Origin of the sequence: Polaromonas potterensis, from assembly GCF_033446725.1 — a bacterium.
Classification (GTDB): domain Bacteria; phylum Pseudomonadota; class Gammaproteobacteria; order Burkholderiales; family Burkholderiaceae_C; genus Polaromonas.
In genome coordinates this window covers 1-57,671 of the sequence record NZ_JAWQLX010000012.1, presented here as the reverse complement: position 1 = coordinate 57,671, position 57,671 = coordinate 1, and the positions used below count along the sequence as shown (strand labels likewise).

At 61.6% G+C, this 57,671-nt stretch carries 50 protein-coding genes and 2 tRNA genes (1 of these 52 running past the window's edge); 19 read left to right on the top strand and 33 right to left on the bottom strand.

Translation table 11 applies throughout. The features are described 5' to 3' along the window. On the top strand, positions 1–635 hold the 3' portion of the coding sequence (locus tag R6254_RS19215) for a PLP-dependent cysteine synthase family protein (RefSeq protein ID WP_318409260.1). Its footprint begins 433 nt before the window's first position; 635 of the gene's 1,068 nt are visible here — the last part of the coding sequence; the start codon falls outside the window, past its left edge; its stop codon occupies positions 633–635. A 47-nt stretch (positions 636–682) separates the two neighbouring features. Here the strand turns inward: R6254_RS19215 and R6254_RS19210 are convergent, their stop codons facing one another. Genes R6254_RS19210 through R6254_RS19200 form a run of 3 tightly spaced genes read right to left on the bottom strand, consistent with a single transcriptional unit; the run spans position 683 to position 3,609 of the window. Beyond that, positions 683–1,561 carry an NAD(P)-dependent oxidoreductase gene (locus R6254_RS19210; RefSeq protein WP_318409259.1) on the bottom strand — a complete coding sequence of 293 codons (879 nt, stop codon included), beginning with the start codon at positions 1,559–1,561 and terminating at the stop codon, positions 683–685. Positions 1,562–1,567: 6 nt separating this feature from the next. Further along, positions 1,568–2,551, bottom strand: a complete 984-nt coding sequence (locus R6254_RS19205; protein WP_318409257.1) for a Bug family tripartite tricarboxylate transporter substrate binding protein — start codon at positions 2,549–2,551, stop codon at positions 1,568–1,570. 47 nt (positions 2,552–2,598) lie between these two features. Beyond that, positions 2,599–3,609 carry a uroporphyrinogen decarboxylase family protein gene (locus tag R6254_RS19200; protein WP_318409255.1) on the bottom strand — a complete coding sequence of 337 codons (1,011 nt, stop codon included), beginning with the start codon at positions 3,607–3,609 and terminating at the stop codon, positions 2,599–2,601. Between the two features lie 236 nt (positions 3,610–3,845). On the opposite strand from R6254_RS19200, the gene R6254_RS19195 reads away from it, so the two are divergent. Then, the gene (locus R6254_RS19195) at positions 3,846–4,526 is read left to right on the top strand and encodes a histidine phosphatase family protein (protein WP_318409253.1); all 681 of its coding nucleotides are present in this window, start codon (positions 3,846–3,848) and stop codon (positions 4,524–4,526) included. 101 nt (positions 4,527–4,627) lie between these two features. Here R6254_RS19195 and R6254_RS19190 read toward each other — a convergent pair whose 3' ends face one another. The 3 genes from R6254_RS19190 to R6254_RS19180 all read right to left on the bottom strand — a co-directional run bounded on the left by R6254_RS19190 (position 4,628) and on the right by R6254_RS19180 (position 9,039). Then, on the bottom strand, positions 4,628–5,974 hold the full coding sequence (locus tag R6254_RS19190) for a PQQ-dependent sugar dehydrogenase (protein ID WP_318409250.1): 1,347 nt from the start codon (positions 5,972–5,974) through the stop codon (positions 4,628–4,630). Positions 5,975–6,069: 95 nt separating this feature from the next. Beyond that, the gene (locus tag R6254_RS19185; protein ID WP_318409248.1) at positions 6,070–6,882 is read right to left on the bottom strand and encodes a creatininase family protein; all 813 of its coding nucleotides are present in this window, start codon (positions 6,880–6,882) and stop codon (positions 6,070–6,072) included. Positions 6,883–7,401: 519 nt separating this feature from the next. Further along, entirely contained in the window at positions 7,402–9,039 is a 1,638-nt protein-coding gene (locus R6254_RS19180; protein ID WP_318409246.1) for a B12-binding domain-containing radical SAM protein, read from the bottom strand. 17 nt (positions 9,040–9,056) lie between these two features. Here R6254_RS19180 and R6254_RS19175 point away from each other — a divergent pair, with 17 nt between their 5' ends. The 6 genes from R6254_RS19175 to R6254_RS19150 all read left to right on the top strand — a co-directional run bounded on the left by R6254_RS19175 (position 9,057) and on the right by R6254_RS19150 (position 14,351). Continuing rightward, a complete protein-coding gene (locus R6254_RS19175; RefSeq protein ID WP_318409244.1) occupies positions 9,057–9,821 on the top strand; it encodes an alanyl-tRNA editing protein in 765 nt (254 codons plus the stop codon). Then, positions 9,818–10,150: a DUF167 domain-containing protein gene (locus R6254_RS19170; protein WP_318409242.1), complete on the top strand. Its 333-nt coding sequence runs from the start codon at positions 9,818–9,820 to the stop codon at positions 10,148–10,150. The genes R6254_RS19175 and R6254_RS19170 overlap by 4 nt, the downstream gene beginning before the upstream one ends. An 88-nt stretch (positions 10,151–10,238) precedes the next feature. After that, a complete protein-coding gene (locus R6254_RS19165; protein ID WP_318409240.1) occupies positions 10,239–12,389 on the top strand; it encodes a protein-disulfide reductase DsbD family protein in 2,151 nt (716 codons plus the stop codon). A gap of 24 nt (positions 12,390–12,413) precedes the next feature. Next, on the top strand, positions 12,414–13,043 hold the full coding sequence (locus R6254_RS19160; RefSeq protein WP_318409237.1) for a thioredoxin family protein: 630 nt from the start codon (positions 12,414–12,416) through the stop codon (positions 13,041–13,043). Positions 13,044–13,101: 58 nt separating this feature from the next. Continuing rightward, complete coding sequence (locus tag R6254_RS19155) at positions 13,102–13,566, top strand: CoA-binding protein (RefSeq protein ID WP_318409235.1); 465 nt, start codon at positions 13,102–13,104, stop codon at positions 13,564–13,566. Between the two features lie 38 nt (positions 13,567–13,604). After that, positions 13,605–14,351, top strand: a complete 747-nt coding sequence (locus tag R6254_RS19150; protein WP_412103198.1) for a hypothetical protein — start codon at positions 13,605–13,607, stop codon at positions 14,349–14,351. A gap of 14 nt (positions 14,352–14,365) precedes the next feature. Here the strand turns inward: R6254_RS19150 and R6254_RS19145 are convergent, their stop codons facing one another. After that, the gene (locus tag R6254_RS19145) at positions 14,366–14,731 is read right to left on the bottom strand and encodes an aminoacyl-tRNA synthetase (protein ID WP_318409233.1); all 366 of its coding nucleotides are present in this window, start codon (positions 14,729–14,731) and stop codon (positions 14,366–14,368) included. Between the two features lie 114 nt (positions 14,732–14,845). Between R6254_RS19145 and hemE the strand changes: the two genes are divergently transcribed. Both hemE and priA read left to right on the top strand, forming a co-directional pair. Beyond that, positions 14,846–15,946, top strand: coding sequence for a uroporphyrinogen decarboxylase (hemE, locus tag R6254_RS19140; protein WP_318409231.1), 1,101 nt, complete (start codon positions 14,846–14,848; stop codon positions 15,944–15,946). Positions 15,947–16,312: 366 nt separating this feature from the next. Next, positions 16,313–18,547 carry a replication restart helicase PriA gene (priA, locus tag R6254_RS19135; RefSeq protein WP_318409229.1) on the top strand — a complete coding sequence of 745 codons (2,235 nt, stop codon included), beginning with the start codon at positions 16,313–16,315 and terminating at the stop codon, positions 18,545–18,547. A 105-nt stretch (positions 18,548–18,652) separates the two neighbouring features. On the opposite strand, the gene R6254_RS19130 is transcribed toward priA, so the two are convergent. Together R6254_RS19130 and R6254_RS19125 are read right to left on the bottom strand one after the other, a co-directional pair. After that, positions 18,653–19,636 (bottom strand): tripartite tricarboxylate transporter substrate-binding protein, encoded by a 984-nt coding sequence (locus tag R6254_RS19130; RefSeq protein WP_318409227.1) that lies wholly within the window; start codon positions 19,634–19,636, stop codon positions 18,653–18,655. A 30-nt stretch (positions 19,637–19,666) separates the two neighbouring features. Continuing rightward, on the bottom strand, positions 19,667–20,830 hold the full coding sequence (locus tag R6254_RS19125; RefSeq protein ID WP_318409225.1) for a mandelate racemase/muconate lactonizing enzyme family protein: 1,164 nt from the start codon (positions 20,828–20,830) through the stop codon (positions 19,667–19,669). 56 nt (positions 20,831–20,886) lie between these two features. Here R6254_RS19125 and R6254_RS19120 point away from each other — a divergent pair, with 56 nt between their 5' ends. Next, positions 20,887–21,846, top strand: coding sequence for a LysR family transcriptional regulator (locus R6254_RS19120; protein WP_318409223.1), 960 nt, complete (start codon positions 20,887–20,889; stop codon positions 21,844–21,846). A gap of 124 nt (positions 21,847–21,970) precedes the next feature. Here the strand turns inward: R6254_RS19120 and R6254_RS19115 are convergent, their stop codons facing one another. Beyond that, complete coding sequence (locus R6254_RS19115) at positions 21,971–22,933, bottom strand: AEC family transporter (protein ID WP_318409221.1); 963 nt, start codon at positions 22,931–22,933, stop codon at positions 21,971–21,973. Between the two features lie 128 nt (positions 22,934–23,061). Here R6254_RS19115 and R6254_RS19110 point away from each other — a divergent pair, with 128 nt between their 5' ends. Genes R6254_RS19110 through R6254_RS19100 form a run of 3 tightly spaced genes read left to right on the top strand, consistent with a single transcriptional unit; the run spans position 23,062 to position 26,920 of the window. Next, positions 23,062–25,203 (top strand): UvrD-helicase domain-containing protein, encoded by a 2,142-nt coding sequence (locus R6254_RS19110; RefSeq protein ID WP_318409220.1) that lies wholly within the window; start codon positions 23,062–23,064, stop codon positions 25,201–25,203. Further along, on the top strand, positions 25,203–25,733 hold the full coding sequence (locus R6254_RS19105; protein ID WP_318409218.1) for a hypothetical protein: 531 nt from the start codon (positions 25,203–25,205) through the stop codon (positions 25,731–25,733). Before R6254_RS19110 ends, R6254_RS19105 begins: the two co-directional genes overlap by 1 nt. Next, positions 25,727–26,920 carry a phospholipase A gene (locus tag R6254_RS19100; RefSeq protein ID WP_318409217.1) on the top strand — a complete coding sequence of 398 codons (1,194 nt, stop codon included), beginning with the start codon at positions 25,727–25,729 and terminating at the stop codon, positions 26,918–26,920. Before R6254_RS19105 ends, R6254_RS19100 begins: the two co-directional genes overlap by 7 nt. Before the next feature lie 261 nt (positions 26,921–27,181). Here the strand turns inward: R6254_RS19100 and cuyB are convergent, their stop codons facing one another. From cuyB to R6254_RS19085, 3 genes are read right to left on the bottom strand one after another with little or no spacing between them, the layout of a single operon-like run. After that, the gene (cuyB, locus tag R6254_RS19095) at positions 27,182–27,904 is read right to left on the bottom strand and encodes a cysteate racemase (protein WP_318409215.1); all 723 of its coding nucleotides are present in this window, start codon (positions 27,902–27,904) and stop codon (positions 27,182–27,184) included. Continuing rightward, the gene (locus R6254_RS19090) at positions 27,897–29,357 is read right to left on the bottom strand and encodes an N-acyl-D-amino-acid deacylase family protein (protein WP_318409213.1); all 1,461 of its coding nucleotides are present in this window, start codon (positions 29,355–29,357) and stop codon (positions 27,897–27,899) included. The genes cuyB and R6254_RS19090 overlap by 8 nt, the downstream gene beginning before the upstream one ends. Further along, positions 29,358–30,344 carry a Bug family tripartite tricarboxylate transporter substrate binding protein gene (locus R6254_RS19085; RefSeq protein WP_318409365.1) on the bottom strand — a complete coding sequence of 329 codons (987 nt, stop codon included), beginning with the start codon at positions 30,342–30,344 and terminating at the stop codon, positions 29,358–29,360. 119 nt (positions 30,345–30,463) lie between these two features. Between R6254_RS19085 and R6254_RS19080 the strand changes: the two genes are divergently transcribed. The 5 genes from R6254_RS19080 (at position 30,464) to R6254_RS19060 (ending at position 35,125) form a co-directional block, all read left to right on the top strand. Further along, a complete protein-coding gene (locus R6254_RS19080) occupies positions 30,464–31,432 on the top strand; it encodes a LysR family transcriptional regulator (protein ID WP_318409212.1) in 969 nt (322 codons plus the stop codon). Positions 31,433–31,628: 196 nt separating this feature from the next. Further along, entirely contained in the window at positions 31,629–32,564 is a 936-nt protein-coding gene (locus tag R6254_RS19075; protein ID WP_318409210.1) for an N-carbamoyl-D-amino-acid hydrolase, read from the top strand. A gap of 352 nt (positions 32,565–32,916) precedes the next feature. After that, positions 32,917–33,198: a site-specific integrase gene (locus R6254_RS19070; RefSeq protein ID WP_318409209.1), complete on the top strand. Its 282-nt coding sequence runs from the start codon at positions 32,917–32,919 to the stop codon at positions 33,196–33,198. Between the two features lie 240 nt (positions 33,199–33,438). Next, entirely contained in the window at positions 33,439–33,807 is a 369-nt protein-coding gene (locus R6254_RS19065) for an XRE family transcriptional regulator (RefSeq protein ID WP_318409207.1), read from the top strand. A 1-nt stretch (position 33,808) separates the two neighbouring features. Beyond that, positions 33,809–35,125, top strand: coding sequence for a type II toxin-antitoxin system HipA family toxin (locus R6254_RS19060; protein WP_318409205.1), 1,317 nt, complete (start codon positions 33,809–33,811; stop codon positions 35,123–35,125). A gap of 541 nt (positions 35,126–35,666) precedes the next feature. Here R6254_RS19060 and R6254_RS19055 read toward each other — a convergent pair. From R6254_RS19055 to R6254_RS18960, 20 genes are all read right to left on the bottom strand, one after another. Beyond that, a tRNA-Phe gene (locus R6254_RS19055) sits at positions 35,667–35,742 on the bottom strand. Between the two features lie 21 nt (positions 35,743–35,763). Next, positions 35,764–36,441: a response regulator gene (locus R6254_RS19050; protein WP_318409203.1), complete on the bottom strand. Its 678-nt coding sequence runs from the start codon at positions 36,439–36,441 to the stop codon at positions 35,764–35,766. Between the two features lie 70 nt (positions 36,442–36,511). Next, on the bottom strand, positions 36,512–38,839 hold the full coding sequence (locus tag R6254_RS19045; protein WP_318409201.1) for a sensor histidine kinase: 2,328 nt from the start codon (positions 38,837–38,839) through the stop codon (positions 36,512–36,514). Beyond that, positions 38,836–39,471, bottom strand: a complete 636-nt coding sequence (locus R6254_RS19040) for a DUF4390 domain-containing protein (RefSeq protein ID WP_318409200.1) — start codon at positions 39,469–39,471, stop codon at positions 38,836–38,838. Before R6254_RS19040 ends, R6254_RS19045 begins: the two co-directional genes overlap by 4 nt. 4 nt (positions 39,472–39,475) lie before the next feature. Then, a complete protein-coding gene (gene rsmB, locus R6254_RS19035; protein WP_318409364.1) occupies positions 39,476–40,807 on the bottom strand; it encodes a 16S rRNA (cytosine(967)-C(5))-methyltransferase RsmB in 1,332 nt (443 codons plus the stop codon). A 192-nt stretch (positions 40,808–40,999) separates the two neighbouring features. Continuing rightward, a complete protein-coding gene (locus R6254_RS19030; RefSeq protein WP_318409198.1) occupies positions 41,000–42,274 on the bottom strand; it encodes an NAD(P)/FAD-dependent oxidoreductase in 1,275 nt (424 codons plus the stop codon). A gap of 13 nt (positions 42,275–42,287) precedes the next feature. Further along, positions 42,288–42,620: a c-type cytochrome gene (locus R6254_RS19025; RefSeq protein WP_318409196.1), complete on the bottom strand. Its 333-nt coding sequence runs from the start codon at positions 42,618–42,620 to the stop codon at positions 42,288–42,290. A 149-nt stretch (positions 42,621–42,769) separates the two neighbouring features. Next, entirely contained in the window at positions 42,770–43,771 is a 1,002-nt protein-coding gene (locus R6254_RS19020; protein WP_318409194.1) for a M48 family metalloprotease, read from the bottom strand. A gap of 26 nt (positions 43,772–43,797) precedes the next feature. After that, positions 43,798–44,391, bottom strand: coding sequence for a LemA family protein (locus R6254_RS19015; protein WP_318409193.1), 594 nt, complete (start codon positions 44,389–44,391; stop codon positions 43,798–43,800). Between the two features lie 203 nt (positions 44,392–44,594). Then, positions 44,595–48,806, bottom strand: a complete 4,212-nt coding sequence (gene rpoC, locus R6254_RS19010; RefSeq protein WP_318409192.1) for a DNA-directed RNA polymerase subunit beta' — start codon at positions 48,804–48,806, stop codon at positions 44,595–44,597. A 26-nt stretch (positions 48,807–48,832) separates the two neighbouring features. Continuing rightward, entirely contained in the window at positions 48,833–52,945 is a 4,113-nt protein-coding gene (rpoB, locus tag R6254_RS19005) for a DNA-directed RNA polymerase subunit beta (protein WP_318409190.1), read from the bottom strand. A 178-nt stretch (positions 52,946–53,123) separates the two neighbouring features. After that, entirely contained in the window at positions 53,124–53,276 is a 153-nt protein-coding gene (locus tag R6254_RS19000) for a hypothetical protein (protein ID WP_318409188.1), read from the bottom strand. 5 nt (positions 53,277–53,281) lie between these two features. Beyond that, on the bottom strand, positions 53,282–53,656 hold the full coding sequence (gene rplL / locus R6254_RS18995) for a 50S ribosomal protein L7/L12 (RefSeq protein WP_318409186.1): 375 nt from the start codon (positions 53,654–53,656) through the stop codon (positions 53,282–53,284). 29 nt (positions 53,657–53,685) lie between these two features. Continuing rightward, entirely contained in the window at positions 53,686–54,219 is a 534-nt protein-coding gene (gene rplJ / locus R6254_RS18990; protein ID WP_318409184.1) for a 50S ribosomal protein L10, read from the bottom strand. Positions 54,220–54,478: 259 nt separating this feature from the next. Then, positions 54,479–55,174: a 50S ribosomal protein L1 gene (rplA, locus tag R6254_RS18985; RefSeq protein ID WP_318409182.1), complete on the bottom strand. Its 696-nt coding sequence runs from the start codon at positions 55,172–55,174 to the stop codon at positions 54,479–54,481. Beyond that, a complete protein-coding gene (rplK, locus tag R6254_RS18980; protein ID WP_318409180.1) occupies positions 55,171–55,605 on the bottom strand; it encodes a 50S ribosomal protein L11 in 435 nt (144 codons plus the stop codon). Before rplK ends, rplA begins: the two co-directional genes overlap by 4 nt. A gap of 132 nt (positions 55,606–55,737) precedes the next feature. Continuing rightward, positions 55,738–56,301 (bottom strand): transcription termination/antitermination protein NusG, encoded by a 564-nt coding sequence (gene nusG, locus R6254_RS18975; protein ID WP_318409363.1) that lies wholly within the window; start codon positions 56,299–56,301, stop codon positions 55,738–55,740. A gap of 32 nt (positions 56,302–56,333) precedes the next feature. Continuing rightward, entirely contained in the window at positions 56,334–56,717 is a 384-nt protein-coding gene (gene secE / locus R6254_RS18970) for a preprotein translocase subunit SecE (RefSeq protein WP_318409178.1), read from the bottom strand. Between the two features lie 135 nt (positions 56,718–56,852). Next, a tRNA-Trp gene (locus R6254_RS18965) sits at positions 56,853–56,928 on the bottom strand. 19 nt (positions 56,929–56,947) lie between these two features. Continuing rightward, positions 56,948–57,671 (bottom strand): EF-Tu C-terminal domain-related protein (locus R6254_RS18960; protein WP_318409176.1); only part of this gene is annotated, 724 nt, incomplete at its 5' end.

Sequence of the window (57,671 nt, the reverse complement as noted above, 5' to 3'; positions counted from 1 at the left end):
TCATGGATCAGTTCACCTACGCCGAGCGGGCCACCGACTGGCGAGGCAACAACAACATTGCCGAGACGATTTTCCAGCAGATGAAAGGCGAGCCCTACGCGGTGCCACGCTGGTTGGTCGTGGGCGCAGGCACGGGCGGCACCTCAGCCACGATAGGCCGCTACATTCGTTACGAAGGCTACGCCACCGAGTTGTGTGTGGTGGACCCGGAGCACTCCGTGTTTTGCGACTACCACCGGGACCGCGATGCGGGCACGGTGAGCGCGCGCGGCTCCGACGTCGAAGGTATCGGCCGGCCACGCGTTGAACCGTCCTTCATTCCAGACGTGGTCGACCTCATGCTGCGTGTTCCCAACGCGGCCTCGTACGCTGCCATGCGTTTCCTGGAGCGACTGGTGGGACGTAAATACGGCGGCTCGACGGGGACCAACTTCTACGGCGCCCTGCAACTGGCCTGTGAAATGCACATGCGGGGCGAGGCCGGTGCCATCGTCACGCTGGCATGTGATGCCGGCGACCGCTATCTGGATACCTACTACAGCGATGCCTGGCTGGCGGCCAACAACTACAACATCCAGCCCTATACCCAGCGCGTGGAGGACGCCTACCGCACAGGGATCTGGCCCGCGGCGTGAGACCGCCACCGGCCTGGCCCACGCCGGGCAGGTGGCCAAACGTGGCCTCAGGCGCCCAAGAACTGAACGCCCCGGTCGGGACCAAAACGTGCACACGCGTCGTCCACCAGACTCAAGAGCAAGCTCAGAAATGCCGTGCTCGGCGCGCCGGCGGGTGATTCGTCACGGGCCAGCAAGAGGTCCTTGCGCAGCAAACCCAGGGTAAACGTCTCCGGCCCCTCCAGAGACAACATCCGTCCCAGGTAGGCATGGAACAGTGCGCCCGATGCGGTTCCCGTCCCCAAGGCCTCGTGAAGAATGTCAGCGCTGCATCCCGCGGCGCGCGCCATAGCCGCGCCATTTGCCAGGCCGAGCAACGCGCCAGCCATCATCGTTTGGTTGATGAGTTTCATGCGATAACCCGCGCCGGCCTCGCCGCAATGCACAAGCCGCTGGCTTAAGGTGGCCAGGACAGGTCGGCAACGGGCCAGCACCTCGCTGGAGCCGCCGACGAACAGCGTGAGCGTGCCGTTCTGCGCACCGGCGACACCACCGGTCACAGGAACGTCCAGCACATCCACCGCCGACTGGCTGGCCCAGCGTGCGAGCTGGATCGCCGTCGACGGGCTTGCCGTGCTCATGTCGACAAAGACGGTGCCTGGGCCGGCGGCAGGCATCATCTGTTCGTACAAGGCCAGCACATCATCGGGGCCCGTCAGCATGCTCACGACCAGGCCACAACGCCTGGCCAGCGCGACTGGCGATTCCGCCCAGCCAGCACCGGCGGCCAGCAGCGACGCGGCCGCTTCCGGCCGACGTGCCCAGACAGAAACCCGATGGCCCGCCGCCAGCAGGCGGTGGGCCATCGGACTCCCCATGCGACCCAAGCCGATCCAGCCGATCTCTTGCGGCGCCGGGTTTCGCTCCGGCAGGTAGGGGTCTGTCATCTCGTGTTAATCACTCTGGATTTTTGCCTCGCTGACGATGCGACCCCACTTGGCGGTTTCGGCGCTCAGGTGTTCGGCCAGCAACTGCCGTGAGCCGCCCATGGGCAAGGCACCGAGATCAGCAAGTCGTTTCTTGAACTCAGGCATCGCCAGCACGGCGTTGACTTCAGTGTTGAGGCGATCGAGGATGGCTGGCGGGGTGTTCTTGGGTGCCAGCAGCGCAAACCAGGTCGACGACAACAGTTTGGGGTAGCCCAATTCGGCCAAGGTCGGCACGTCCGGTAACGCAGGCGAACGGGATGCCGACATCACGGCCAGCGCCCGGACATTCCCGCCTTTGACCTGACCCACAATGCCGGGCACCAGTTGAAACATCATCTGGATGTCATTCGCAATGAGGTTGGTGGTCGCCAGGCCTGGCGCGTTGTAAGGCACGTGCACCAGTCTGGATCCGGTCTCACGCATGAACAGTTCGCCAGCCAGGTGCATCGAGCTGCCATTGCCAGTGGAGCCAAAGTTCAACTGACCCGGTCGCGTTTTGGCATAAGAGATCAGCGCGGCCACATCCTTCACGGGCAAGGCATTGTTGACAACGATGATGTTCGGCACGTCAGCGACCAGGGCGATCGGTTCGAAGTCGCGGCGCGGATCGAAGGGCAAATGGCGGTAGAGGCTGGGGTTGACCGCCAGCGTTCCGGCCCAGGAGAACAACAGCCGGTAGCCGTCGGGTGTGGCGCCTGCGGCAGCCACCGCACCAATGTTGCCATTCGCACCGCCCCGGTTGTCGATCACCACCGGCATTTTCAGGCGGGTCGTCAACTGTTCCGCCAGTAGGCGCGCGATGGTGTCGCCCGTCCCGCCGCCGCCGGGCGCCGGAACAATGATCTGCATGGTTTTTCCCGCAGCCGGCCACGAATCGGCAAAAGCTGGCGAAAACAGCCCCACCGCGGCAGCGGCCCCTAACACGGTGTTCAGAAAAAGTCGGCGCATGGAGATTCCTTGAGAGTTAAGAAAGTTAGATGCAAGGCGAAAATGGATCAAGCGTAACTGAGTTGTCGGTGAGGCAGGCGCACGGCCTCGATGACCGCCTGGATGCTCCGGTCCTGGATGGCGACCGGTAAAACGCAGCCGGGGCCAATCATGAGCCTGCGCCCTTCGTTATGGGAGAGCGCCTCATGAATTTCACGCTCGATGTCGTCCGGCCAGCCGTGGAGCAACGTCCCGTGTTCGTTCAGACCGCCGACCAGCAGCCGCGGAAATTTTTCCCCCGCCTCGCTGAGTGAAGGTTTGGTCAGCCTGTCATGCCAGTTGAACATCTCGACCGGGTAGTCCACCAGCAGGTCGAACATGATGTCGTCGCCATGGGCGTGCAGCATGTTGAGGCGCGATCGGCCGCGCAACGCGTTCAACACTTCGAGATCGTATTTTTTTCCGAAACACGCGTACTCCTGCGTATTCAGGATGCGATTGGAGGCGAGCTGTGTCGCAAAAAATACACCATCGGCGCCGGCCTCCAGAGCCTTGAGCGCGAACTCAATCGTGACGTCGGTGATCACACGCAGCGCCTGGTGCAGTGCGTCCGGCGAGCAGCGAAGATCGGCCAGCATCCTGTCGGTGGACAGCTTGCGTGCGGTGGTCAAGGGGCTGAACACCGTTTGCAACAGCGGCGCTGAACCTCGCAACGCCTTGGCGGTCGCCGCCAGCGCCCGGTTCTGCTGCCCGTAGGACCCCGCAAGCACGTCGAGGGGACGGATGCGTGCCCAATCCTCAGTCCTAAACACGGCCGGCCTGATCACTTCACGCGCACCGTTGGCGGCACCTCGGTAACCGGTTGTCGCCCCCCAGTCTTCCACGCCATAGGTGCCAGACGGCATGAACTTCACCAGATCGAAGTCCCATTTTTTCTGCCAGTCCACGGTGTGCGCCACCAACTTCTCCAGGCAAAGATCATCGTCGGGAAAGTGACGCCACAAGGCAACGGGTGCATGGTCGGTGGTTTCGCCAGCGATGGCGGCTTCAATTCTCTGCCAGTGGTTCAGGGCTTTCATAACGGTCTTCTTGCCAAATGGTTGATGTGAAAGCAGTCTCCCACCAGCCAGAACAAGAGACAAACGAGTTCTTCCGAAGGCTGCTTTTGTACTACGCAAAGACACAACACACCCTGCCGACAGACGTCATCTGCGCTACGCGAAAATTTCGGGCGAATGTCGCCAAGGTGCTAATACAGGCCTGAAACGTCCCCGGGGCGACTGAGCCCCCGCCGGCTTGTGGCCACAATTTATCCATGGGAACCCTTTACCTCGTGCGCCACGGCCAGGCCTCGTTTGGCGCCGACGACTATGACGTGCTCAGCCCGCTGGGTTACCGGCAAAGTGTGCGCCTGGGGGAATATTTCAAATACAAGGGCCTGGTTTTTGATGCTGCTTTCACCGGCACCTTGCAGCGCCAGATCAACACCCTGGCCGGGATACGCGAAGGCATGGGTGATGCCATGGACGCGGGCTTGCAGGCCCAGCCCCGCGCGGGCCTGAACGAATACGACAGCCATGCCGTCATAGCCGCCATCCATCCGCACAAGCTGGAAAAACCGACCTCGCCCGAGATGTACCGCAGCCATTTCCGGCTGCTGCGTGACGGTCTGGCGCAATGGATGTCGGGCGTGGTCAGTCCCCAAGGTATGCCCAGCTACACCGAGTTTGTGGCGGGCATCAGCGCGGTGCTGGATGACATCAAAACAAACTACACCGGAAATGTCTTGCTGGTCTCCAGCGGCGGCCCGATCTCGACGGCCGTGGGCCATGTGCTGGGCACCTCGCCGGAAGCCACGATCGAGTTGAACCTGCGCATACGCAACAGTTCGATGACCGAGTTTGCCTTCACACCCAAGCGGCACATGCTGGTGACCTACAACACCTTGCCGCATCTGGACGCGCCGGAACACGCGAGCTGGATCACCTACGCCTGAACACGCGCCCCAGCGAATCGCTATTTATTTGATAGCTGCTTGCGACCAACCCATAAGGGCTATAGGCCTATTTTCCTTAAAAATATGCGGTAGCGCCTGATCTAACGTGCCGACGTGCCCGCCACGCGCCAGATCACGTTGCCCACGTCATCGGCCACCAGCAAGCCCCCACGTTTGTCGATGGCCACACCGACGGGCCGGCCATAAGCCTTGCCATCCGGACTGAGAAAACCCGTCAGGACATCCACCGGTTGACCCGAGGGTTTGTTGCCCGCGAAGGGCACAAACACCACCTTGTAGCCACTAAAGGGCTTGCGATTCCAGGAGCCGTGTTCACCCACAAACACGCCACTGGCCAGTGAGGCGGGCAAGGCCTTGCCTTCCGAAAAAACCATGCCCAGCGGCGCCACGTGCGCGCCCAGCGCGTAATCGGGCACCACCGCCTTGGCGACCAGATCAGGCCGCGGCGGTTGGATGCGCACGTCGACGTTTTGCCCGTAATAGCTGTAAGGCCAGCCGTAAAAAGCGCCGTCTTTCACCGAGGTCAGGTAGTCGGGCACGAGGTCACTGCCGATTTCGTCGCGCTCATTCACCACGGTCCAAAGTGTGCCGTCGGCGCTCCAGCCCAGGCCGTTGGGGTTGCGCAGGCCAGAGGCGAACACGCGGCGTGTGCCGGCCCGAGGGTCGACCTCGAGAATGGCCGCGCGGTCCACCTCGGCCTCCATGCCGTTTTCACCCACATTGCTGTTCGAGCCCACCGTGACATACAGCTTGCTACCGTCGCGGCTGGCCATCACGTTTTTGGTCCAGTGGTGGTTGATGCCGGCCGGCAAGTCCACCACCTTGACCGGCGTGGCGCTGATGGCGGTCTGGCCGTCTTCATAAGGCACCTTGACCAGGGCGTCGGCATTCGCAATGAACAGCTCCTTGCCGACCAGCGCCATGCCAAAAGGTGAATTCAAACCCTGCAAAAATACCGTGCGGGTTTCGGCCTGGCCGTCGCCGTCCACGTCGCGCAGCAAGGTGATGCGGTTGGCGCTGGGCACGCCAGCCCCGGCCCGTTTCACCACCACGCCCATCACCCAGCCCCGAAAACTGAACCCTGCTTCCGGCTTGGGCGGCTTGTTGCTCTCGGCCACCAACACGTCGCCGTTGGGCAAGACATAAACCCAGCGCGGATGATCCAGGCCGGCGGCCAATGCCGTGACGCGCAGGCCCGCCATAGGCTGCGGCATCACCCCCTGGGGCCAACCGGTGGCCGGGGCAATATGAACCGTCGGAAACAGGGCTTTGTTCGGCGGGGGCAAGGTCGGGGTGGCGCCCACATCGGCCGAAGGCGGCAACTTGGACGTGTCGCCACAAGCGCTCAGGCCTGTCGCCAACAGCACCGCCAGGGTGACGGTGCCCAAAGAAAATGCACTTGAACGACGGGTAGCGGCAATGGACATGATGAACCCTTGGTCACGACGTGCCAACAAGGCAGCCTTCTGCATCACTGTGACACAGGCCGGGCCCATTTGGTGTCAGCCAAGCGCTTGTCAGTTCAAGCCAACGGGTCCAGCCGACCGATTTCCTGCAACAGGGCCGCCAGGGCCGACCCGCTGGCCTGCAGCACGGCCCGCCCTTTTTCAGGGGTGGCCGCAGCGGCATTGCCGGCCGCGCCCGTGGGGTTGAGGTCTTGCGCCGCCCAGGCCAGTTTGGCGCTGCTGCCATTGCCAAGAATCGCGTAGTGCTGCGCACGGTCCTGGCTGCTCGAATGGAAATCCTGCGCCTGCGCCATATCCACTTTCTCCGGGTGCAGCGCCAGCATCATCGAGGTTTCAACATCGCCGCCATGTACCCCAAACCGCTCTTCGCCAGCACCAAACAATTGCTTCACAGATGCAGGCAAGGGCAGGCTGAAGGTGTTGACCATCAGCACCGTCATGCCAAAACGCGCACGTAATTCGCGGCCCACAATGTCCAGCGTGGAGACATTGCCGCCATGCGCATTGAGCAGCACCAGTTTTTTGATGCCGGTGCGCGCCACACATTCACCCACATCCACCCAGCTTTGAATCAAGGTGGCCGCGCCCAATGTCAGCGTGCCGGCAAAAGCCACATGTTCAATGCTGCGGCCCACGGTTTGTGTCGGCAAAAACAAGACCGGCGCGCCAGCCAGATGCGGCAGGCAATGCGCAATCACGCCATTGACCAGATCGGTATCCACACTGAGCGGCAGATGCGGGCCATGCTGCTCGATCGCAGCCACTGGCAACACGGCAATGGTGGCGGCAGCATCAAGGCGGGCAAAGTCCGGGCTTTTAAGGTCGGCCCAGAAATGCGGGAAGGTGAAGGGATTAGGCGCGGGGTTCATGGGCATATTTTGGGGCCATTCTGTGGAATCGGGTCACAGACGTGGTTGGCAGATTCTTTCAGCATCACGCTGCGTCGGTGGTTTGTTTCAGACAGTAGGCCTGACTCCCCACTCCCACCCCTAACCCCTCCCTCGCCCCGCTGGGCGATGGCGGGGGACTTCATTTGGCCGCGTGTGCTGCGCCCGCGTGCATGAATGACGGCCCCCGCTTGTCATTCCGGCGCATGCCGGAATCCATCCCCGCACCCGAATCCGAACCCACCCCCTTCTGCCTGCGACTAGGAGCACAGGTCCAGTCGGATCAGGGCGAGCGATTGTCTGAGCCGCAGGCGAGTTCGAGCTCGACCCCGACTGGACCGAGCAGCGCAGGTTACCCGTAGCGAAGCGCAGGGACGCAGACAGTGGGGTCGCCTTTTCTTTGCTTACTTTCTTTTGGCGAAGCAAAAGAAAGTGAGTTGCCGCCGGGCAACCCCCGGCAGGTTGGAGAACCACAAACAGCAGAATCAAAGACAACGAAAACTAAGCCGCCGCAGCCGCCTTCTGAATCTCCCCCCGCAAACTCTGTTGCTGACTCAGATGCCGCCCCTGTCGCTCCACCCGATGTTTCTCCACCGCCAGCGACGGCGTTTTCTGCAAGCCCGCCAGCAAAACTGCCAGACACGCAGGCCGCCCACGCGCCCCACTGGCCTGGTAATCCGCGAGCAAAGCCGCACACACCTCCGGCGCTTCCACTGCACGTATTTGCGTCAGGTACTCAAACAACAAGTCCACCAGCTTTTCATACGCAAACTCATGCGTCTTGCCAGTGGTCTGCCAGAGCCAGTCGCTGAAATTCAAAAAATGCTGAAAGGCCGAACCCGGTTCCAGCAGCAGCTTCAAACCCAAGGCAAAACGCCCCGAGTTGGCGACCATTTCCCAGTAGCGTGCAAAGCGTTTGACGCGCTGCATGGTCAAAAAATCAACCGTCGAGTTTTGCAAAATCGTGTAAGGCGTTTGCGGGTCGTAAAGCATCGCAAAATCCGTCGTGTGCCGGGTAATGGGTGTGCCGCGCAGACGTTTCAACACACCGAACTGAATTTCATGTGGCGCCAGTTCATACAGGCGGTCAAAGCCTTCGGCAAAACTGTCCAGCGTTTCGCCAGGCAGACCAAAAATCAGGTCGGCATGCACATGGGCCTGACTTTCCCCGACCAACCAGCGCAGGTTGTCGGCGGTTTTGCTGTTGTCCTGTTTGCGCGAAATGCGTTGCTGCACCTCGGGGTTGAAGCTTTGGATGCCCACTTCAAACTGCAGCGCGCCCGCCGGAAACTGCGCGATCAATGCTTTCAGGCGATCCGGCAGGCTGTCGGGCACCACTTCAAAATGCACAAACACATCGGGCGTGTCCTGCAGGCGGTCCAGGAAAAACTGCAGGATACGCACCGAGTTGTCTATCTTCAAATTGAAGGTGCGGTCCACAAACTTGAAGTTGCGCGCACCACGTTGATACAGCGCCTCCATCTCCGCCATGAACACATCCAGGTCAAACGCCCAGGCGGTCTTGTCGAGCGAACTCAGACAAAACTCGCATTTAAAAGGGCAGCCGCGCGAGGCTTCCACATACAGCAGGCGCTGGGCCAAATCGTCAGCCGTGTAGTCCTGATAAGGCAGGGCCAGTTCACTGAGTGCGGGCTGTTCGCCGGTTATCACTTTCATCAAAGGTTTGGGGCCGTCGAGCAAGGCCCGGCACAACTTGGGGAAACTCACGTCGCCCCAGCCGGTGACCACATGGTCGGCGAGGCGGCAAATTTCCTGCTGCTCGACCTCGTGGCTGACCTCGGGGCCGCCCAGCACAATCTTGATGTCGGGCCTGAGCGTTTTCAGCAGGCGCACCACCTGTGTGGTCTCGACCACGTTCCAGATATAAATGCCCAGGCCAATCACCTCGGGCTGCAGCGCCAGCAAGTCTTCCACAATGCGGGTCGCCGGCTGGCCGATGACAAATTCGCGCAGCTGTGTCTGCGCCCGCAGGCCGGCACCGCCGTGCACATCCAGGTTGGCCAGCAGGCAGCGCAGGCCCAAGGAGGCATGGATGTATTTGGCGTTCAGCGTGGCCAGTACCACACGCGACTGGGGGCTGGACGGAAAGGAGATCGACGAGGACGCAAGGCGGTTCATGCCAGTATTATCAAACCATGACCCAAACCCTGTTTCGCGACAATGCCTACCTGGCCGAATGCAGCGCCACCGTGACCGCGGTCACCGAGCAGGGCCTGGTGCTGGACCGCACGGTGTTTTATCCGCTGGGCGGCGGCCAGGCTGGCGACACCGGTGTGCTGGTGCTGGCCGACGGCCGGGAGTTACCCATCGCCGATACGCGCAAAGCCAAGGACGACACGGGCCAGTTCACGGATGCCATTTGCCATCTGCCTGTATTGCAAGACCCGGCCGACTCGGTGCTGGAGGTCTTGCTACATACAGGTGTCAAGCCGGGCGACGCCATCATGGCCCGCATAGCCTGGGCACGTCGGCACCGGCTGATGCGTTTTCACACCGCTACCCATTTGCTCTGCCACTTGGTGCCGCAACTGGTCAATGGCTGCTCGGTCACGCCTGACTACGCCAGGCTCGACTTCAACATGACGGCGCCGCTGGACAAGGAAGCCTTGACGGCCGGCCTCGCCCGCCTGATCGCGGCGGCACACGCCGTCAGCGTGGGCAGTATCAGCGACGCCGAACTGGACGCGAATCCGGCACTGGTCAAAAGCATGAGTGTGCAACCGCCGCGCGGCAGCGGCCAGGTGCGCACCATACGCATTGGCACGACGGACCTGATCGACCTCCAGCCCTGCGGCGGCACACATGTGGCCAACACGGCGGAAATTGGCGCCATCCTGGTCACCAAGATCGAGAAAAAAAGCGCAACAACGCGCCGCGTGGTGCTGGCTTTTGGCCCATGAGCCGGCCGCGCAACATCACCGGCGAATCTTTTTTCGCCTGGGACGGTGACACCCTGGTCGTCAACATCCTGGGCAAACCCAGTGCCGGACGGGATGCGATTGGCAAACCCAAAGGCACACAACTCAAGGTCAGTGTGACCGCCGCACCCGCAGCCGGCAAGGCCACCGACCATATGCTGCGTTTTCTGGCGCCGCTGTTTGGCGTGACGGTGGCCGACATCACGGTGGTGTTTGGCCAGGAAAATATCAACAAGCAGTTGCGTATCAAGGCGCCGACAAAGCTGCCGACGGTGTTCGCGCCACAGCCCCAGCCACCGCACAACAATTAGGTTTTTAGTGCTGCCGCACAATGCGGCATGCGGCCCCCACGCTGGCGCCGCAGGAACTAACAGCGGGGTCGCCGCTCACACCATGATCATGTTTTTTCAACGTTTCGCCTCCGCTCTTGTTTTTATAGCTGCTTGCGCCCTGTCCACGGGGGCTACAGCCCAAAATAGCTTCTTAAGCAAAACCTCCGCCAGTGCGGTGGTGGTGACCGACCAGGTGAAAGCCGAATTGCTGGCCTGGGCGCCCGATGGCGTGGAGGCCGGCAAACCGGTCTGGGTCGGGCTGCAACTGACCCACAGCCCCGAGTGGCACACCTATTGGAAAAACTCCGGCGACTCCGGCCTGCCGACCCTGCTGGAGTGGACGTTGCCGGACGGCGTGACGGCCGGCGACATTGCCTGGCCCACTCCGAAAAAAATCCCCATAGGCACGCTGGCCAACTACGGCTACGAAAACACCATGCTGCTGCCGGTGCCGCTGACCGTGGCCCCCGGCTTCAACGCCACCCAGCTCGACATCCGGCTGAAAGCCGCCTGGCTGGTCTGCAAAAAAGAATGTATCCCGCAGGAAGGTGAGTTTTCCCTGCAAATTCCGGTCAAAAGCTCCACCGGCATGAGCAGCAGCGTTTTTGCCGCGGCCTTTGCCGCCAGCCCCCAAGCCCTGGCTGGCACGGGCAGCCAGATCGAACTTGGCACACAAGCCATCAAGGTGTCGCTGAGCGGTCTGCCAGCGGCACTGCAGGGCAAAACCCTGGCGTTTTTCCCTGAAACCGGCGGTGTGATCGAACCGGCCGCCCCTTGGCAACAAGCCTGGCAAGGGGCGGTCTGGACCGCGCAAGTGCCGTTTTCCAGCCAGCGCAGCGAAAGCCCGGCCCTGATGCCGGTGGTGGTGGCCTTCCAGGACGCCGCTTACCGGATTGAAGCGCCGGTCAAAGGCGAGTGGCCAGCCTTGGCCGCCATCGCCACGGTGTCCCCTGCTTTGGAAGCCGCGCTCAAGGCGAATGCCGAATTGGGCGCCACCCCCGTCAGCAGCAACACGCCGCCCCTGAGCCTGGCGTTGGCCCTGCTCGGTGCCTTGCTGGGCGGCCTGATCCTGAACCTGATGCCTTGTGTGTTCCCGGTGCTGGCCATCAAGGTGGTGGGTTTTGTGCAGATGAAAGACCAGGCCACCCGCGTGACCACCGGCCTGGCGTATACCGCCGGTGTGGTGCTGTCTTTTCTGGCGTTGGGCGCCCTGCTGCTGGGCCTGCGCGCTGCGGGTGAACAACTGGGCTGGGGCTTTCAATTGCAAAGCCCGGCCGTGGTCGCCGCGCTGGCCGTGTTGTTCACCGTGATGGGTTTGAACCTGGCCGGTTTGTTTGAGTTTGGCGCCCTGCTGCCCAGCCGCGTGGCCAACATCCAGGCCAAAAACCCCACCATCAATGCCTTTCTTTCGGGCGTGCTGGCCACCGCGATTGCCTCGCCCTGCACCGCACCGTTCATGGGTGCGTCACTCGGTTATGCCCTGGGGCTGCCGGCCTGGCAGGCACTGGCCGTGTTTGGCGCCATCGGTGTTGGCATGGCCTTGCCCTACCTGGCGGCCAGCGCCGTGCCGGCGGTGGCGCGCCTGCTGCCGCGCCCCGGCCCGTGGATGCTGACCTTCAAACAACTGATGGCGTTTCCGATGTTTGCCACCGTGGTCTGGCTGGTCTGGGTGTTGGGCCAACAAAGCGGCATCGACGGCGCCGGCGCCCTGCTGGGCTTGCTGGTGCTGCTGGCGCTGGTCTTGTGGTCGCTGACGCTCAAGGGCCGGACCCGGACCCTGGTCGCTACGTTTTCGATAGCTGCTTGCGCAATAGGGCTATGGGCTGGCGGCCAAAATATCGTCAAACCCTTGGAAACGTCCACGCTTGCCGCGACCGCGGACCGCTGGCAGGCCTGGGCGCCTGGCCGTGTGGACCAGCTCACGGCCCAGGGCCAGAGTGTGTTTGTCGACTTCACCGCCGCCTGGTGCGTCACTTGCCAGTACAACAAAAAAACCACCCTGGCCCACAGCGCGGTGCTGGCCGACATGGATGCCAAGAAAGTGGCGCTGCTGCGCGCCGACTGGACGCGCCGCGACCCGGCCGTGACCGCGGCGCTGAGCCAGTTGGGCCGCAGTGGTGTGCCGGTTTATGTGATTTACAAAGCCGGCCGCGCGCCGGTCGTGTTGTCGGAAATTTTGTCTGTTGAGGATGTCCGGGCCGAGTTGGCCAAGTTGTAATTCCCCCGTCCAGGAGTTCACGCCATGTTGCATCGCGCCATCAATCGCCGCCTGTTCTCCAGCACCCTGGTGCTCGCCCCCTGGGCGCTGGCGCTGCCGGCCCATGCCGCCAGTGCGGTTGTCGGCCAGGCCGCACCGGATTTTTCGGCGACCGACACCTCGGGCCAGCCCCGCAAGCTCAGTGACTTCAAAGGCAAGCTGGTGGTGCTGGAGTGGACCAACCCGGGCTGCCCCTTTGTGCGCAAACATTACAGCGGCAACCTGCAAGGCCTGCAAAAAGAGTTCGCCGCCAAAGGTGTGGTCTGGCTGGCCATCAACTCAACCGAAAGCAGCGACTACCTCGCGCCCGCCAAACTGGCCGGCTGGATGGTGGACAAACAGGCGGCACCCACGGCCACCCTGATGGACGTGTCGGGCGACATCGGCCGGTTGTATGGTGCCAAAACCACGCCACACATGTACATCATCAGCCCGCAAGGCCAGCTGATTTACGCCGGCGGAATAGACAGCATTCCCTCGGCCCGTGTGGCCGACATCCAGAACGCCACCAACTACGTGCGCCAGGGCCTGAACGAAGCGCTGGGCGGCAAGGCCCTCAGTGTCGCGTCCAGCCGGCCGTATGGCTGCTCGGTGAAATACAAGGACAAAACATGAGCCAGCTGGCCGCTCCCAAGGCTCATCACACCGCAGCGCATCGTGCGAAGGTGATCCAATGAGCCCACCCCTGTCCCCTGCCCAGCGTCTGCCATACATCCTGAGCCATTGCCGCACGATTGCGGTGGTCGGCCTGTCGCCCAAGCCGCACCGCACCAGTTTTGATGTAGCGCGTTACATGCAGGCCCAGGGTTACCGCATCATTCCGGTGAATCCGAATGCCACTGCGGTGCTGGGCGAAAAAGCCTATGCCAGTTTGAGTGAAGCCGCGCAGCACGAAAAAATCGACCTGGTGAACTGCTTTCGCCGCAGCGAAGACATTCCGCCCGTGGTGGATGAAGCCATTGCCATCGGTGCGCAAGCGGTCTGGATGCAACTCGGCATCAGCCATCCGGCCGCCGCGGCCAAGGCCGAAGCCGCCGGCCTGCTGGTGGTGCAAGACCACTGCCTCAAGATCGATCACCGTGTGCTGATGTCCAGCGGTTTGCTGACAAAACCACACGCGCCCGCATCGACGGTCTGATCTCTTGCGCTGGGGCGCTGGTTCCGGATAATGGCCGCATGCCCCTGCCCCACCGGCCCTTGCTGTCGTCCTCCGTCTGTTGGCTGGCCCTGCTGCTGGGCGGTTGTTCAAACATGGGGCCGGCGTCTGTGCACCGGGGCGAGACCCAAGTGGCGCCGCTGACTGTCAATGAACTGGTGCAGTCGGATGTGAACCGCGTGGCCACGCTGGGTATGCGTGACAACCTGGACAGCCTGTACCGGCTGCTCGACAAGCTCTACCGGCGCAACCCGACCGAGTGGCGCAAAACCAGCGCCGTGAGCCGCGACGCGGCAGTCCAGAAGGTACGCGAGGCCATAACCCAACGCACACCCTGGCCCGAGCTGAAAGGCCAACGCGACATTGCCGCCTTGTCGCTGGCCCTGGCGCCTGACTTCAAGGGCGACCGGGTCGCCGCGTTTATCTACGCCAGCGCCGACATGTTGATCGTTGCCCACGACAACCGAAGCACCTTCTACCTGGTCGATGGGCTGGACGCGCAACACATCTACAACGCCGCGCGCAACATCGAGTCGGCGGTCTGGCTGCTGGCAAGCCGGCGCAACACCGCAGGCCAACCCTTGCTGCTGGCCGATGAAATTTCCGCGCAGGAGCGCAACCTGAGTTTCGAGCGCGAGTTCGGCAAGGTCATAGGCCGGCTCGATTTATTGTCCGAGGTGCTGACTGAAAAATACCGCCGGGCCGTGATCAGTTATGTGCAAAACCTGGCCGGCGCCTCTTTCCTGCAGTTTCTGCCGGTGCGCTGAGCGGCCGGGCCGGCTCAGGCGGCCTGCCGGGCCTGGCCGTGCTCCAGCAACACAATCAATTCCTTGACGATGCCGTACATCACCGCGCGGTCCCGCGTCGGGTGGTCGGCAAACTGCACCACGGTGCTGCCTATGCTGGCAAAACTGAAGTCACTCGCCAGCCCCGGCGCCTGACCATAGACCACCGAGAGCCCGTACTGGGTCATCAGCGGCCCGCAAGCCTGCCAGTCACGCGTCCACTGCGGCAAGGCTTGGGCGTTGTCCCACAAGGTGCCCGCGCTTTCATAACATTCTTCAATGTGCTGGTGGCCCAGCAACTGCGCCAGGTGCCGCTCTTTGGCGATACAACTGCGAAAATACTCCTGATCGTTCATGCGCATGGCGGTGCCCCTTGGTCGAGTCCAGCAAACCCAGCCCCATGGTAAATCCGAATCAAGCCGGTGGGTAGCGCCGGCTTGATTCCTTCCCGGCGCCTGCTCTGAGACAATCGAGCCATGTTTGCTCCTCTTCAAAACGACACCTTTTTGCGCGCCTGCCTGCGTCAGGCCACCGATTACACCCCTGTCTGGCTGATGCGCCAGGCCGGGCGTTACCTGCCCGAGTACCGCGCCAGCCGCGCCAAGGCCGGCAGTTTCATGGGCCTGGCGACCTCGCCGGACTACGCCACCGAAGTCACGCTGCAGCCGCTGGAGCGTTACCCGCTGGACGCCGCCATCCTGTTTTCCGACATCCTGACCGTGCCCGACGCCATGGGCCTGGGCCTGAGTTTTGCGCTGGGCGAAGGCCCGCGTTTTGCCACGCCGGTGCGCGACGAAGCTGCCGTGGCCAAGCTGGAAGTGCCGGACATGGACAAGCTGCGTTATGTGTTTGACGCCGTCACCTCCATCCGCAAAGCCCTGAACGGCCGGGTGCCGCTGATCGGTTTTTCGGGCAGCCCCTGGACCCTGGCTTGTTATATGGTGGAAGGTGCGGGCTCCGACGACTACCGCCTGGTCAAAACCATGTTGTACCAGCGCCCCGACCTGATGCACAAAATGCTGGCCATCAATGCCGACGCCGTGGCCCTGTACCTGAACGCCCAGATTGAAGCCGGCGCCCAGGCGGTGATGATTTTTGACAGCTGGGGCGGTGTGTTGGCCGATGCGGCTTTCCAGACCTTCAGCCTGGCGTATACCCAACGTGTATTGCAGCAGCTCAAGCGCAGCCACAACGGCGTGATCATTCCGCGCCTGGTGTTTACCAAAGGCGGCGGCCTCTGGCTGGAGAAAATGGCCCAGCTGGACTGCGAAGTCTTGGGCCTGGACTGGACCGTGAACCTCGCCCAAGCCCGGGAGCGGGTTGGCGGTCGCATGGCACTGCAAGGCAACCTGGACCCGAATGTGCTGTTTGCCAAGCCGGACCAAATCGAGACCGAAGTGCGCCGCGTGCTGGACAGTTTTGGCCAGCCCCACGCGGACACCGCCAGCACCGGCCCCACCCATGTCTTCAACCTGGGCCATGGCATCAGCCAGCACACGCCGCCAGAAAGTGTGGAAGTGCTGGTGCGCGCCGTACACGCCTATTCACGCCAGATGCGGACCGGAACGCCCCATTAAGGCAGCGGCATGGGGCGCCAATAGCACAAAACCCGGCGCCGTCTCTAAGACTTATTCACAAAATTCTTGCTGCGGTGCCGCAATAATCGGTTAAGCGGCAAGATAGCGCTATCAAAGCCATAGCGCTTCTAAGTGATTGATTTATATAGGATTTTTAAATTGCATTTTTAGCGGGCAATTTAAGCAAAGCCTTGATTTATAAGGCCCCGGCGAGGTTCCAGGGCAATCTATCAACAAAGTTATCCACAGAAACCTTGGATTAGTTCAAAGCGGTTTTAAATCAAGCACTTACGGCGATTTTCCAAAATGAATCTGAAGACTTCCCCCTAACAAGCCCCTCTGCTTGACCGATTGCCCCTCCCCCACATGACTTATTGGCTCAGCATCGTTGTCGCCACCCCGGCCCACAGCCGAGTGGCGGGGGCGCTGACCTATGCCAGCGAGTGGCCACTTCCGCCGGGAAGCCTGGTGCGGGTGCCGTTGGGCAAACGCGAGATCCTCGGCGTGGTCTGGGCGGCCTTGCCGGACAGCGGTGATCTGCCGACTGCCCAGGCCAAAGCCGTGCTGGGCGTACTGGACGGTTTGGCACCGCTGTCGGCCACTTGGCGTCGGCTGGTCGGGTTTACCGCCAGTTATTACCAGCGCTCCATCGGCGAGGTGGCACTGGCCGCACTGCCGCCACAACTGCGCGAACTCAGCAGCGTACAACTCACGCGCCGGCTCAAACGGCCGCCGCCGGCGGCTGAGGATGCGCCAGACGCTACTAATTTAATAGCGCTTAGCGCAGAGCAGGAAAGGGCGATTGCCGAATTTGATGCCGATACCCGGCCAGCGCTGCTGTTTGGCGCGACCGGCAGCGGCAAAACCGAGGTCTACCTGCGCGCCGCCGCCCAAGTGCTGGCCGACGACCCCAGCGCCCAGGTGCTGGTGATGGTGCCCGAGATCAACCTGACGCCGCAGCTGCAAAGCCGGTTTGAAGAACGTTTTGCCCACCTCGGCAAAGCCCAGGTGGTGGCGCTGCACAGCGGCCTGACACCGGCGCAGCGGCTCAAAAGCTGGCTGGCGGCCCACGCCGGCCAGGCCCGGCTGGTGCTGGGCACCCGCATGGCGATTTTTGCCTCGCTGCCGAATTTGCGCCTGATTGTTGTCGATGAAGAACACGACCCCAGCTACAAGCAGCAGGAAGGCGCACGTTATTCGGCGCGTGACCTCGCGGTTTACCGCGCGATGCTGGAGAGCTCCGCCAACAACAGCGGCGGCATCACGGCTCCCTCTTCATCAGCTGGGGCCGCGGAACCGGCTTTGCCGGACCGCAGGCGCAGCGCCCCCTCGGGGGGCAGCGCAGTACGCGAAGCGACAAGCGTGGGGGCCATGTCCTGTCGCGTGTTGCTCGGCTCAGCCACACCGTCCCTCGAAAGCTGGCAGGCCACGGAGACCGGACGTTACCAGCGCCTGACGATGAACCAACGTATAGGCGGTGCGGCCCAGCACGGCCAGTTACCCACCGTGCGGCTGGTGGACATGAACCACCAGCCCAAACACTGCACCATCGCGCCGCCCTTGCTGGACGCCATCGCCCAGCGTATCGCGCGCGGCGAGCAGTCGCTGATTTTCCTGAACCGCCGCGGTTACGCCCCGGTGCTGGCCTGCCATGACTGCGGCTGGAAAAGTGAATGCCCGCATTGCAGCGCCTTCCGGGTGTTCCACAAAATCGACCGCACCCTGCGTTGCCACCACTGCGGTTTTACCGAACGGGTGCCGCGCGCCTGCCCGTCCTGCGGCAACATCGACATCGCGCCGCTGGGCAAGGGCACGGAACGGCTGGAGGAGCACATCGCCGAACTGCTGGCCGGCGGTGAGCACCCGGTCACGCGGCCGAACGGCAGCCCGCTGCGTATCGCCCGTATCGACGCCGACACCACACGCCTCAAGGGCGCGCTGGAGTCCCAACTCGCCAGCGTGCATGCCGGCGAGGTCGATGTGCTGGTCGGCACGCAAATGATTGCCAAGGGCCATGATTTTCGCCACATCACCCTCGTCGCCGCCATCAACCCCGACGGCGCCCTGTTCTCCAGCGACTTCCGGGCGCCGGAACGTCTGTTCGGCCTGCTGATGCAGGCCGCCGGCCGCGCCGGGCGTGACGCCGACCGCGGCGCCGCCAGCGAGATGTGGGTGCAGACCTTTCACCCCCAGCACCCGCTGTTTGGCGCGCTGAAAAAACACGACTACCCGGCGTTTGCGGCGCAGGAACTGAAAGAACGCGAAGCCGCCGGCATGTCCCCCTTCGGCTTTTCCGCCCTGGTGCGCGCCGAAGCCCGCACGCAGGACGTGGCCCAAGGCTTTTTGAACGCCGCCGCCGAAGCCGCGCAAGTGCAGGCGTTGCCGCAACACGACCAGGTCACGCCTTACCCGGCCGTGCCCATGACCATCCAGCGCGTGGCCAACATCGAACGCGCCCAGATGTTGATTGAAAGCAGTTCGCGCGCGGCGCTGCAACGTTTTCTGGCGGCCTGGCAGCCGGTGTTGCACCAGACCCGGCAACAGGCCGAGTTCAAAAGCCTGATCCGCTGGGCGATTGATGTGGATCCGCTGGCGATATAAAGAGCCCTCGCGAGGGGCCGCTGCGCCTGCGGCCCGCCTAAGCCGGTTCCGCGGCCCCGGCTGGGTCTGAATCGAAGCGCACGGCCGCGTCGGCCACAGGATGGCTTACTCAGCCGTCTCGCCAGAATCCTTGATGACCTGGGTCCAACGCTCCATTTCGGCTTGAACGAAGGTCTTGTGGCCGGACGGGGCGAGTCTCGCGTCCGTGACAATCCGCAATCCGAGGGCTTCCTGGCGTTTGATCAGGTCTGGGTCCTTCAAAGCCGCTTTTAGCGCCGCATTCAAGCGCGCCAACACCTCGGGCGGCGTGCCGCGCGGCGCGTAAAGCCCATGCCACACCGTCACATTGAAGCCCGGCAGGCCTGCCTCGGACAGTGTCGGCGTCTGCGCCAGTGAGGGCAAGGCGAGGCGGTCCGTACTACTGACGCCATACACCTTCACTTTTTTGCCTTCGATCTGTGGCACGGCGTTGGTCGCCTGTTCACACATCAGGTCCACCTGAGCGCCTATCAAGTCCGTCATGGCCGGGGCGGTCCCCTTGTAGGGAACCGTGGTCATTCTGGATTTCAGCGCGTTTTGCAGCATCAGCCCGCAAAGGTGGGATGCCGACCCAACGCCGGCATTGGCGAGATTCACACGCCCGTCAGCATCTGCAATCCACTTCCGCAATTCACCCAGATTGTTGGCGGCCAGCGTTGTTCTGCCTATCAGCACGGAAGGCGCTTCGTTGATCAGGCCGAGATACTCGAAGTCGCTCAGCGTGTTGTAGGGCAACTTTTTATAAAGCGCCGGCGCGGTGGCAAGACCAATGTGGTGAACCAGCAGCGTGTAGCCGTCGGGCTTGGCACGTGCGACGCGGGCTGCACCGATGGTTCCGCCGGCGCCAGCGGTGTTGTCGACGATGACGGTTTGACCCAGCGGTTTTCGCAAGGCTTCCGCGAGGTCGCGGGCGATTTTGTCGCTGGGGCCACCCGCCGCAAAGGGCACGACCAGGGTGACGGCTTTGTCGGGGAACTGTGCCCAGGCCGCATGGGTCCATGCGACCAGGCTGGCCCCTGCGATCGCCAGATGTCGTTTGAGATTTTTCATGTGTTTGTCTCCTTGTATTTATCGAACGAATCAGGCCGAGAGCGCGTGCATCTGGGCGTAGAGGTCGGCTTTGCCTTCAAAACCTATGCCTGGCAGTTCCGGCAAGGTGACGTGGCCGGCTATGACCTTCACGCCATCCGGGAAGCCGCCGTAAGGCTGAAAAAGATCGGGGTAGCTCTCGTTTCCACCGAGACCGAGGCCGGCGGCGATGTTGAGAGACATCTGATGCCCGCCGTGCGGGATGCAACGCGATGGCGACCAGCCAAACTGCTTGAGGACTTCCAGGGTCCGCAGGTATTCGACCAGGCCATAAGACAGCGCGCAGTCGAACTGCAGCCAGTCGCGGTCGGGGCGCATGCCGCCATGACGCAGCAGGTTGCGTGCGTCCTGATGCGAGAACAGGTTCTCGCCGGTCGCCATAGGCCCGGGGTAGTATTCCGAGATCGCGGCCTGCAGCGAATAGTCGAGCGGGTCGCCTATCTCCTCGTACCAGAACAGCGGGTACTCGCGCAGCATCTTGGCATAGGCGATGCCGGTCTCCAGGTCGAATCGGCCGTTCGCGTCCACCGCGAGTTGGGCTTCGGAGCCGATCTCTTTCAGCACCGCTTCGATGCGGCCTTTATCCTCGGCCAGCGAGGCACCGCCGATTTTCATTTTCACGACGTTGTAGCCGCGGTCCAGATAGCTGCGCATTTCCGCGCAGAGTGCACTGTTGTCCTTGCCAGGGTAGTAATAACCGCCGGCCGCATAAACGAAGACGCGCGGATTCGCCACCCTGTCGTTGCGCTCGGCCAGCATCCGGAACAGCGGCTTGCCCTCGATCTTGGCCACCGCGTCCCAGATCGCCATGTCGATGGTGCCGACAGCGACGGAGCGTTCACCGTGCCCACCCGGTTTTTCGTTGCTCATGACCGCCGCCCACACCTTGGAGGGATCGATGTTGGAGCCTGCTTCATTGAGCAAACTCTCGGGCGCCGCCTGGAGGATACGGTCGCGAAAGCGCTCACGGATCAACCCTCCCTGGCCGTAGCGGCCGTTGGAATTGAAGCCGTAGCCGACGACCGGCTTGCCATCCCGAATCACGTCCGTGATCACGGCCACCAGGCTCAATGTCATCTTGCTGAAGTCGATATAGGCGTTGCGGATAGGCGAACTGATGGGAACTGTTTTTTCTCTGATCTCGACGATTTTCATGTTTGCTTCCGTGAAGGGATGGACTCGGATCGTTATGATCGTCAAGACCGCTGCATTTGACCAATGCTGTTTTTTTTCTCTTCAATGCTTTCAAGGCACTGGGCATGAACGTCTCCTGGCTCGAAGATTTTTTGGTGCTGGCGACGACGGGCAACTTTTCCCGCGCCGCAGATGAGCGCCACATGACCCAACCGGCTTTCGGCCGCCGGGTGCGGGCGCTGGAGGAGTGGATAGGAACCGAGCTTTTCGACAGGCGTTCACAGCCCGTTCGCCTGACAGAGGCGGGGCAGTGGTTTCACGGCGTCGCCCATGATTTGCTGGCCCAGGTGGCCCGTGTCCCGGGCGAGGCCCGGGCCGTTGCCGAGGCCAGTTCGAATTCACTCCGTTTTGCGGCAACACATGCCTTGTCGTTTACCTTCATGCCAGGCTGGCTGCGCAGTTTCGAGGCGCATACCATGGCAGGCACCATCCAGCTGGAGTCTGATGTGTTGCTGCGCTGCGAAGCGCTGATGGAGCAGAGCAAGGTGCAGTTCGTGGTGTGCCATGCGCATCCCCAAGCGGTCGGCCGACTGCAAGCGGATGCTTATCCCTCGGTGAAGATAGGCGCGGATGTTCTCGTGCCCGTGACCGCCGTGGATTCCGATGGTCATCCGATACACACGCTCCAGGCCGGCAAGACGGCTGTCCCGCTTCTGAGCTACAGCGCCGAGTCAGGCCTTGGACGCCTCTTGCGCGAAACACGGCTTGACGCCCTGGAGAACGTTTCAACGCAGACCGTTTTCACGGCACATCTCGCATCGGTTCTCAGAACCATGGTGCTGGACGGACGTGGCCTTGCCTGGTTACCGCAGACCCTCATCCAGGACGATCTTGCCAGTCACCGTGTCGCCCAAGCAGGCGTGGGAGACTTGTGCATCGAGCTCGAAATCAGGCTTTTCCGATCTCGCAATTCGATGGGGCGTGCAGCCGAGGCGCTGTGGGACGCCATCGTGGGGGCTGGCGTCGCTGTTGGGTAGCCGGAGTTGACCCGTAGATTGCACCTCTACCGTGACTCCGACCGACGCTTTGGGTCCGTTGTTGATCGTCACGAACGACCGCTGACCGGCAAGTCAATCCAGTGGATTCCTACCTCCCGAGTCCTCAAGTCAACCAGGCCACCGCCGCCGAAAAGCTGAAAAATGCCAGCACCGTCGACAACAAAATGATACGTGCGATGCGGCCATTGTTGGCGCCAAACTTCTCGGCCAGCAGCGAGGCATTGCTGGCACTGGGCAAAGCCGCCACCAGCACAATCACCGTCAGCGCAAACGGCTGCAGCGGCACCCCCAGCGCGATGGCGCCCAGGCCGACCAGCCCCACCAGCACCGGGTGTAACACCAGTTTGATCAGTGCCACGGGCACGTAGTCCTTGAACGGAATCACTTCTACGCTGTTCATTTGAGAGCGTGCCAACACCGCCCCTATGGTGAACAGCGCCACTGGCGCCGCCGCGTCGGCCAGCAGGCCCAGCGTCTGCATCACCGGGGCTGGCAGCGTCAGCTGCAGGCCGGATGACACGGCGCCCAGCACAATCGCCCAGGGCATGGGGTTGAGGGCAACACCCCGCAACGCCTTGCGCGCCGCCACGCCGGCGCCGTGGCTGTCTGCCGAATCCAGCCGCGACAAGGCGATACACAGCGAGGTGGTCACCAGCAGGTCCACCACGATGGTGACAATCGCCGGGCCGGCGGCCTGGGCGCCCAACAGCGCCACCAGCAGCGGCACCCCCATAAAACCGGTGTTCGGAAAAGCCGCCACCAGCGCGCCGAAAGACGCGTCGTTCCATCCGATACGGCCCGGTGGCCGATCGCGCGTGACGGCCACCGTGAACGCCACGATGAGGAGCGCACACAGCAGGTAGACACCGAGTACGCCGAGGTCCAGCAACTGAGCCACCGGCGTGCTGGCGCCGAAGCGGTACAACATGCAGGGCAGCGCGAAATAAAGCACAAAGGTGTTCAGGCCGGGAATCGCCGGCTGCGGCAGCAGGCCGCGCCGCGCCGCCAGGTAACCGCAGAGCACCAGCGCAAAGAAAGGAAAGGTGACGAGAAGAATGCCTAACACAAAGCCTATTGTCGCCGCAGCCCTTGGCGCGGCGCTGACTGGCTATGATGGCCGCTAGCCCGACTTTTTTCGGGGGGCCGCTTGCCCCCCTCCTGCCGACTTCCGTTTTTTCCACGCCTCCCGCCTGCATGTCTTCTTCTCCCGCCTCCCCTGCCGCTCACGGACTCAACCTCGCCCAACAAGAAGCTGTCAACTACATGCACGGCCCCTGCTTGGTGCTGGCCGGTGCCGGCTCGGGCAAAACGCGGGTGATCACCCACAAGATAGGCCGGCTGCTCCAGGCCGGGCTGCCGGCGGCCAACATTGCCGCCATCACATTTACCAACAAGGCCGCCGCCGAAATGCGCGAGCGCGCCAAAAGCCTGATTGGCAAGGCGGCCAAGGGGCTGGTGATCTGCACCTTCCACGCGCTGGGTGTGCGCATGTTGCGCGAGGACGGTGCGGCGCTGGGCCTGAAACCGCAGTTCTCCATCCTGGACAGCGACGACGTCACGAGTATTTTGAAAGACGCCGGCGGCAGCGTCGACGCGGCCACCGCGCGGCAGTGGCAGTGGACCATCAGCGCCTGGAAAAACCAGGGCCTGAACGCGGCCCAGGCCGAGGGTGTGGCCAACGGCGATGAAGAACGTCTGATCGCCCGCGTCATGGCGCGTTATGAAGAACGCCTGACGGCTTACCAGAGTGTGGACTTTGACGACCTGATCGGCCTGCCGCTCAAGCTGCTGAAAGAACACGAGGCCGTGCGCAGCAAATGGCAGCAGACCATGGGCCATGTGCTGGTTGATGAATACCAGGACACCAACGCCACGCAGTACGAGGTGCTGAAGCTGCTGGTCGGTGAACGTGGCCGTTTTACCGCCGTGGGTGACGACGACCAGTCGATTTACGGCTGGCGCGGCGCCACGCTGGACAACCTGAAGAAGCTGCCGGTTGATTACCCGAGCCTGCGCGTGATCAAGCTGGAGCAGAATTACCGCTCCACCAGCGCCATCCTGCGCGCCGCCAACAACGTGATTGCGCCCAATCCCAAGCTGTTCCCGAAAACGTTGTTCAGCGAACTCGGCGAAGGCGAACCGGTGCGTGTGGTCGATTGCGACAGCGAAGAACATGAAGCCGAACGCGTGGTCGCACGTATCCAGAGCCTGCGCGCCGGCGCGGAGCTGCAGCCCGTGGGTGCCCAGTACAAGGAATGGAAAGATTTTTGCGTCTTGTACCGCGCCAACCACATGGCCAAGCCGTTTGAAAAAGCTTTTCGCAAGGCGCAGATCCCCTACAAGGTCTCGGGCGGACAAAGCTTTTTTGATCGCGCCGAGATCAAGGACTTGTGCAGTTGGATGGTCTTGATGATCAACAACGACAACAACGCAGCCTTCATCCGTTCGATCAAGACACCGAAACGCGGCATTGGCCACACCACCCTGGGCGCGCTGAGCACTTTTGCCGACAAATACAAACTCAGCATGTTCGAGGCGCTGTTCAGCCACTCGCTGAGCGCGGCGCTGCCGGCCAAGGCGGTCGCCTCGCTGCATGAGTTTGGGCGTTATCTCAACGACCTGGAGTACCGCGCCAAACGCACGGTGGGCGCCGAAGACGCGCGCAGTTTCCTGAACGACTGGCTCAAGGAAATCGACTACGAAAAACACCTGTACGACGGCGAGGACAGCGAGAAGGTCGCCGCCGCGCGCTGGAACAATGTGATGGATTTTTGCGACTGGATGGCGCAGCGCTGCGGTGGGCAGATTGACGATGCGGCCGGCGCCACCACCGCACGCGAAACCAAAACCATGCTCGAGGTGGTGCAGACGATTGCGCTGCTGTCGACCATCAGCGAACGTGAAGGCGACCAGAACGTGGTGACCTTGTCCACCCTGCATGCGTCCAAAGGCCTGGAGTGGCCCCACGTGGTGCTGGCCGGCTGCAACGAAGGCCTGCTGCCCTTCAAGCTGGAAGACGACGACGGCAGCAACACCGAAGACCTGGCGCTGCGCCTGCAGGAAGAACGCCGCCTGATGTATGTGGGCATCACCCGCGCCCAGCGCACCCTGGCGGTGAACTGGTTACGCCGGCGCAAGAAAAACCGCGACACCGTGGCCGGCATCCCGAGTCGTTTTATTGCCGAGATGGGCCTGGACAAAACCACGGTCAAGGAAGACCCGCGCGAAAAGATCAAGGCCTTACGCGCCGAGTTTGCCAAACGTGCGGCCGACAGCGCCGTCGCGAACAGCCTGGCCGAGGCCGCCAGAGACGCCAGCCAGGCGGGGGGCCAGTGATGACCCATTTCATCGCCACCCGAGTCGCTATTGTTTTTATAGCTGCTTGCGCCCTGTCCACCTGGGCTAGAGCCCAAAATGATACAAAAAAATCGACGCCAACCGCCGCCAGCGTGGCCTGCCCATCGGCCGCACAACTCCAGCCGGTGCAGCTGTATGGCGCGTGGCGCGTGCAATTCAGTCAGCCGCCAGCCGGCCTGCCCGCCGATGCCACCATGCGGCTGGAGCGGCATGCCGAGTTCAGCGAGAGTCTGGCCGGCGCCGTCAGCCGTGAGCTGGGGGCCGCGGCCGGTAGCCGCGCGGTGGCCGGCCATGCGGCCAGGGCCCAGTTGGCCGGCGATCTGGAAGACGGGTTTTTGACCCTCGACGAATCCTCCAACGGCATCAGCATCACAGGCACCTGGAATGGTGAAATGGTAGAAGGATCATGCGGAAAAAAATTCAAGGGAACCTGGAAAGACACCAGCAGCAGCGCACCGCCCGACGCGGCGGACGTGCCGTTCACCCTGGAAAGAAACCCGGGATGGTGAGCCTGACCGCGACGGCTGTGCAAAAAATCTCCGCGCTGCTGGGTTTGAGCTTGCTGGCCGCCGGCCTGGCCCAGGCGCAGACCGGGACCAACGTGGCGCAGCCGGAGCGCAACCCCCTCGGTTGGCAGGCCTGCCAGGCCATGGGCAGCGATGCCACGGCGCAACTGGCCTGTTTCAAAAACTGGGCCGCATCGCAACCGCCGACTGCGTCAACGTCAACGGCCGCCTCCGCTTCGCAGCAACCCGACACGGCCACCGCCTTACCGGCCGTGCAGGTCGTTCAAGTCCAGGCGCCGGACGGCAAAAAGATAGGCTGCCGGGACACCAAATACTCCGAACTCGCACGCTTCTGGGAGCTGCAAAAAGGCAGCGACTGCGACACCTTTGGCCTGCGCGGCTACCGGCCCATCAGCATGATGTGGATAGGCTCGGACGGCGTCAACAACCAGCCCTCCTCCCCCTCGCCTGGCCACACCGTGAGCACGCCCTTCCACTATGAACGGAACGAGACGCGGCTACAGCTGTCGGTGCGCACCAAGGTCGCCAAGGGTTTGTTGACCTCGGCCACCGAGGACGACGCCGCCAGCGACTCCTTGTGGGTTGGCTACACGCAGCAAAGCTCCTGGCAACTTTTCAACGGCACGGTCTCGCGGCCCTTTCGCACCACCGACCATGAGCCCGAGGTGGTCTACATCTACCCGCACATGATCGACCTGCCGGGCGGCTGGAAATACCGGCTGAGCGGCCTGGCCCTGAACCACCAGTCCAACGGCCAGAGCCTGCCGCAGTCGCGCAGCTGGAACCGGGTCTACCTGATGGGCGCGGCCGAAAAAGAGCTGGGTGGCGACGCCCGCCTCACGGTGCAGGGACGCATCTGGCACCGTCTGCGGGAATCGGCGCAGAACGACGACAACCCGGGCATCACCGATTACATAGGCCGTGCCGAACTGGCTGGCGCGTGGCAGGTCAACAAGCGGCACACCCTGGGCATGACTGTGCGTCATTCGCTCAAGTCCGAGGCGCGTGGCTCGGTCAAGCTGGAATGGATGAAGGCCTCCACCGCCATTGCCGACAGCGCCGCCCTGCGTTACCACGTGCAGCTGTTCAGCGGCTACGGTGACAGCCTGGTGGACTACAACCGCCGCCGCACCGTGCTGGGCATAGGCCTGAGCCTGGTGGACTGGTAGACAAGACCGGCTCACGCTATTGCGCACCTGCGACAGTCCCTGACGGACAGCCACTCGGAAAGGCCACCTGCACGGGGTCCGGTCTCACCCTTGCTGCAGCTTTGTGAACAACGCAAGGCCTGTTGACTCGCCAGCTTGAGCGGACACATACACAACCGCGGCAGCCTCCACCGAAAACATCCATCGGGCGCCGGGGCCCGCGCTACCTCATCGCAAGCGCAGCCGATGTGCTATTTTTAGAGCGACTGCAAGCCCCACAACTCAACGCTGTGTCGCGCCGAAACGCGCTATCGCCATCCTGGCCAGGGCATCGATCGAATCGGTCAGCACGATGCCCAGCGCGGCACGTTGTGCATGTGGCACGGCCAGGGGCAGCTCGGTGCAGCCCAGCACCACGGCCTCGGCGCCTCGCGCCACCAGCCGGCGTATACATTCGGCAGCGGGCGCAAACGCGTCATCGGGGCGGTTGCCTTTGACGGCGGCGATGGCATCCACACACAGCTGAAGTTCTTCCTCGTCGGGCACGATCACGCTGTGGCCGCGTTGCGCCAGCGGCCCTTGGTACAGCCCTAGCTTGAGCGTGGCGGGTGTGCCCATGAGGCCGATGCGCGCCCTGGCCACCCCCAGCCTGGCCAGGTCCTCACACACCGCATCAACGATGTGCAGCAGCGGCACCCTGGCCTGCTGCGCCATTTGCTCGAACCAGAGGTGGGCGGTGTTGCAGGGAATGGCGATCAGCCGCGCGCCCGCGCCTTCAAGCCGGCGTATGCCTGCCATCATGGCGGCCAGCGGGTCTTCCCCCTGGCCCAGGCGTGCCGAGGAACGGTCAGGCACACGCGGGTCGTTGCACAACAGGACCGGGATATGGTCCTGGTCGCATCCGGCTGGCGTCAGCGCCACCAGCCGGGTGGCAAAGGTGCTGCCGGCCAGCGGGCCCATGCCGCCCAGAATGCCCAGCAGGTCGGCGCTGGGTGGCTTATGCATGGCGCGGGGCCCGTGACAGGACTTCACCGGGCAAGGCGCCAGTGGCGCACTGGCCGTCCCAGACCTGTTGGCCGTTGACCCAGACGCCGCGGATACCTTCGCTGGCTTGCACCGGTTGCTCGAAAGTGGCGCGGTCGCTCACGTTCGCGGGGTCAAACACCACCACGTCGGCGCGGTAACCCACACGCAGCAGGCCACGGTCCGCCAGGCCATAGTGGCGCGCCGCCAGCCCGGTCATCTTGTGGATCGCGGTCTCTATTGGCAACACGCCTCGCTCGCGCACCAGGGTGCGCAACACATTGGTGAAAGTGCCCCACTGGCGCGGGTGCGGGTGCGGGTCAAAAGGCAAACCGTCGGAGCCCACCATGGCCAGCGGGTGGCGCATGATGCGCTCCACATCGGCTTCGTCCATCAGGAAATAAATCGCACCGGCCGGTGCCAGGCGTTCCAGCGTTTGCACATCGTCCAGGCCCAGCTCGGCCTGGATGTCGGCGAAGTCGCGGCCCTGGGCCGCCGGCATGGCGCTGGACCAGGTGATCAGGGTACGCCGCGCAATCCGCACGCGGTCCAGCCGCAACATGGTCGAGGTCGCCGGGTAAGGGTGACAGTCCAGACACACCGGCTGCAGGCGCGCCGCCTGGTCGATCAGCGCCAGGGTTTCCTGCGAGCGCCCATGGTTGTTGCCACCGGCCAGCTTGTGGTGCGAGAACACCACCAGGCAGTCGAGTGCCCGGCCAATCTGCAGGGCTTCTTCCATGGCCGGCACGATGTGGTCGGCCTCGTCGCGCAAATGGGTGGCGTACAGGCCGCCGTGGCGGCGCAGCGGTCGGCCCACTTCGATGATTTCTTCGGTAGGCGCGTGTGCGGCCGGCGGGTAAAAGGTGCCGGTGGACATGCCGAAGGCGCCGGCCTCCAGCGCCTCGGTCAGCAAGGCCTGCATCTGCGCCATCTCGGGCGCGGTCGCGGCGCGGCCGGTGTTGTCCATCACGGCCACACGCAAGGTGGTGTGGCCAACCAGCGGCACCACGTTGACGGCCGCAGGCGCTGCGCGCAGCGCGTCTATCCAGGCCTGGAAGGTGGCAAAACGAAACAGCCGGGCCGGGCCCAGCAGGTCCAGCGGCTGCGGCACCTCGCTGCGCACCAGCGGCGCCAAGCTGATGCCGCAGTTGCCGGTCACCACCGTGGTGATGCCTTGCGACACCTTGGGTGTCATGTCCCGATGCACCAGCAGGTAACCGTCGTCGTGGGTGTGTGAGTCAATAAACCCCGGTGCCACGATGCAGCCGCTGACATCGAGGACCGCCACATCGGCCGGCATGTGGTGCCTGTCACCGATCGCGGCAATGCGATCACCGTCGATCAGCAGGTCGGCATGCACCGGCGCGGCGCCGCTGCCGTCAACCAGCAGGCCACCGGCCAGAATCAGCCGGGGGGCGGGTGTGGTGGGCCGCATTCAGTCGAGCTTCTCGATCTTGGCGCTCTCGACCACCTCGGTCCAGCGCGCGGTTTCGCGGTCAATCATCTGCTTGAACTGGGCCGGTGTGCCGCCGGCGGGCACGGCCCCCAGGCGGGCCAGACCCTCACGAACTTGCGGCGTCTTCAGCGCGGCCTGGATGGCGGTGTTCAGCTTGTCGATGATGGGCTGAGGCACTTTTTTCGAGGCCACAATACCGCCCCAGCTCACGGTTTCGTAACCCTTGAGGCCGGCTTCGTCCAGCGTCGGCACGGCCGGCAACAGCGGCAGGCGTTTCAGGCTGGTCACGCCCAGCGCGCGCACCTTGCCGGCCGCGGCCAGCGGCACCACTTCGGACGAGTTGGCGAACAGGTAGTCGGTGCGGCCACCCAGCAAGTCCTGCAGCGCGGCCGGCCCACCGTTGTAAGGCACATACAAGACGTCAATCTTGGCCATGCTGCGGAACAACTCACCACTCATGTGGCCGGTGGTGCCTATGCCGGGCGCGCCGAAGGACAACTTGCCCGGGTTCTTGCGGGCCGCGTCAATCACGGCGCCCGCGCTTTGGTAAGGCGAGTCGGCGCGCACAATCATCACGTTGTACAGATCAAAGGCATGGGCCACGGGCACCAGGTCGCGGTCCACGTCGTAAGGCAGCTTCTTGAACAACGAGCGGTTGACGGCCAGCGTGTTCACATTGCCGTAACCGATGGTGTAGCCATCCGCCGGTTTGCCGATGATGTTGAGAATGCCGATGTTGCCGGCCGCACCGGGCTTGTTGTCGATCACCACGGGTGTGTGCAGAATTTTCGCCAGCTCGTTGGTGATGACACGCGACAAGACGTCGGGCGAACCCCCGGCGGCCGAGGGCACCACGAAGGTGATGGGCTTTTCGGGATAATCAGCCAGGGCCGCGGGCGCGGTCGCCATCATCGAGAGGCCGGCCGTCAAAGAGGCCAGCCAGGGGGTGAGCGTGAAGTGGCGCATGTCGTGGTGTATCGGTTGGTTGAAGATACCACCCAGAATACCGGCAGACGCGAAAATCTCCTCATTCATTAATGTCCACAGCCAATAAGCGGCTGTTATGGTTTAAGACGAGGCACCAGGTGGAAAACGATTCAATCAGCGCAGACACCGACGGCGGCAGCGAGCCGAGCCGTCCGCTCAACCTGCGCCAGATCGAAGTGTTCCGCGCCATCATGATCGCCGGTTCAGTCAGTGCCGCCGGGCGCATGCTGCATGTCTCGCAACCCGCGATCAGCCGGGTGTTGTCGCTGACCGAGAGCCGCCTGGGCTTTCAGTTGTTCGAGCGCCAGCGCACCCGCTTGTTGCCCACGCCCGAGGCGCGCCGCCTGTTCGGCGAGGTCGAAGGCCTGTACCACGGCATCCAGCGCATCAACGACCTGGCCAGCAACCTGGCGCGTTCAGGCGCGGGCCGGCTGCGCATCGCCACCAGCGCGAGTTTTGGCGAGCGGCTGATCCCGATGGCGCTGGAGCGTTTTTGCAAACGCAACCCCGGCGTGCATGTGTCTTGCCGCAACGTGACGTATGACGAACTCGCCGCGCGTTTTCTCACGGGTGACGTGGACATCGCCATTTCCATGCTGGCGCCCGACCACGCCAACCTGCAGGCCACCGCGCTGGGGCAGGACGAACTGGTCTGCCTGGTGCCCGGCAAACACCCGCTGGCGCAGCAAGACGCTGTGCGCGCCGAGGACTTGCGCGCGGTGCGCTGGATCGGCTACCCGCCCGCCGCACCTTTGGGGCGCTTGTTGAGCGCGCTGCTCGGGCCGGAAATCGCTGCCTCGGCGCAGATCGAAGTGCACTCGCCCACCACCGCCATCGCGTTTGCGCACCAAGGGCTGGGCGCCGCGCTGGTGGTCGGCTGGAGCCTGCCGCGGGTGCTGCCGCCCGGCATGGTGGTGCTGCCTGTGATCGCATCCACGCCGGTGAACATCTGGGCCGTGCATTCCCGGCTGGAACCGTTGCCGGTGCTGGCGCAACGTTTTCTCACGGCGGTGAGCCACGTGCTGAAAGCCGACAAACAACCATCACATTTCGGCAGCGCACCATAACGGTGGGCTATTGCCGCTTGGCGGCTTGAGTGCCATGGCCTGGCCGCCAACCCGCATGTGGCGTGGTTTTGCAGGCGATGCCGGGTTTTATTCCGCGATGCCTGGCCGTGTCCGCCACGGCCACGCCGGGCATTTACGCCAACCGGCCGGCGCGGCATCATCGGTGAGGTCTTCAACCTCTATCTGTGAGCAAACCATGAGTCAAAACAAGATCGGCCTGGCCGTTGCGCAAATGGGGCCGGTGCACCTCGCCGACAGCCGCACCGCCGTCGTCAAACGCCTGCTGGACATGATGCGCGAGGCCAAGGCGCGGCAAGCCGACCTGGTGGTTTTTCCCGAACTGGCGCTGACCACGTTTTTCCCGCGCTACTGGATGAGCCAGGAAGAAGCCGAGGCCCGTTTTTTTGAAGCACAGATGCCCAATGCCGAGGTGCAGCCGCTGTTCGACGAAGCTCGCAAGCTGGGCATTGGTTTTTACCTGGGCTATGCCGAGCTGACACCCGAAGGCCGGCCCTACAACACGGCCATCCTGGTCGACAAGTCCGCCAACATCGTCGGCAAATACCGCAAGGTGCACCTGCCCGGCCACGTCGATCACAAGCCCGACGCGCCTTTTCAGCACCTGGAGAAGAAATTCTTCGATGTCGGTGATAAACCCTGGGGCGTGTGGGACACGCTGGGCGCCAAGATCGGCATGGCCTTGTGCAATGACCGCCGCTGGCCCGAGACCTGGCGCGTGATGTCGCTGCAAAGCGCCGAGATCGTGGTGCTGGGCTACAACACACCGTCGCAAAACATCCATTGGGACGAACCGGTGCACCTGCGCATGCACCACCACCTGATCACGCTGCAGGCCAGCGCCTACCAGAACTGTGTGTGGGCAGCCGCTGCCGCCAAGTGCGGCCGGGAAGACGGCTTTCACATGATAGGCGGCTCCGTCATCGTGTCGCCCACCGGCGAAATTGCAGCCCAGGCCAGCACGGAAGACGACGAAGTGATTGCGGTCCAGGCCGACCTGGACCTGGGCAAAGCCTTCCGCCAAAACGTCTTCGACTTCGCCCGCCACCGTCGGCCCGAGTATTACCAGCTGATCGTGGACCGCGTGGGGCCGGGCGAGCCGCTGCCACGGTAACTAGCGGGTTGGTTTGAATGGTTTGGGGCGCTTGCTTGCTACATTTTCAATAGCTGCTGGCGCCCACGCTTACTGGGCCAGAGGCCAATTTTTCTTGAAACGTTCGGCCTCGGCTGCCAGTCTTTTATTCGGCGCGCCCCTTTTTTGAGTCAAACAGGGCTCTAGCCCACGAAGGATGGACGCCAGCAGCTATTGTTTGTATAGCGCCTGCATGGCCTTGTCTGAGCTTGCCGATCAAAAAGAAGCGGGCGCTTGTCATGGCCAGAAGCAACAGCCCCCGACGCGCAAAGGCCCATACACACTTCAGAGTGGTGGACGCGATGGACCTAGTTCTGCTGACAGGCCAGCAGACGTGCTCAAACTGAAGCACACCAATATTCGGGACAGCGCACCCTGGATCGTGCGAAACAAAACCGGCGCACGCCTGGGCATTGAAGTCACTGGAGAACTGGCGGCCGTCATCGCCAGAATCGGCGAGCGTCTTGGCTTGCCACCGGCACGGCTATCCGATCTCGCCCAGGCTCATTTGTTTCATGGCTGCAATGTCTCACATCACGCGGGCAGGGGCGGGGTTGTGCAGACCTTCCCTAGCAAACGACACGCTCAGAAGGGCAACGGGGAAAAGCAATGTTGATCCGCGTAACTGACAGAAATTCTTCTGGGGCGCGTCGCCCCTGCCTTGCTCACGACTCACACCGCTACGCTGGTAGAGGCAATTCCCGCGCAGTCCGATAGCTCAAGGACGCCTCGACGTCTCGGGTGCAGGACGTTAGCGACAAGTGCGAACGCGCAATCGGTTAGATGACCTGGGGCTTTCTCTGGCTTATAAATATAGATGTTGACTAAAACAGCATTTTCGCTATATTCTATATTCATGCCAAAAACCGCCCACGCCCTCCTGCATCTCCCGCCAGCAACTGCTGCAGCCATCGAAAAGCTTGGCGCCGATTTGGCCGTCGCCCGCTTGCGCCGCAAGGAGTCATTGAAGACCTGGGCAAAGCGCATGGGAGTATCGGTGCCTACGCTGCAGCGGCTCGAAGCCGGCGACCCTGGAGTCGGCATCGGCATTGTCGCGACCGCACTTTGGCTTATCAAGCGCGACGGCGAACTGAGCAATCTCGCGGCACCGGAACACGACCAAGGCGCCATCGAAATGAATGTCCGGGAGGCCGTTGAACTCGGTCGCGCACGCGCCCAGGCCTCTGCAGAAGCACGCATAAACGCAAACCGGAAGAATGGCTGAGATGCGATTGAACGACTTGTACCTCTGGCACCTGGGTGATCCGGCAACGCCGCGCTACGTCGGCGCACTGAAGCTCGTCTCCGCTGGCAAGGGCGTTTCCTTGCATTACGGGAAGGAGTGGCTGGCCAACGGGTTCGCACTGAGCGAGGACCTCCCGCTTGTTGACAACGAGTTCTTTCCGCCAGGACGTTTAACGGCCGATGCGCAGCGCGCGGTCGGTGCTGTCGACGACGCGCGACCGGACCGTTGGGGTGAGAAGGTCATTCGCTTCGTGGACAAACCCAAACGCCTCTCCCTGATGGATTACCTGTACTACGCCGGCGACGACCGATTCGGCGCACTCGGTGTTTCCACATCGTCGAGCAACTACAGTCCTCGAGCCCTGGGTCCGCTGCCTCGGCTAGAGGATGCGCAACAGCTCAGTGACGTTGCTGCCAAGATTGAAGCCTCGGAGCCCCTCACTGCCTTGGAAGCCAAAATCATTGCTGGTGGCGGTAGTCCGCTCGGTGGCGCGAAGCCCAAAGCGCTCATCGACATCGACGGCCAGCAGTGGGTCATAAAGTTCTTCAACAACGAGCCCGTCGACACACCGCTCATCGAGCACGCGACGATGACGCTGGCCGCGCGCGCAGGCATCACGGTGGCCGAGACACAGCTCATCCCTCTCGTCGGGACGCACGCCGTCGCCATTCGCCGCTTCGACCGCGAACAGGGTCAGAGAATTCACAGCATCTCAGCAGGCACCGCTATCCGGGCTGCGACCGCATCGGGCGCTGAGCCCGAGATGGGATACCCCGCACTGGCGCAAATTCTCCGCCGGGTCGGAATTACCCGGGATGACATCAACCTTGAGGACGCGCGCGAACTCTTCCGTCGCATGGTCTTCAACATCCTGGTCGATAACACGGATGACCACGAGAAGAACCACGCACTACTGGTCGTAAACCCGTTTGATAATGGCCGCCTGAAGCTGGCGCCGGCGTATGACGTCCTGCCGACGAATTCGGGGCAGGGGTTCCAGGAGTTCATCTGCGGCGATTACGGCAGGGACTCAACGCTCGAAAACGCCATGTCGCAGTGCGCTGCATTCGGGCTGCTGCCCGCGGAGGCTGCAGCAGAAGTCGCCGCCGTCATTGATGTCGTGAACGCCTGGCAGCAGCACTTCGCGCACGCCGGAGTATCGGCGCGCGACATCAAGAGTCTGGCCGAGCGCATCGACGGCGGAGAGCTCTTGACCCAGCGCATTAACTTCGACAAAACCCGGTTTCAGTCCGCGCCGGCTAGGCAAAAGAGAGCAAGTCCCTTTCGGCGCGCCTGAAGTCCTCATAGGACAAACCAGTCTCCGACCACGCGAGTGGTACCAACCAGAGCCGTTCGACGCGCGGCTCACATTATGTTGCCCACTGAATAGAGGAGATGGCATTTCAGCCGGGCGGCTTCATGCCTGAAGAAGAAATCATCTCAGACATACAAGGACCGCACCATTGGTGCCGGAGCGGTCTTTGTCGGGCTTAGCAACTCCTAGCAAGAACGGCTAGCCTGCGTCAGGTTGCGGGAATTGCCCTTCAGTGGCCTTCCACCGAGATGGGCGTAAACGGCCTACGGATGGCCTCGCTCCGCTGGCTATTGGCCGTCCTGGTTGGGGTGGTGCAGCTAGTTATGGCTCCCGGCCTGTCGCCGAGCAGAGGTGCAGTAACTTTTCGGGCTAAACACTCTTGTCCTTCAGTTACTGCAGAAGTTGCTGCACAATCGCTCAGATGCCTGTGGAAGTTACCGGACTTCTTTAGGCATGAAAAAAGCCCTAACGTGTTGTCACGTAAGGGCTTTTGGACATCCTCGGATTAGTGAGGACTAGTATTTGGTGGCCTGGGGCGGAATCGAACCACCGACACAAGGATTTTCAATCCTCTGCTCTACCGACTGAGCTACCGGGCCTAAGCCTCAGATTATATATCATCAGGCGGCGCGCTTACCCCGGGTCAGATCCACACCCAGTTGTTTTAGCTTGCGATACAGGTGGGTGCGCTCCAGGCCGGTCTTCTCCGCGACGCGGGTCATGGAGCCGCCTTCCTTGGCCAGATGAAATTCGAAATAGGCTTTTTCAAATTCATCACGCGCGTCACGCAAGGGTTTTTCAAGCAGGAAACTTTGGGTGGCTTGTGGGCCGAGCTCCACGGCGACGGCCATCATGCTGCCCGCCATGGCGGCGTCCACCGTCAGGTCCACCGCATGCAACAGGGTGGTGGGTGCAACCAGCGGTTTGCGGCCCACGGATTTCACGAGGCCCTGCTCCACCGCCTTGAGCAGCTTTTGCAGGGTGATGGGTTTTTCCAGGAAGGCCATCGCGCCAATCTTGGTGGCTTCGACTGCGGTGTCTATGGTGGCATGGCCGCTCATCATGATCACCGGCATGCTCAGCAGGCCGCTGGACGACCACTCCTTGAGCAGGGTGACGCCGTCGGTGTCGGGCATCCAGATATCCAGCAGCACCAGGTCGGGCCTGGCCCGGTTGCGTGCGGCGCGCGCCTGGGCGGCGTTTTCTGCGAGTTCGACCTGATGACCTTCGTCATTGAGAATTTCCGAGAGCAGGTCGCGTATGCCCAGCTCGTCGTCAACTACCAGAATATTTGCCATGATTGAATCACTATCCCTAACCAGCAGTTATCGATCTTGCGGGGCGCTTGCCTCCAGCCCACAAGTGTTGTTAAGTCACAACCGCGAATGATAGCGATACTTGGGACCCTTGCACGACGCCATCAAGCATGCGATTCGAAATATCGATGCGCGCGCCGTGTTCGTCGGCAATCTTTTTGACCACCGCCAGGCCCAAACCCGTGCCTTTGACCTTGGTGGTGACGTAGGGCTCGAAGGCGCGTTTGAGGATGTGTTCGGGGAAGCCCAGGCCGTTGTCGCTGACGGTCAGGCGCACACGGCGCGAGCTGGGGGAGTATTCGGTCTTGAGCGTGACCAGGGCCTGGTGGCCGGGTGGCAGGCTTTCCTGCGCGTCCTGGGCATTTTGCAACAAGTTGTGAATGACTTGCCGAATCTGTTGCGTATCTGCCTTGATCGCGGGGCAATCGGGGTCCAACTCGGTCACCACCGGCACCACGGCGTTTTCGCTGGCATACAACTGCGTCACATCATTGACCAGCGCATTGAGGTCCAGCGGCTTGAGTTCGGCGGCTGGCAGGCGCGCATAGTCGCGAAACTCATTGACCAGGCGTTTCATTGCATCGACCTGATCGACGATGGTCTTGACGGATTTGGTGAGCAGGATTTGTTCGGTCTCGCCGACCTTGCCGGTGAGTTTCATCTCCAGCCGCTCGGCCGACAGCTGGATGGGGGTCAGCGGGTTTTTGATCTCATGCGCCAGGCGGCGCGCCACTTCGCCCCAGGCCTGGGCGCGCTGGGCGGACACCATCTCGGACACATCGTCAAACACCAGCAGGCATTCGTTGCCTGGTAATTTGGCGCCGCGGGCAATCAGCGTGATCGCGTTGTCTGGCGTGCCGGGTTGGGCCGCATTGAGCTCGAAGGACTGCTGCCAGTGTTCGATGCCGTGTAGCTGGTTGCCGCCAAAGTAGGCATCGAATTGCGCCTGCACCCCTTGCGCAAAGGCTTCCAGGCCGGGGACCTCGGTCAGTGGCCGCCCATGGTAGGCCGCCAGCGGCGCACGCAGGATACGTGTGGCGCCGGGGTTGCTGGTCTGGATGCGGCCTTCCAGGTCCAGCACCATGACACCGGCGGTCAGGTTATCCAGAATGGTCTGCAGGTTGGCGCGTGCGGCGTCCACCTGGTCCATGCTTTTTTGCACGGCGCCGCGCGCGTCGGCCAGTTGCTGGGTCATGTCGGCAAAGGAGCGGGTCAGGCCGCCCAGTTCGTCCTTGCCCTGCAAGGCCGCCTTGGGCGTGAGGTCGCCCTGGGCCACCTGCCGCACACCTTCGGCCAGCAGCAGCAGTGGCCGGGCCAGCTGGTTACCGAGCAGGACGGCCAGCAAGACCGCGCCAAACACCGCGAGGAACAAACTGAGCGTGAGTGTGCCTATGTACATCTTGCGCAGGCCGCCACGGGCCAAGGCACGCTCCTGGTATTCGCGGTTGGCTTCCTGCACGGCAATCGCGTTGGCCACCAGGCTGGCCGGCAACAACTCGGTCACCTGCAGGAAGCGGCTCTCGCCGAACAGGCCGACACTGGGATTGCTCACCAGCGCCAGGGCCTTGATGCGAGGCGGCGTGTTGCTACTGGCCGCCGTGAGGCTGGCGGCGCTGCCCGGTGCCGCGGCTGGCGCGCCCGGGTCCGGCCCGGACGCTTCGGCGCCGGGTAGACCGACTTCGTCCAGCCCTTCGATTTGTGTGGCCACACGCTGGGCGCGGGCGTTGCGCAGCAGTTGTCCGGGCGGCCGCTCCAGCTTGATGGCGTAACGTGAACTACCGGCACTCGCAATCATCTGGCCGGAAGCGGTCCACAAGACCACGTCGCTGACACCCAGTTGCTCACGCAGGCGGTCCAGTGCCAGGCCGGCCGTGGCGTCGGGGGTTTGCGACAACTGCCCCGCGGCGACCCGGGTTTTGTTGGCCAGCTCGGCGGCCAGCGTATCCAGCGTGACACGGCCCAGGTTCAGGCCCGCGTCCAGCGCGCCCTCCACTTTCACGTCAAACCAGCTTTCAATCGAGCGCGAGACAAACTGGTAAGACACCACATAAATCATCATGCCGGGCAACAAACCCACCAGCGCAAAAATGGCCGCCAGCTTGACCAGCAAACGGCTGCCGAATTTGCCCTTGCGCAAACGCAGGATCAGGCGCAGCCCAATCCAGCCGATCACCAGCAGCAGCAATACGGCCACCGCCACGTTCAGCGCAAACAGGCGCACGTAGTTGCGTTCGTAGAGTTCGCGGTTGCCGGTGGCCTGAGTCAGCAAAAACAGCAACACCAGGCCCAAGGCGGCAACAACCCCAACCCCGACACCCACGGTCCAGCGAAAGGCCGGGCTGCTTTTCAGGGCATCGATCTTCTGGCCAGGCGGGTTCACTTCACCGCCTCTTTGAGCGCGTCCTTGGCCGGGTCCTTGTGGGCGTCACGAATCGGTTCGGCCACCAGGGGACGGTTGGTTTCGACCGCGATGGTCCAGTCCTTCTGCCCCGCCACGCCAATCTGGAAGGGGCGCGGCAGTTGCGACAGGTCGAGCCGGAAACGGAAATCCACGTTGTGCCGGGAATCGGGTTCGATTTCCGCGGCGTCGGCCACGCGCCAGCGCGAGATACGCTGGATCGCGGCCAGGGCCTCGGGCAGGCCATCGTAAGTCTGGCTGATGGAGGCGCGCAGGCCGGTGACGCTGATGGCGCCGGACATCACATTCAGGCGCCAGCGCCGGGTCAGGGGCTGATACGCCAGACGCATGGTGCGTGTGGCGCTGGTGACCCGTTTGTCATACCAGTACCAGCGATCCCGGTAGATGTCGGCCTCGGCGACAAAAAACATCGGGATGCCCTTGAGCAGCGCGTCTTCGACCACAGGCGGCACATCGAACTGGACGGTGGCGGACAGGTAGACCGCGTCGTCGGAACGCTCCAGTTTCAGCTGGGTGACCTCGGTTGCCAGAGCGTACGGGCCAGCAAACGCCATCAGGGCCAACACACAAAACGCCAGTAACCGCCGCAACATTCGCTCAAGCGTTGCGTTTTTCAAAAAGCGCGTAATAAAAGCCGTCGTTCTCACTGTTCAAATTGTCCGGGAAGACGGTCGCCGGGGCGCCACTTTGGGGCAGTAAATGACCGGGTGATGCCCCTAAATGGGCATCTTTGTGGCGCGTAACAAACGTTTGGGCCTGCTGCTCGCCTTCAGCCCGAAAAACCGAGCAGGTGCAATAAAGCAGCCGGCCGCCCGGTTTGAGCAGCGGCCACAAGGCGTCAAACAGCCGGCCCTGCAGTGCCGCCAGTTGTGCGATGTCGGTGGGGCGGCGCAACCAACGCACGTCCGGGTGGCGGCGCACGATGCCCGAAGCGGTGCATGGCGCATCCAGCAGGATGCCGTCGTACAAGCGGCCATCCCACCAGGCGTCGGGATGGGCCGCGTCGCCAACCCGGATATCGGCCTGCAGGCCCAGGCGCTGCAGGTTCTGGCCTATACGTTCGCAACGGCGTGCGTCAATGTCCAGCGCCGTGACCTCGGCGTCGGCCAGCTCCAGCAGGTGGGCGGTTTTGCCGCCAGGCGCGGCGCAGGCATCGAGAAGCCGCAGCCCGCCCTCCCCGGCCGCCACCAACCCGTCCAGCAACAAGGGCGCCGCCAGTTGTGCCGCCGCGTCCTGCACCGAAAAAAGTCCCTCGGCAAAACCCGGCAAAGACGGCACCGACTGGGCGTTGGCCAGGATCACGCCGGACTGGCCCACCGGAGACGCTACGATATCCATAGCTGCCAGCGCTTGCAGGTATTGGGCTTGAGTCGTTTTTCGTTCATTAACCCGGAGAATCAGCGGCGCCCGGGCATTGTTGGCCTGCAAGATGGCTTGCCAGTGTGCGGGATGGTCTTTGCGCACCCGGTCTATCCACCACTGCGGGTGGTTCCAGACGGCTTGCGGGCTTTTTTCGGTCAGCGCCACCAATTCATCACGCTCGCGCAGGAAACGGCGCAGGCAACCATTGATGAAACTGGCCTGGTGGCGCGTGTCTTCACTGCGTTTGGCGGCTTCCACGGCCTGGTCGACCAGGGTGTGCGCGGTGTAAGGGGCCTCGTTCTCATTCCAGGCCAGGGCCAGGGCCACACATAGCAAGGCATCGGCCTCGGGCGGCGGTGGCCGCTTGGCCAGTTGCTGGCGCAAGGCCTCGGCACGCCCCAGTTGCCGCAAGGCATGAAAGCCCAGGGCTTGCACGCCGGGCCGGAGTGTGGCGTCAACGTCTTCCAGCGCCGCCGTCATGGAGCGGCCGGCACGAATGGCCAGGAGTAAAAAAGCCGCCCCCTGGAGCTGGCGCCACAGGGGGACTTGGGTGGAGTTGTCTTGCATAGGGCTCATATATACCGCCCGAAACGGACGGCCACCCCGTATTAGACCAGCCACGAACCCTCACTGCCGATTCCGAATTGCAAGCACGGGCCGCGGGACCGGCTTTGCCGGACCGCAGGCGCAGCGGCCCCCCGGGGGCAGGGAGCTACACGCAGTGAGCGACCGTGGGGGCCAACATCACTCCCGTGGGGGCTAAATCAGCGTGTCGGCCCAGATCTGCTGTGCCCAGTTCAATGCGTAAACACCTTCCAGCTCGGTGGGGCCGGGGCTGACCCCGCCCGAACCGGCCACGGCCTTGAAGGTTTTTTCGGCCGCGACATACTCGTGCACGCTGGCCACGTGGATGACGTTTTTGTTGTCCACAAAGCTGTAGCAGGTGTTGGTCAGCATGGGCGCCGGGTTCACCTCCCAGCCGGCCAACTGGGCCACGATGGCGGCAGCCGCCACCTTGCCGTGGTTGTTGGCCATGTGGCCGCTTTTGGGCATGGCCGGGGCGATCTGGATCGAGTCGCCGAGCACAAATACGTCCTTGGCGACGGTGGACTCAAAGGTCTGGTAGTTGACGCCGCACCAGCGGTTGTTGGCCATGTTGTTCAGGCCGGTCTGCACGGCAATGCCACCGGCACGCATGGCGGGCAAGACATTCAGCACATCGGCTTTCACATCATCCTGCACGTCGAACTTGATGAGACCGGCTTTGGCGTCCACACCAATGGCCTTGTGCTGGCCGCGGTATTCGACCATGCCTTTGTACTGCTCGGCCCAGACTTTTTTGAACAGCGGGCCCTTGGAGGTCACGTCCGGGTTGGCGTCGAGGATCAAGACCTTGCTGCGTGGCTTGAAGGCCTTCAAATAACCGGCCACCACCGAGGCGCGTTCATACGGGCCGGGCGGGCAGCGGTAAGGCGCTTCGGGAATGGTGATGGCGAACACACCGCCATCGGGCATGGCTTCGAGCTGTTTGCGCAGCGCCACGGTTTCCGGCCCGGCTTTCCAGGCCTGCAGGATCTGGCCCGCGGCTTGTGCTTCTTTCAGGCCTTCGATGCTGCTGTACATCAGATCGATGCCCGGCGAGACCACCAGCTTGTCGTAAGCAATGGTGGCGCCGCCCGCGAGCGTGACGGTTTTTTTGCTTGTATCGATGGCACTGGCCATGTCGCGGACAACCGTCACGCCATGGTTTTTGCTGAGCCCCGCGTAAGGCGTGGTGATGTCGGCGAGTTGCTTGCCGCCACTGAGCACCAGGTTGGAGATGGGGCAGGAGACAAAAGCGGCTTGTGGCTCGATCAACACCACGTCAATGCGGTAGTCCGACAACAGGCGCACATATTTGGCCGCCGTGGCACCGCCGTAACCGCCGCCTATGACCACCACTTTGGCCTTGGACGGAACGGCGGTGGTGGCGCAAGCGCCCAGACCCAGCAGGCTGAGTGCGGCAGAAGACTGGAGGAAGGAACGTCGTTGCATGATGGTTTTCCTCTTATTTCTTTTGTGCGGCAAAGTAGCTGGCAAGCGTGGCGATCTGCGCATCGCTATAGCCTTTGCTGATCTGGTGCATCACGGTGGCCGGCCGCGCGCCGGACTTGAAAGCATTGAGCTGGGCCACGAAGTAAGTTTTATCCATCCCGGCCAGCGATGCCACGCTGCCGCCCGCAATGGCTTTGCCATCGGTGCCGTGGCAGTTGGCGCAAGTGGCGGCCAGGCTGCGGGTATACAAGGCGTTCTGTGCCGGTGCGCTCTGGGCATGGCTCAAGGTGGATGCCAACAGCGCGCACAAGGCCAGCGCCGTGGTGATGGAATGTGTGGTCTTCACAACTTCTCCTCTTGGTTTTTTTACAAATGACAAGTCAGTCAATTTAACGTGCCACCGGGGGTGGCCTATAGGGAGTATCCAGTACTTTCTCGCCACACCGGCAGGCGGCGTTCGAACCATTCGTGATGTACTTATGGTCGCGCGCCTGCCTACAACATCGCGCCGGGACGCGTCAGCGCAGACTCGTCATCGTCAGGCGTCAGTGACGGCATGGACCGGCCATAGATGCGGCGTATGCGTTCGGCCAGTGGGGGGTGCGAGTCCATCCAGTGCGCCCGGGCTTGCGGCCCAACCAGCAACATGTGTTGCACGGAGGGATGAAAACTCGGGCTGGCGCCTGTGCCTTGTTCTCTGGCCACCTTGCGCAACACGCCACCCAGGCCGTCCCGGCTGCGGGTGTACTGGACCGCACGGGCGTCGGCCAAAAATTCACGCTGGCGCGATACCGCGGCCTTGAGCGCCCGGCCGGCCAGCCAGCCGAGAAAACCCGCGGCCATGATGGCCAGGCCGGGCACGGCCAGCACAGAACGCCTGTCGTTCTCATCACGCTCGCACATGCCGGCACCGAGGTTGAAAATCATCTCCAGCCCAAACACCATGCCGGCCAGCCGCATATTGAGCCGGGTATCACCTTCGCGGATATGGCTAAGCTCGTGGGCGACCAGGCCTTGCAATTCGTCGCGGGTCAGGCTATCCAGCGCGCCGCGTGTCACGGCGATCACCGCGTCGTCTTCGTCCCAGCCGGCGGCAAACGCATTGATACGCTCCACCCGGTTCAACACCATGACCTGGGGCGTGGCCATGCTGGCGGCAATCGCCAGTTCACTGGCGATATTGCAAAGTTTCTGTTCGTCCAGCCGGCTGGATGGCCAGGCCTCGCGGGCACCCACACGCCGCGCCAGCTTTTCGCCGCCGCCCTCCAGGCTGGACGTCTCCAGCCACCAGCCGCCCAGCACAAAGACCAGCGTCATGACAGTATTGACGGTGAAAAAGTACGCTGGGTAACCACGGATGCCGGGCGTGAGCAGGTACCAGGTCAAGGCCAGTGCGGCATTGACGGCCAGCACCAGCGCCACCACTGCCAACGCAAACAGCAGCAACAATTGCCGGGTCTGGGCGCGGGCTTCGTCCTGTTGCTTGAAAAATCGCACGGCGGCAGTTGCTCAGAAACTACCGGCTACATTTGGATGCGCACGGCCTGGCGCTCTTCGGCACTTTGTGTGGCCTGCAACATGGCCGAGGGTGCAAAACCAAACACACGGGCGATCAGCAGCGCGGGAAACTGGGCCTGCGCGTTGTTGTAGTCGAGCACCGAATCGTTGTAGGCCTGGCGCGCAAACGCCACCTTGTTTTCGGTGCTGGTCAGCTCTTCGCTGAGTTCGCGAATGGTGTCGTCGGCCTTGAGTTCGGGGTAAGCCTCGGCCACGGCAAACAGCCGGGCCAGGCTGCCGTCCAGCGCCTGTTCGGCAACCGCCAGCGCCATCACTTCAGGCGCATGGGTGGGCCGGTTGCGCGCGGCGTCGCTGGCCGCACGTGCCTGGTTGCGCGCGGTGATCACGGCCTCCAGCGTGTCGCGTTCGTGTTGCAGGTATTTTTTGGCGGCCTCGACCAGATTCGGGATCAGGTCGTAACGGCGCTTGAGTTGCACATCAATCTGGCCAAAGGCGTTGGCAATGATGTTTTTCAGACGCACCAGGCGGTTGTAGGCACCCACGGCCCAGAACAGCAGCAAAGCGCCAACAACAACAAGCACCAGGGACTGGGTAGACATGAGATTTTCTTTCCATCGATCACGAAACGGCTGCGACCGGCACCGCGACTTTAGCCGACAAATTCGGGGGCTGTACAGACTGGCGACAGATGTACGACCTCATGCGACGCCCATGGGTTATTGAATTCACAATGAAAAACGCCTCACGCCTTTGATGCAAGGGCGTGAGGCGCTACGCTTTTTATAGCGATCTGGTGCAGCGATTATTCGCTGGCAGCACCTTCACTGGTCTGCTCAGGCAGGGCTTCCAGCTCGGCAGCTTCCGCTTCGGCAATGGCGCGGCGCTCGGCGTCGTCCATCTGGTCCTTGGCTTTGCGGGCGTCGTGGTAAGCCATGCCGGTACCGGCAGGAATCAGGCGGCCAACGATCACGTTTTCTTTCAGGCCACGCAACTCGTCGCGCTTGCCCATGATGGCAGCCTCGGTGAGCACGCGGGTGGTTTCCTGGAAGGAAGCCGCGGAGATAAACGAATCGGTCGACAACGAGGCCTTGGTGATACCCAGCAACAGGTTGCTGAAGGTGGCCGGGATCTTGTTTTCGGCGCGCAAGGCGTCGTTGGCATCCAGCATGACCGAACGCTCGACCTGCTCACCGGCGATGTAGCTCGAATCACCGACGTTTTCGACCACCACACGGCGCAGCATCTGACGAACAATCACTTCGATGTGTTTGTCGTTGATCTTCACGCCTTGCAGACGGTAAACGTCTTGCACTTCGTCAACGATGTAACGAGCCAGCTCTTCCATGCCCAGCAAACGCAGGATGTCTTGTGGGTCGGCCGGGCCGTCCACAATCGACTCGCCCTTGTTCACGACCTGGCCTTCGTGCACCAGAATGTTCTTCTCTTTGGGCACGAGGTCTTCCCAGACCTTGCCTTCTGGGTCGGTGATCTGCAGGCGAACCTTGCCTTTGGTCTCTTTACCAAAGGACACGGTACCGGTCATTTCAGCCAAAGTGCCCTTGTCTTTCGGCGTACGGGCTTCGAACAACTCGGCCACACGCGGCAGACCGCCGGTAATGTCACGGGTCTTCTGGCCTTCAACCGGAATACGCGCCAGCACTTCGCCGGGGCCCACGTCCTGGCCGTCACGCACCTGGACCAACGCACCCACCTGGAAGCCAATCGTCACCGAGTGATCGGTGCCGGGGATCTTGACTTCGTTGCCGGTGGCATCGATCAGCTTGACCTGTGGACGAACCACCTTGGTCACACCGCGACGCTTGGGATCGATCACCACCATGGTGGACAGACCGGTCACTTCGTCGAGCTGCTTGGCCACTGTCACGCCTTCTTCGAGGTTCTCGAAGAGCACCTTACCGGCGAACTCGGTAATGATGGGGCGGGTCAGCGGGTCCCAGTTGGCCAGGATCAAACCAGCCTTGATTTGCTGGTCGGCCTTGACCGACAGGATGGCACCGTAAGGCACTTTGTGACGCTCGCGCTCGCGGCCATGTTCATCATGAATGATGATCTCGCCGGAACGGGCAATCACGACCAGCTCGCCCTTGCTGTTGGTCACATAACGCATCGGTGCATTGAAACCGATCACGCCGTTGGACTTGGCTTCGACGCTGGAGGCAATCGCGGCACGGGATGCAGCGCCACCGATGTGGAAAGTCCGCATGGTCAGCTGGGTACCTGGCTCACCGATGGATTGGGCGGCAATGATACCGACGGCTTCACCGATGTTGATCAGGCCACCGCGACCCAAGTCACGGCCGTAACACTTGGCGCACAAGCCAAAGCGGGTTTCGCAGGTCAGTGCGGTACGCACTTTCACTTCGTCCACGCCAGCCACTTCGAGCTCGTCGATCAGGTCTTCGTCCAGCATGGCGCCGGCCTTGGCCAGAACCGCGCGGTTCTCGGGGTGCAACACATCTTCAACCGCAGTACGGCCGAGGATACGGTCGCGCAGCGATTCAATGACTTCACCACCTTCGACAATGGCGCGCATCACCGAGCCGTCTTGCGTGCCGCAATCGTCCTGGGTCACCACCAGATCCTGCACCACGTCGCACAAGCGGCGTGTCAGGTAACCGGAGTTGGCGGTTTTCAGGGCCGTATCGGCCAGACCCTTACGGGCGCCGTGGGTGGAGATGAAGTACTCCAGCACGTTCAGACCTTCGCGGAAGTTCGCGGTGATCGGCGTTTCGATGATGGAGCCGTCAGGCTTGGCCATCAAACCGCGCATACCGGCGACCTGGCGAATCTGGGCTGCAGAACCGCGGGCACCGGAGTCGGCCATCATGTAGATGGAGTTGAAGGAATCCTGCTCGACTTCCTTGCCGTGACGGTCGATGACCTTCTCTTTCGAGAGCTGGGCCATCATGGCCTTGGAGACCTCGTCGCCGGATTTGCCCCAGATGTCCACCACCTTGTTATAGCGCTCACCGGCTGTCACCAGACCGGAGACATATTGCTGCTCGATCTCTTTGACTTCCTTCTGGGCGCGGGCAATGATCTCGAGCTTCTCCTTCGGCACCAACATGTCGTCGATACAGATGGAGATACCGGCTTTGGTCGCCAGGCGGAAACCCGACTGCAGCAACTTGTCGGCAAACACCACGGTCTCTTTCAAACCGCACTTGCGGAAAGACACGTTGATCAGCTTGGAGATTTCCTTCTTCTTCAACGCCTTGTTGATGTTGGAGAAAGGCAGGCCCTTGGGCAGGATTTCGGACAGCAGTGCACGGCCGCCAGTGGTTTCCCACAGCTTGGTCGATGGCACGAACTCGTTCGTTTCCTTGTCCTTGGTCCACTCGGTCAGGCGCACGCTGATGCGGGCGTTCAGATCGAGTTCACCCGCGTCAAACGCGCGGCGAACTTCGCCGGTGTCCGAGAAAACCAGGCCTTCGCCCTTGCCGTTGGTACGGTCTCGGGTTGTGTAATACAGGCCCAACACAACGTCCTGCGAAGGAACGATGGAGGGCTCGCCGCTGGCGGGGAACAAAATGTTGTTCGAAGCCAGCATCAGGGTGCGGGCTTCCATTTGCGCCTCGACCGACAAGGGCACGTGGACAGCCATCTGGTCACCGTCAAAGTCGGCGTTAAAGGCCGAACAAACGAGTGGGTGCAGCTGGATGGCCTTGCCTTCGATCAGGATGGGCTCAAAAGCCTGGATACCCAAACGGTGCAGCGTAGGCGCACGGTTCAGCATCACGGGGTGCTCTTTGATGACCTCTTCCAGGATGTCCCACACCACGGGCGTGCCGGATTCAACTTCCTTCTTGGCCGCCTTGATGGTGGTCGCGATGCCCATGGCTTCGAGGCGCGAGAAGATGAAAGGCTTGAACAGTTCCAGCGCCATCAGCTTGGGCAAACCGCACTGGTGCAGCTTGAGCGTAGGGCCCACGGTAATCACGGAACGACCGGAATAATCGACGCGTTTACCCAACAAATTCTGACGGAAACGACCGGACTTACCCTTGATCATGTCGGCCAGCGATTTCAGCGCGCGCTTGTTGGCGCCCGTCATGGCTTTGCCACGGCGGCCGTTGTCGAGCAGCGAATCGACAGCTTCCTGCAGCATGCGCTTTTCATTGCGGGCAATGATTTCAGGCGCTTTCAGCTCCAGCAAACGGCGCAGACGGCTGTTGCGGTTGATGACGCGGCGATACAAGTCGTTCAGGTCGGAGGTCGCAAAACGACCACCGTCCAGTGGCACCAGCGGACGCAGGTCAGGCGGCAACACAGGCAACACGTCCAGCACCATCCACTCGGGCTTGATACCGGATTTCTTGAACGCTTCCATCAATTTCAAACGCTTGGCGTTTTTCTTGATCTTGATTTCGGAACCGGTCAGGTCATTGCGCAGCTTGTCGATCTCGATGTCGAGATCCAGGCCTTCGAGCAAGTCCTTGATGCCTTCGGCGCCCATCTTGGCAACGTATTCGTCGCCGTATTCCTTGCGCTTGGCATCGTAGTCGTCTTCGGACATGATGCTGAATTTTTTCAGCGGGGTCATGCCGGGATCGGTCACCACATAAGCTTCAAAGTACAACACGCGTTCGATATCGCGCAAAGTCATGTCGAGCACCAAGCCCAGACGCGACGGCAGCGACTTCAGGAACCAGATGTGCGCGCAGGGAGCGGCCAGGTCAATGTGACCCATGCGTTCGCGGCGAACCTTGGTCTGCGTGACTTCAACGCCGCACTTCTCGCAGATGACACCGCGATGTTTGAGGCGTTTGTACTTGCCGCACAGGCATTCGTAGTCCTTGATAGGGCCAAAAATTTTGGCGCAAAAAAGACCGTCGCGCTCTGGCTTGAAGGTACGGTAGTTGATGGTTTCAGGCTTTTTGACTTCGCCGAAAGACCACGAACGGATCTTTTCGGGCGAGGCCATACCGATCTTGATGGCATCGAAATGCTCATCCGGCGTGAATTGCTTGAACAGGTCGAGTAATGATTTCATGAGTTAAATCCTTTTCTTTCCTGCGATTAGCTACGGTCGAGTTCGATGTCGATGCCGAGCGAACGAATTTCCTTGACCAGCACGTTGAACGACTCGGGCATGCCGGCCGTGATGGCGTGCTCGCCCTTGACGATGCTCTCGTACACCTTGGTGCGGCCGACCACGTCGTCCGACTTGACGGTGAGCATTTCCTGCAAGGTGTAAGCCGCGCCGTAAGCTTCCAGCGCCCAGACCTCCATCTCGCCGAAACGCTGTCCACCGAACTGCGCCTTGCCGCCCAAAGGCTGCTGGGTGACCAGCGAGTAAGGGCCGGTCGAACGTGCATGCATCTTGTCGTCCACCAAGTGGTGAAGTTTCAGGAAGTGCATGTAGCCGACGGTGGTGGTGCGCTCAAACGCATCACCGGTGCGGCCGTCGTACAGCTGCGCCTGGGTGCGTGTGGCGGTCAAGCCCTTGGCCTTGGCCAGCTCATCCGGGTAAGCCAGTTGCAGCATGCCCATGATCTCGGCTTCGGACGCACCGTCAAACACCGGCGTGGCGAAAGGCACACCTGTCGTCAGGTTTTGCGCCATTTCCAGGATATCGGTATCCGACAACTTGGCCAGGTCTTCCACACGACCGGACTTGTTGTAGATCGTCTCCATGAACTTGCGCAGCTCGGCCACCTTGGCTTCGGCTTGCAACATGTCGCCAATGCGATGGCCCAGACCTTTGGCGGCCCAGCCCAAATGCACTTCCAGCACCTGGCCCACGTTCATACGGGAAGGCACGCCCAGCGGGTTCAGCACGATGTCGCATGGCGTACCGTCGGCCATGTGCGGCATGTCTTCGACCGGAACGATCTTGGACACCACACCCTTGTTGCCGTGACGGCCGGCCATCTTGTCGCCGGGTTGCAGGCGGCGTTTCACAGCCAGGTAAACCTTGACCATCTTCAGCACGCCAGCTGGCAACTCGTCGCCCTGCGTGAGTTTCTTGCGCTTTTCTTCGAAAGCGAGGTCAAAACTGTGGCGCGTCTGCTCCATCGAGTTCTTGATGCTTTCAAGCTGAGTCGCGACTTCGTCATCCGCAGGACGGATGTCGAACCAGTGGTACTTCTCGACATCGGCCAGGTAGGCCTTGTCGATCTTGGTGCCCTTGGCCAGCTTTTTCGGGCCGCCGTTGGCGACCTTGCCGTTCAGCAGCTTTTCGATACGGTCAAATGCATCGGCTTCCACAATCCGCAACTGGTCGTTCAGATCCAGACGGAAGCGCTTGAGCTCGTCGTCAATGATCTGCTGGGCACGCTTGTCGCGCACAATGCCTTCGCGGGTGAAGACCTGCACGTCGATGACCGTGCCTTGCGAGCCCTGGCTCACGCGCAGCGAGGTGTCTTTCACATCGCTGGCTTTTTCGCCGAAGATGGCGCGCAGCAGTTTTTCTTCCGGCGTCAGCGTGGTTTCGCCTTTTGGCGTGACCTTGCCGACCAACGTGTCGCCCGGCTGGACTTCAGCACCGACATAAATAATGCCGGATTCGTCCAGACGGTTGAGCTGTTGCTCGGACAGGTTGGGGATATCGCGGGTGATCTCTTCCGAGCCCAGCTTGGTATCACGCGCCATCACCACGAGTTCTTCGATGTGAATCGAGGTGTAGCGGTCTTCGGCCACCACGCGCTCGGAAATCAGGATCGAATCCTCGAAGTTGTAGCCGTTCCAGGGCATGAAACCGATCAGCATGTTCTGACCAATGGCGATTTCACCCAGGTCGGTCGATGCGCCGTCGGCAATCACGTCACCCTTGGCCAGCTTGTCGCCCATCTTGACGATGGGACGCTGATGAATGTTGGTGTTCTGGTTGGAACGCTGGTACTTGATCAGGTTGTAGATGTCCACGCCGACTTCGCCGGCCAGGGCTTCTGCATCATTCACGCGCACCACGATGCGGGTAGCATCAACGTAGTCAACGATACCGCCGCGGTTGGCGGTCACCACCGTGCCGGAGTCGACCGCGGCGACGCGCTCGATGCCCGTGCCGACCAGTGGCTTCTCGGGACGCAGCACAGGCACAGCCTGGCGCGACATGTTGGCGCCCATCAACGCGCGGTTGGCATCATCGTGTTCCAGGAAAGGAACCAGCGAAGCCGCCACGGAAACGATCTGCGCAGGCGACACGTCCATGTACTGGATACGTTCAGCACTCACCAGCACGGACTCACCGTTTTCACGCGCAGACACCAGGTCGCCGGTCAGCGTGCCAGCATCGTCCAGCGCCGCATTGGCCTGGGCGATCACGTATTTGCCTTCTTCGATGGCCGACAGGTAGTCGATCTGGTCGGTGATCTTGGCATCCACCACACGGCGATACGGTGTTTCAATGAAACCGTATTCGTTGAGGCGGGCGTACAAGGCCAGCGAGTTGATCAGACCGATGTTCGGACCTTCAGGCGTTTCAATCGGGCAGACGCGACCGTAGTGGGTCACGTGCACGTCACGCACTTCAAAACCTGCACGTTCGCGGGTCAAACCACCGGGGCCAAGGGCCGATACACGGCGCTTGTGGGTGATCTCGGCCAGCGGATTGGTCTGGTCCATGAACTGCGACAGCTGCGATGCGCCGAAGAACTCTTTCAACGCAGCCGAAATCGGCTTGCTGTTGATCAGGTCATGCGGCATCAGCGGCTCTTGCTCGGCCTGGCCCAGACGTTCTTTCACAGCCTTTTCGATACGTGCCAGACCGGTGCGGTACTGGTTCTCGGCGAGTTCACCGACACAACGCACGCGGCGATTGCCGAGGTGGTCGATGTCATCGACTTCGCCATTGCCGTTACGCAAGTCAACCAGGATCTTGACGACCGCGAGGATGTCCTCGTTGGTCATTACCATGGGGCCGGTGGAAGAATCGCGGCCCACGCGGGCGTTGAACTTCATACGGCCAACCTTGGACAGATCGTAGGTGTCCGGGTTGTAGAACAGGCGCTGGAACAAGGCCTGCACCGCGTCTTCCGTGGGCGGCTCGCCGGGACGCATCATGCGGTAGATCGCCACACGTGCGGCGAACTCGTCCGCGGTTTCGTCGGAACGCAGGGTCTGCGAAATGTAGGAGCCCTGGTCGAGTTCGTTGGTGTACAGGACTTGCAGGTCCTGCACGCCAGCGACGCGCAGCTTTTTCAGCAACAGTTCGCTCAACTCGTCATTGGCCTTGGCGATGATTTCACCGGTCTCGGCATCCACAATGTTCTTGGCGACCACGCGGCCGATCAGGAAATCTTCAGGGACGCTGATGGTGGAGGTAGCGCTTTGCTCGAGTTCACGCGTGTGGCGCACGGTGATACGCTTGTCTTTCGCGACCACAACCTTGCCGTTTTTGTCGGTGATGTCGAAACGGGCGACTTCACCGCGCATACGCTCGGCGACGAATTCCATTTGCGCGCCGCTGTCCATCAGACGGAAATTGTCGAACACAAAGAAGTTCGCGAGGATGGACTCGGGGTTCAGGCCAATGGCCTTGAGCAAAATCGTGACAGGCATCTTGCGACGGCGGTCAACACGGAAGTACAGGATGTCTTTCGGGTCAAACTCGAAGTCCAGCCAGGAGCCGCGGTAAGGGATGATACGTGCCGAAAACAGCAGCTTGCCCGAGCTGTGGGTCTTGCCCTTGTCATGCTCGAAAAACACACCGGGCGAACGGTGCAACTGGGACACGATCACACGCTCGGTGCCGTTGATCACGAACGAGCCCTTGTCGGTCATGAGCGGCACTTCGCCCATGTAGACTTCCTGCTCTTTCACTTCCTTCACGACCTTGGACTGCGAGGTCGAGGATTCGCGGTCATAAATGATCAGTTGGACTTTGGCACGCACGGCCGAGGCGAAGGTCAGGCCACGGGTCTGGCATTCACGCACGTCAAACGCGGGCTTGGCCAGGTTGTACTCGAGGAACTTCATCTCGACAAAACCGTTGTGCGAGACGATGGGGAAAGCGTTTTCAAACGCAGCCTGCAGGCCTTCAACTGTGCGCTTTTGTGGCGCACGGTCGGCTTGCAGAAACGCCGTGTAAGCGTCTTTCTGCATCTGCAACAGGTAAGGAACATTCAGCACGCTTTCGCGGCTGCCGAAACTTTTGCGAATTCGCTTGCGTTCGGTATAAGAATAGGCCATGAGTTCTCCGCTTTAATGGGACACAAACAAGTATGCAAACTGGTTTGCTAAGCTCTGGCGACTGTCTTGAATGAATACACCACGTAATCAAACAGACTTGGTGGTTGGCCACTACCAACCATGGCGGACGGCAACGCATTGCACGTTGCCCGAACCAAGGCGTTTCCTGCAGTCGGGGTCAGGAAGCACTGGCAAGCAGATTTTCGTCAAATCTGCTTGCCAGTATTTCCAAAGAGGTTAAAAACCCGCGTTTGGCGGCGTTTTTAACGGTACTCCTTGAAAGCACGAAAGGCTGGAAGCCGATATCGGTCTTCCAGCCTTTGTAGAACACAAGGATTACTTGAGTTCGACTTTCGCGCCTGCGTCTTCGAGCTTCTTCTTGGCTGCGTCTGCGTCGGCCTTAGGAGCGGCTTCCTTGACAGCCTTCGGTGCGCCGTCAACCAGATCCTTGGCTTCTTTGAGGCCCAGACCGGTGATTTCGCGCACGGCCTTGATGACGGACACCTTGTTGGCGCCGGCTTCCAGCAACATCACGGTGAATTCAGTTTTCTCTTCTGCGACTGCAGCAGCGCCGCCGCCGCCAGCAGCAGGAGCCGACATGGCTGCAGCGCTCACGCCAAATTTCTCTTCGATGGCTTTCACCAGCTCGTTGAGTTCCAAGACCGTCATGCTATCCAGCGCGGTCAAAAATGCGTCTTTATCGAATGCCATTTTGATTTCCTAAAAAAGTTGGGGTCAAGTTAAGCCGCTACGGCTTCCGGTGCTGCTTCTTCTGCCGGGGCAGCGTCGCCACCCTTTTTGGCCGCCAGCGCGCCCAGCACAACGGCTGTACGCGACATGGGGGACATCAGCAAGCCACACACCTGGGCCAGCAACACTTCCTTGGAAGGGATGTTGGCCAGTTGCTTCACGCTGTTCACGTCCAGGACTTTTCCTGCCATTGCGCCTGCGCGAATCACCAACTTGTCGTTGGTTTTTGCGAAGTCGGCAACCACCTTGGCGGCGGCAACAGCATCGATGGAAAAGCCATAGATCAGCGGACCGGTCATCTGGTCGGACAGGACGTCAAACGCGCTACCAGCCACGGCACGGCGAGCCAGGGTGTTTTTCAACACGCTCAGGGTCACGCCTTTGTCGCGGGCTTGGCTGCGAAGCTTGGTCATGTCAGCGACCGTGATGCCACGGTATTCCGCTATCACGAGCGTTTGAGCTTTAGCGGCGAGGCCTGTCACTTCATCAATGACGGCTTGTTTCTCACTGCGGTTGAGACTCAAGGTCTACTCCTTAATGTTGTGTCTTGCAAACTGCGCTTTCACGCGGCCTGCGCAACACGCCTATATTCAGCGACCAACTGTTTCAGATTCTTTGCAAAACCATCTGCAGCGGGACCGCCATCTGCGTTGGCTGTCTTTCGATTAAGCGGCGGCTTTTTCGACCTGCCGCGCCAACGGTCCTGGATAGCCTGCCGGAATTCAAAAACTCCGGCAGCCCACCACATTGAACAGCCCTTGCGGGCTACTCAAATTTTCGCGATTACGCCGCGATGGATTGCGTGTCGACGCGAACGCCCACACCCATCGTGGACGAAACCGCCACTTTACGCAAATACACACCTTTGCTCGACGCAGGCTTGGCCTTGATCAAAGCATCGATCAATGCAGCCAGGTTGCCCTTGAGCTTGTCATTGTCGAAAGAACGGCGACCGATGGTGCCATGCACAATACCGGCTTTGTCAACGCGGAACTGGACTTGACCGGCTTTGGCGTTTTTAACGGCCGTTGCCACGTCAGGCGTGACCGTGCCAACCTTGGGGTTGGGCATCAAACCACGTGGGCCAAGGATCTGGCCCAGCGTACCGACGATACGCATGGCATCAGGCGATGCGATCACAACGTCGAAGTCCATCTTGCCAGCCTTGATGTCGGCAGCCAGATCGTCCATGCCAACGATGTCAGCACCGGCGGCCTTGGCTTCTTCGGCCTTGGCACCTTGCGCAAACACGGCGACACGTTTGGTCTTGCCAGTACCGTTGGGCAGCACGACGGCGCCACGAACGACTTGGTCGGATTTCTTGGCATCAATGCCGAGCTGCACAGCCACGTCGATGGACTCATCGAACTTGGCAACAGCGAATTCCTTGACCAGACCCAGGGCGTCAACCACTGCGTACAGTTTGTTGGTGTCGATTTTGTCGCCAACAGTTTTTTGGCGCTTGGTCAGCTTGCTCATACAACACCTTCCACCGTCACACCCATGGAACGGGCGGAACCGGCAATAGTACGGACTGCAGCATCCAGGTCAGCAGCAGTCATGTCTTTCATCTTGTGCTTTGCGATTTCTTCCAGCTGGGCACGGGTGATCTTGCCAACCTTGACGGTGTGCGGCGTGGCCGAACCCTTGTCAAGCTTGATCGCCTTCTTGATCAGGGTCACCGCTGGCGGTGTCTTGATGATGAAGGTAAAGCTTTTGTCTGCATACGCAGTGATCACGACGGGCAAAGGCAGACCGGGCTCAACACCTTGAGTCTGGGCGTTAAACGCCTTGCAGAACTCCATGATGTTCAGGCCGCGCTGACCCAGGGCTGGGCCGATCGGGGGGGATGGGTTAGCTTTACCAGCTGGCACTTGCAGCTTGACAAAGCCGACGATTTTTTTCGCCATACTTTTCTCCTTGCGGGTAATAACGCCAGCACCTTGTCACGAATGACGAGCCCTGACTCCCCGGGGGTTACACAACTCTGGATTCAAGCGGTTTGCACCGCCCTCCGCGCCGAGTCGCAAAGCGCAGATAAATCAGGTCTTTTCGATCTGGCTGAATTCCAGCTCGACAGGCGTGGCACGACCAAAAATCGTGACCGACACGCGCACTTTGTTCTTGTCGTAGTTGACTTCTTCGACGGTGCCGTTGAAGTCGGTAAATGGGCCATCCTTGACACGAACGTATTCGCCGGTTTCAAACTCGACTTTGTGACGCGGCTTCTCGGTGCCGACTTGCATCTGGCTCACGATTTTCTGCACATCTTCTTCAGAAATCGGGGCCGGGCGGTTTTTTGCGCCACCGACAAAACCCGTTACCTTGTTGGTGTGTTTCACCAAATGCCAGGTCTCGTCGTCCATGACCATTTCAACCAGCACATAACCCGGGAAGAAACGACGTTCCGTCGTTTTCTTCTGACCGTTCTTGATTTCGACGACTTCTTCAGTCGGCACCAGAAAACGACCAAATTTGGCCTGCATGCCGGCGCGGTTGATGCGCTCGACAATATTGCGCTCAACGGCTTTTTCCATGCCCGAATAGGCATGCACCACGTACCACTGCATGCCAGGCGTCGGCTGCAGGGATGCGCCAGCTGCCATTTCGCTGATCACGTCACCGTTTATATCGCTCATTATTTCTTCCACCCCAGTATCAGGTCGTAAAACACCCACTCAAGCGTTTTGTCGGTGAGCCACAAAAAGAGCGCCATCACCACCACAAAGGCAAAGACGTAGGCCGTCATCTGCATGGCTTCCTTGCGGGCAGGCCACACCACTTTTTTGACTTCACGCCAGGAATCGCGGCCAAATGCCACGAATTGTTTGCCAGGCTCGGAGGTCATGAACACAACCACGGCGGCGACCAGGCCGACGATCAAACCACCCCACTGGGCAATTTGTCCCTGCTTGCCCAGCAGGTAGAAGCCCGCGAGCGAGCCCACGACCAAAGCCACGGCGAGGGCCAGCTTGGCCTTGTCAGCGGTGGTGCTGACGGTTTCGACTTGAGAAGTGGCCATGATTGCCTGATTTCCTGTTCTTCATCACGCGTCTTCGCAGACACTTAAGCCCACCTGGGGTCTTTTGGACTCCCGGCGGGCTTGCATAGTTCTATTTCACACCACACTCGACTTCAGACCATGCTGAAAATCGGGTGGCAGGGGCGGAAGGAATCGAACCATCAACCTTCGGTTTTGGAGACCGACGCTCTGCCAATTGAGCTACGCCCCTACAGCAAACCTTTTAATACTTACGCAATGATCTTGGCAACGACACCAGCGCCGACGGTCTTGCCGCCTTCACGGATGGCGAAACGCAGACCTTCTTCCATGGCGATCGGGTTGATCAGCTTGACGGTGATCGACACGTTATCGCCTGGCATGACCATCTCTTTGCCTTCTGGCAACTCGATCGCACCGGTCACGTCCGTGGTACGGAAGTAGAACTGGGGACGGTAGTTGTTGAAGAAAGGCGTGTGACGGCCGCCCTCATCCTTGGACAAGACATAGATCTCGCCAGTGAAATGGGTGTGTGGCTTGATCGAACCTGGCTTGCACAGCACTTGGCCGCGCTGCACGTCTTCACGCTTGGTGCCGCGGAGCAAGATACCGACGTTGTCGCCGGCTTGACCCTGGTCCAGCAACTTGCGGAACATTTCCACGCCGGTGCAGATGGTCTTTTGTGTGTCGGCAATACCGACGATCTCGATTTCTTCGCCGACCTTGACAATACCGCGCTCGACACGACCGGTCACCACAGTGCCGCGGCCGGAGATGGAGAACACGTCTTCGACGGGCATCAGGAAGGCACCGTCCACTGCACGCTCTGGCATGGGGATGTAGGTGTCGAGGGCCTCAGCCAGCTTCATGATGGCTTCTTCACCCAGCGGGCCTTTGTCGCCTTCGAGGGCGAGTTTGGCGGAACCGTGGATGATGGGGGTAGCGTCGCCAGGGAAATCGTATTTGTCGAGCAGC

Excerpts from the sequence above, each read along its gene's own strand:
- nusG (WP_318409363.1), bottom strand. The coding sequence starts at position 56,301 with ATGGCAGCTGGCGCATCCCTGCAGCCGACGCCTGGCATGCAGTGGTAC.
- R6254_RS19205 (WP_318409257.1), bottom strand. The coding sequence starts at position 2,551 with ATGCGCCGACTTTTTCTGAACACCGTGTTAGGGGCCGCTGCCGCGGTG.
- rplA (WP_318409182.1), bottom strand. The coding sequence starts at position 55,174 with ATGAGCAAGCTGACCAAGCGCCAAAAAACTGTTGGCGACAAAATCGAC.
- R6254_RS19060 (WP_318409205.1), top strand. The coding sequence starts at position 33,809 with ATGCGATTGAACGACTTGTACCTCTGGCACCTGGGTGATCCGGCAACG.
- R6254_RS19100 (WP_318409217.1), top strand. The coding sequence starts at position 25,727 with ATGGTGAGCCTGACCGCGACGGCTGTGCAAAAAATCTCCGCGCTGCTG.
- R6254_RS19175 (WP_318409244.1), top strand. The coding sequence starts at position 9,057 with ATGACCCAAACCCTGTTTCGCGACAATGCCTACCTGGCCGAATGCAGC.
- R6254_RS19160 (WP_318409237.1), top strand. The coding sequence starts at position 12,414 with ATGTTGCATCGCGCCATCAATCGCCGCCTGTTCTCCAGCACCCTGGTG.
- rplK (WP_318409180.1), bottom strand. The coding sequence starts at position 55,605 with ATGGCGAAAAAAATCGTCGGCTTTGTCAAGCTGCAAGTGCCAGCTGGT.
- R6254_RS19200 (WP_318409255.1), bottom strand. The coding sequence starts at position 3,609 with ATGAAAGCCCTGAACCACTGGCAGAGAATTGAAGCCGCCATCGCTGGC.
- R6254_RS19180 (WP_318409246.1), bottom strand. The coding sequence starts at position 9,039 with ATGAACCGCCTTGCGTCCTCGTCGATCTCCTTTCCGTCCAGCCCCCAG.
- rpoB (WP_318409190.1), bottom strand. The coding sequence starts at position 52,945 with ATGGCCTATTCTTATACCGAACGCAAGCGAATTCGCAAAAGTTTCGGC.
- R6254_RS19155 (WP_318409235.1), top strand. The coding sequence starts at position 13,102 with ATGAGCCCACCCCTGTCCCCTGCCCAGCGTCTGCCATACATCCTGAGC.
- R6254_RS19110 (WP_318409220.1), top strand. The coding sequence starts at position 23,062 with ATGTCTTCTTCTCCCGCCTCCCCTGCCGCTCACGGACTCAACCTCGCC.
- R6254_RS19195 (WP_318409253.1), top strand. The coding sequence starts at position 3,846 with ATGGGAACCCTTTACCTCGTGCGCCACGGCCAGGCCTCGTTTGGCGCC.
- hemE (WP_318409231.1), top strand. The coding sequence starts at position 14,846 with ATGTTTGCTCCTCTTCAAAACGACACCTTTTTGCGCGCCTGCCTGCGT.
- R6254_RS19130 (WP_318409227.1), bottom strand. The coding sequence starts at position 19,636 with ATGAAAAATCTCAAACGACATCTGGCGATCGCAGGGGCCAGCCTGGTC.
- R6254_RS19150 (WP_412103198.1), top strand. The coding sequence starts at position 13,605 with ATGCCCCTGCCCCACCGGCCCTTGCTGTCGTCCTCCGTCTGTTGGCTG.
- R6254_RS19190 (WP_318409250.1), bottom strand. The coding sequence starts at position 5,974 with ATGTCCATTGCCGCTACCCGTCGTTCAAGTGCATTTTCTTTGGGCACC.
- R6254_RS19145 (WP_318409233.1), bottom strand. The coding sequence starts at position 14,731 with ATGCGCATGAACGATCAGGAGTATTTTCGCAGTTGTATCGCCAAAGAG.
- R6254_RS19015 (WP_318409193.1), bottom strand. The coding sequence starts at position 44,391 with ATGTCTACCCAGTCCCTGGTGCTTGTTGTTGTTGGCGCTTTGCTGCTG.
- R6254_RS19075 (WP_318409210.1), top strand. The coding sequence starts at position 31,629 with ATGAGTCAAAACAAGATCGGCCTGGCCGTTGCGCAAATGGGGCCGGTG.
- rplL (WP_318409186.1), bottom strand. The coding sequence starts at position 53,656 with ATGGCATTCGATAAAGACGCATTTTTGACCGCGCTGGATAGCATGACG.
- R6254_RS19065 (WP_318409207.1), top strand. The coding sequence starts at position 33,439 with ATGCCAAAAACCGCCCACGCCCTCCTGCATCTCCCGCCAGCAACTGCT.
- R6254_RS19105 (WP_318409218.1), top strand. The coding sequence starts at position 25,203 with ATGACCCATTTCATCGCCACCCGAGTCGCTATTGTTTTTATAGCTGCT.
- R6254_RS19170 (WP_318409242.1), top strand. The coding sequence starts at position 9,818 with ATGAGCCGGCCGCGCAACATCACCGGCGAATCTTTTTTCGCCTGGGAC.
- cuyB (WP_318409215.1), bottom strand. The coding sequence starts at position 27,904 with ATGCATAAGCCACCCAGCGCCGACCTGCTGGGCATTCTGGGCGGCATG.
- R6254_RS19165 (WP_318409240.1), top strand. The coding sequence starts at position 10,239 with ATGTTTTTTCAACGTTTCGCCTCCGCTCTTGTTTTTATAGCTGCTTGC.
- R6254_RS19085 (WP_318409365.1), bottom strand. The coding sequence starts at position 30,344 with ATGCGCCACTTCACGCTCACCCCCTGGCTGGCCTCTTTGACGGCCGGC.
- rpoC (WP_318409192.1), bottom strand. The coding sequence starts at position 48,806 with ATGAAATCATTACTCGACCTGTTCAAGCAATTCACGCCGGATGAGCAT.
- priA (WP_318409229.1), top strand. The coding sequence starts at position 16,313 with ATGACTTATTGGCTCAGCATCGTTGTCGCCACCCCGGCCCACAGCCGA.
- secE (WP_318409178.1), bottom strand. The coding sequence starts at position 56,717 with ATGGCCACTTCTCAAGTCGAAACCGTCAGCACCACCGCTGACAAGGCC.
- R6254_RS19125 (WP_318409225.1), bottom strand. The coding sequence starts at position 20,830 with ATGAAAATCGTCGAGATCAGAGAAAAAACAGTTCCCATCAGTTCGCCT.
- R6254_RS19090 (WP_318409213.1), bottom strand. The coding sequence starts at position 29,357 with ATGCGGCCCACCACACCCGCCCCCCGGCTGATTCTGGCCGGTGGCCTG.
- R6254_RS19040 (WP_318409200.1), bottom strand. The coding sequence starts at position 39,471 with ATGTTGCGGCGGTTACTGGCGTTTTGTGTGTTGGCCCTGATGGCGTTT.
- R6254_RS19210 (WP_318409259.1), bottom strand. The coding sequence starts at position 1,561 with ATGACAGACCCCTACCTGCCGGAGCGAAACCCGGCGCCGCAAGAGATC.
- R6254_RS19185 (WP_318409248.1), bottom strand. The coding sequence starts at position 6,882 with ATGAACCCCGCGCCTAATCCCTTCACCTTCCCGCATTTCTGGGCCGAC.
- rsmB (WP_318409364.1), bottom strand. The coding sequence starts at position 40,807 with ATGCAAGACAACTCCACCCAAGTCCCCCTGTGGCGCCAGCTCCAGGGG.
- R6254_RS19050 (WP_318409203.1), bottom strand. The coding sequence starts at position 36,441 with ATGGCAAATATTCTGGTAGTTGACGACGAGCTGGGCATACGCGACCTG.
- R6254_RS19030 (WP_318409198.1), bottom strand. The coding sequence starts at position 42,274 with ATGCAACGACGTTCCTTCCTCCAGTCTTCTGCCGCACTCAGCCTGCTG.